The 56,436-nt window shown below is 56.0% G+C and carries 59 protein-coding genes (2 of these 59 only partly in view); 21 read left to right on the forward strand and 38 right to left on the reverse strand.

All coding sequences use genetic code 11. The annotated features are described in order from the left end of the window. The 21 genes from modC to BUC32_RS11680 form a co-directional block, all read right to left on the reverse strand. Positions 1-235, reverse strand: the 5' portion of a protein-coding gene (gene modC, locus BUC32_RS11580) for a molybdenum ABC transporter ATP-binding protein (RefSeq protein ID WP_073252749.1). It extends 848 nt beyond the left edge of the window; 235 of the gene's 1,083 nt are visible here — the first part of the coding sequence; it begins with the start codon at positions 233-235; the stop codon falls past the left edge of the window. Beyond that, positions 232-924 carry a molybdate ABC transporter permease subunit gene (modB, locus tag BUC32_RS11585; protein ID WP_073252751.1) on the reverse strand — a complete coding sequence of 231 codons (693 nt, stop codon included), beginning with the start codon at positions 922-924 and terminating at the stop codon, positions 232-234. The genes modC and modB overlap by 4 nt, the downstream gene beginning before the upstream one ends. A gap of 3 nt (positions 925-927) precedes the next feature. Continuing rightward, positions 928-1,707, reverse strand: coding sequence for a molybdate ABC transporter substrate-binding protein (gene modA / locus BUC32_RS11590; protein ID WP_073252753.1), 780 nt, complete (start codon positions 1,705-1,707; stop codon positions 928-930). 61 nt (positions 1,708-1,768) lie between these two features. Beyond that, complete coding sequence (locus tag BUC32_RS11595; RefSeq protein WP_073252755.1) at positions 1,769-2,140, reverse strand: winged helix-turn-helix domain-containing protein; 372 nt, start codon at positions 2,138-2,140, stop codon at positions 1,769-1,771. A gap of 36 nt (positions 2,141-2,176) precedes the next feature. Continuing rightward, complete coding sequence (locus BUC32_RS11600) at positions 2,177-2,686, reverse strand: OsmC family protein (RefSeq protein ID WP_073252757.1); 510 nt, start codon at positions 2,684-2,686, stop codon at positions 2,177-2,179. A 25-nt stretch (positions 2,687-2,711) separates the two neighbouring features. Beyond that, the gene (locus tag BUC32_RS11605; protein WP_175556929.1) at positions 2,712-3,641 is read right to left on the reverse strand and encodes a BKACE family enzyme; all 930 of its coding nucleotides are present in this window, start codon (positions 3,639-3,641) and stop codon (positions 2,712-2,714) included. 4 nt (positions 3,642-3,645) lie between these two features. Continuing rightward, a complete protein-coding gene (locus BUC32_RS11610) occupies positions 3,646-4,422 on the reverse strand; it encodes a cyclase family protein (RefSeq protein WP_073252761.1) in 777 nt (258 codons plus the stop codon). Positions 4,423-4,437: 15 nt separating this feature from the next. Next, on the reverse strand, positions 4,438-5,745 hold the full coding sequence (locus tag BUC32_RS11615) for a TRAP transporter large permease (protein WP_073252763.1): 1,308 nt from the start codon (positions 5,743-5,745) through the stop codon (positions 4,438-4,440). Next, the gene (locus BUC32_RS11620) at positions 5,742-6,314 is read right to left on the reverse strand and encodes a TRAP transporter small permease subunit (RefSeq protein ID WP_083599313.1); all 573 of its coding nucleotides are present in this window, start codon (positions 6,312-6,314) and stop codon (positions 5,742-5,744) included. Before BUC32_RS11620 ends, BUC32_RS11615 begins: the two co-directional genes overlap by 4 nt. A gap of 96 nt (positions 6,315-6,410) precedes the next feature. Further along, positions 6,411-7,484, reverse strand: coding sequence for a C4-dicarboxylate TRAP transporter substrate-binding protein (locus BUC32_RS11625; RefSeq protein ID WP_083599314.1), 1,074 nt, complete (start codon positions 7,482-7,484; stop codon positions 6,411-6,413). A 40-nt stretch (positions 7,485-7,524) separates the two neighbouring features. Further along, on the reverse strand, positions 7,525-8,181 hold the full coding sequence (locus BUC32_RS11630; protein ID WP_083599315.1) for a TetR/AcrR family transcriptional regulator: 657 nt from the start codon (positions 8,179-8,181) through the stop codon (positions 7,525-7,527). Between the two features lie 219 nt (positions 8,182-8,400). After that, on the reverse strand, positions 8,401-9,309 hold the full coding sequence (locus tag BUC32_RS11635; RefSeq protein ID WP_073252765.1) for an FAD:protein FMN transferase: 909 nt from the start codon (positions 9,307-9,309) through the stop codon (positions 8,401-8,403). After that, positions 9,306-9,827, reverse strand: a complete 522-nt coding sequence (locus BUC32_RS11640) for a nitrous oxide reductase accessory protein NosL (protein WP_073252767.1) — start codon at positions 9,825-9,827, stop codon at positions 9,306-9,308. The genes BUC32_RS11635 and BUC32_RS11640 overlap by 4 nt, the downstream gene beginning before the upstream one ends. Beyond that, positions 9,824-10,645: an ABC transporter permease gene (locus BUC32_RS11645; protein ID WP_073252769.1), complete on the reverse strand. Its 822-nt coding sequence runs from the start codon at positions 10,643-10,645 to the stop codon at positions 9,824-9,826. The genes BUC32_RS11640 and BUC32_RS11645 overlap by 4 nt, the downstream gene beginning before the upstream one ends. After that, positions 10,642-11,535 (reverse strand): ABC transporter ATP-binding protein, encoded by an 894-nt coding sequence (locus tag BUC32_RS11650; protein WP_073252771.1) that lies wholly within the window; start codon positions 11,533-11,535, stop codon positions 10,642-10,644. Before BUC32_RS11650 ends, BUC32_RS11645 begins: the two co-directional genes overlap by 4 nt. Further along, the gene (locus BUC32_RS11655) at positions 11,525-12,784 is read right to left on the reverse strand and encodes a nitrous oxide reductase family maturation protein NosD (RefSeq protein WP_073252772.1); all 1,260 of its coding nucleotides are present in this window, start codon (positions 12,782-12,784) and stop codon (positions 11,525-11,527) included. The genes BUC32_RS11650 and BUC32_RS11655 overlap by 11 nt, the downstream gene beginning before the upstream one ends. 11 nt (positions 12,785-12,795) lie before the next feature. After that, positions 12,796-14,700, reverse strand: a complete 1,905-nt coding sequence (nosZ, locus tag BUC32_RS11660) for a TAT-dependent nitrous-oxide reductase (protein WP_073252774.1) — start codon at positions 14,698-14,700, stop codon at positions 12,796-12,798. A gap of 21 nt (positions 14,701-14,721) precedes the next feature. Beyond that, the gene (locus BUC32_RS11665) at positions 14,722-16,896 is read right to left on the reverse strand and encodes a NosR/NirI family protein (protein WP_073252776.1); all 2,175 of its coding nucleotides are present in this window, start codon (positions 16,894-16,896) and stop codon (positions 14,722-14,724) included. Beyond that, complete coding sequence (locus BUC32_RS11670; protein ID WP_139280711.1) at positions 16,887-17,480, reverse strand: DUF2946 family protein; 594 nt, start codon at positions 17,478-17,480, stop codon at positions 16,887-16,889. Before BUC32_RS11670 ends, BUC32_RS11665 begins: the two co-directional genes overlap by 10 nt. Positions 17,481-17,495: 15 nt before the next feature. Beyond that, positions 17,496-18,080, reverse strand: coding sequence for a UbiX family flavin prenyltransferase (locus BUC32_RS11675; RefSeq protein WP_073252780.1), 585 nt, complete (start codon positions 18,078-18,080; stop codon positions 17,496-17,498). Beyond that, a complete protein-coding gene (locus BUC32_RS11680) occupies positions 18,077-19,582 on the reverse strand; it encodes a UbiD family decarboxylase (protein ID WP_073252782.1) in 1,506 nt (501 codons plus the stop codon). The genes BUC32_RS11675 and BUC32_RS11680 overlap by 4 nt, the downstream gene beginning before the upstream one ends. Positions 19,583-19,722: 140 nt before the next feature. Between BUC32_RS11680 and ubiT the strand changes: the two genes are divergently transcribed. Genes ubiT through BUC32_RS11700 form a run of 4 tightly spaced genes read left to right on the forward strand, consistent with a single transcriptional unit; the run spans position 19,723 to position 22,698 of the window. Next, positions 19,723-20,268 carry a ubiquinone anaerobic biosynthesis accessory factor UbiT gene (gene ubiT / locus BUC32_RS11685; RefSeq protein ID WP_322788019.1) on the forward strand — a complete coding sequence of 182 codons (546 nt, stop codon included), beginning with the start codon at positions 19,723-19,725 and terminating at the stop codon, positions 20,266-20,268. Further along, positions 20,268-21,245, forward strand: coding sequence for a ubiquinone anaerobic biosynthesis protein UbiU (gene ubiU, locus BUC32_RS11690; protein WP_073252786.1), 978 nt, complete (start codon positions 20,268-20,270; stop codon positions 21,243-21,245). Before ubiT ends, ubiU begins: the two co-directional genes overlap by 1 nt. A gap of 20 nt (positions 21,246-21,265) precedes the next feature. Next, positions 21,266-22,165, forward strand: a complete 900-nt coding sequence (ubiV, locus tag BUC32_RS11695) for a ubiquinone anaerobic biosynthesis protein UbiV (protein ID WP_073252884.1) — start codon at positions 21,266-21,268, stop codon at positions 22,163-22,165. Positions 22,166-22,182: 17 nt separating this feature from the next. After that, positions 22,183-22,698: a DUF2478 domain-containing protein gene (locus BUC32_RS11700; RefSeq protein ID WP_073252788.1), complete on the forward strand. Its 516-nt coding sequence runs from the start codon at positions 22,183-22,185 to the stop codon at positions 22,696-22,698. Between the two features lie 2 nt (positions 22,699-22,700). Here the strand turns inward: BUC32_RS11700 and BUC32_RS11705 are convergent, their stop codons facing one another. The 3 genes from BUC32_RS11705 to BUC32_RS11715 are packed head-to-tail and all read right to left on the reverse strand — an operon-like array spanning position 22,701 to position 25,491. Next, the gene (locus BUC32_RS11705) at positions 22,701-22,943 is read right to left on the reverse strand and encodes a FeoC-like transcriptional regulator (RefSeq protein WP_245815174.1); all 243 of its coding nucleotides are present in this window, start codon (positions 22,941-22,943) and stop codon (positions 22,701-22,703) included. A gap of 2 nt (positions 22,944-22,945) precedes the next feature. After that, positions 22,946-25,255, reverse strand: coding sequence for a Fe(2+) transporter permease subunit FeoB (gene feoB, locus BUC32_RS11710; protein WP_073252789.1), 2,310 nt, complete (start codon positions 25,253-25,255; stop codon positions 22,946-22,948). Then, the gene (locus BUC32_RS11715; protein WP_073252791.1) at positions 25,252-25,491 is read right to left on the reverse strand and encodes a FeoA family protein; all 240 of its coding nucleotides are present in this window, start codon (positions 25,489-25,491) and stop codon (positions 25,252-25,254) included. Before BUC32_RS11715 ends, feoB begins: the two co-directional genes overlap by 4 nt. Before the next feature lie 249 nt (positions 25,492-25,740). Between BUC32_RS11715 and BUC32_RS11720 the strand changes: the two genes are divergently transcribed. Both BUC32_RS11720 and BUC32_RS11725 read left to right on the forward strand, forming a co-directional pair. Further along, entirely contained in the window at positions 25,741-26,424 is a 684-nt protein-coding gene (locus BUC32_RS11720) for a Crp/Fnr family transcriptional regulator (protein WP_073252793.1), read from the forward strand. Positions 26,425-26,433: 9 nt separating this feature from the next. Continuing rightward, on the forward strand, positions 26,434-26,994 hold the full coding sequence (locus BUC32_RS11725; protein WP_073252794.1) for a DUF4202 domain-containing protein: 561 nt from the start codon (positions 26,434-26,436) through the stop codon (positions 26,992-26,994). Here BUC32_RS11725 and BUC32_RS11730 read toward each other — a convergent pair. The 7 genes from BUC32_RS11730 to BUC32_RS11760 all read right to left on the reverse strand — a co-directional run bounded on the left by BUC32_RS11730 (position 26,987) and on the right by BUC32_RS11760 (position 33,769). Continuing rightward, positions 26,987-27,259, reverse strand: coding sequence for a cytochrome C oxidase subunit IV family protein (locus BUC32_RS11730; protein WP_073252796.1), 273 nt, complete (start codon positions 27,257-27,259; stop codon positions 26,987-26,989). The genes BUC32_RS11725 and BUC32_RS11730 overlap by 8 nt on opposite strands. A 4-nt stretch (positions 27,260-27,263) precedes the next feature. Beyond that, positions 27,264-27,815: a cytochrome c oxidase subunit 3 gene (locus BUC32_RS11735; protein ID WP_073252798.1), complete on the reverse strand. Its 552-nt coding sequence runs from the start codon at positions 27,813-27,815 to the stop codon at positions 27,264-27,266. Continuing rightward, positions 27,812-29,749, reverse strand: coding sequence for a nitric oxide reductase activation protein NorD (locus tag BUC32_RS11740; RefSeq protein ID WP_073252800.1), 1,938 nt, complete (start codon positions 29,747-29,749; stop codon positions 27,812-27,814). Before BUC32_RS11740 ends, BUC32_RS11735 begins: the two co-directional genes overlap by 4 nt. 8 nt (positions 29,750-29,757) lie before the next feature. Continuing rightward, a complete protein-coding gene (locus tag BUC32_RS11745; RefSeq protein ID WP_220387630.1) occupies positions 29,758-30,570 on the reverse strand; it encodes a CbbQ/NirQ/NorQ/GpvN family protein in 813 nt (270 codons plus the stop codon). Between the two features lie 5 nt (positions 30,571-30,575). Further along, entirely contained in the window at positions 30,576-31,940 is a 1,365-nt protein-coding gene (locus BUC32_RS11750; RefSeq protein ID WP_073252803.1) for a cbb3-type cytochrome c oxidase subunit I, read from the reverse strand. A gap of 12 nt (positions 31,941-31,952) precedes the next feature. Further along, the gene (locus tag BUC32_RS11755; protein WP_073252805.1) at positions 31,953-32,405 is read right to left on the reverse strand and encodes a c-type cytochrome; all 453 of its coding nucleotides are present in this window, start codon (positions 32,403-32,405) and stop codon (positions 31,953-31,955) included. A 182-nt stretch (positions 32,406-32,587) separates the two neighbouring features. Further along, positions 32,588-33,769, reverse strand: coding sequence for an NnrS family protein (locus BUC32_RS11760; RefSeq protein WP_073252807.1), 1,182 nt, complete (start codon positions 33,767-33,769; stop codon positions 32,588-32,590). Positions 33,770-34,040: 271 nt separating this feature from the next. Here BUC32_RS11760 and BUC32_RS11765 point away from each other — a divergent pair, with 271 nt between their 5' ends. The 13 genes from BUC32_RS11765 to BUC32_RS11825 all read left to right on the forward strand — a co-directional run bounded on the left by BUC32_RS11765 (position 34,041) and on the right by BUC32_RS11825 (position 46,271). Beyond that, positions 34,041-35,717: a cytochrome D1 domain-containing protein gene (locus BUC32_RS11765; protein WP_073252809.1), complete on the forward strand. Its 1,677-nt coding sequence runs from the start codon at positions 34,041-34,043 to the stop codon at positions 35,715-35,717. Between the two features lie 187 nt (positions 35,718-35,904). After that, entirely contained in the window at positions 35,905-37,695 is a 1,791-nt protein-coding gene (locus BUC32_RS11770) for a NapC/NirT family cytochrome c (protein WP_073252811.1), read from the forward strand. A 68-nt stretch (positions 37,696-37,763) separates the two neighbouring features. Then, positions 37,764-38,183 (forward strand): cupredoxin domain-containing protein, encoded by a 420-nt coding sequence (locus BUC32_RS11775; RefSeq protein ID WP_245815175.1) that lies wholly within the window; start codon positions 37,764-37,766, stop codon positions 38,181-38,183. 231 nt (positions 38,184-38,414) lie between these two features. Continuing rightward, on the forward strand, positions 38,415-39,182 hold the full coding sequence (cobA, locus tag BUC32_RS11780; protein WP_073252812.1) for a uroporphyrinogen-III C-methyltransferase: 768 nt from the start codon (positions 38,415-38,417) through the stop codon (positions 39,180-39,182). Beyond that, positions 39,175-39,504 carry a c-type cytochrome gene (locus tag BUC32_RS11785; RefSeq protein ID WP_073252814.1) on the forward strand — a complete coding sequence of 110 codons (330 nt, stop codon included), beginning with the start codon at positions 39,175-39,177 and terminating at the stop codon, positions 39,502-39,504. The genes cobA and BUC32_RS11785 overlap by 8 nt, the downstream gene beginning before the upstream one ends. Continuing rightward, positions 39,501-40,646 (forward strand): cytochrome D1 domain-containing protein, encoded by a 1,146-nt coding sequence (locus BUC32_RS11790; protein WP_073252816.1) that lies wholly within the window; start codon positions 39,501-39,503, stop codon positions 40,644-40,646. The genes BUC32_RS11785 and BUC32_RS11790 overlap by 4 nt, the downstream gene beginning before the upstream one ends. Positions 40,647-40,649: 3 nt before the next feature. Further along, complete coding sequence (ahbB, locus tag BUC32_RS11795) at positions 40,650-41,648, forward strand: siroheme decarboxylase subunit beta (protein ID WP_073252818.1); 999 nt, start codon at positions 40,650-40,652, stop codon at positions 41,646-41,648. Beyond that, entirely contained in the window at positions 41,645-42,097 is a 453-nt protein-coding gene (locus BUC32_RS11800) for an Lrp/AsnC family transcriptional regulator (RefSeq protein WP_073252820.1), read from the forward strand. Before ahbB (BUC32_RS11795) ends, BUC32_RS11800 begins: the two co-directional genes overlap by 4 nt. Next, positions 42,094-42,579 carry a siroheme decarboxylase subunit beta gene (gene ahbB / locus BUC32_RS11805; RefSeq protein WP_073252822.1) on the forward strand — a complete coding sequence of 162 codons (486 nt, stop codon included), beginning with the start codon at positions 42,094-42,096 and terminating at the stop codon, positions 42,577-42,579. Before BUC32_RS11800 ends, ahbB (BUC32_RS11805) begins: the two co-directional genes overlap by 4 nt. 4 nt (positions 42,580-42,583) lie before the next feature. Then, positions 42,584-43,798 carry a heme d1 biosynthesis radical SAM protein NirJ gene (gene nirJ, locus BUC32_RS11810; RefSeq protein ID WP_073252824.1) on the forward strand — a complete coding sequence of 405 codons (1,215 nt, stop codon included), beginning with the start codon at positions 42,584-42,586 and terminating at the stop codon, positions 43,796-43,798. Beyond that, positions 43,773-45,335, forward strand: a complete 1,563-nt coding sequence (locus BUC32_RS11815) for a nitrite reductase (protein ID WP_073252826.1) — start codon at positions 43,773-43,775, stop codon at positions 45,333-45,335. The genes nirJ and BUC32_RS11815 overlap by 26 nt, the downstream gene beginning before the upstream one ends. Then, positions 45,292-46,035 carry a sirohydrochlorin chelatase gene (locus BUC32_RS11820; RefSeq protein ID WP_073252828.1) on the forward strand — a complete coding sequence of 248 codons (744 nt, stop codon included), beginning with the start codon at positions 45,292-45,294 and terminating at the stop codon, positions 46,033-46,035. The genes BUC32_RS11815 and BUC32_RS11820 overlap by 44 nt, the downstream gene beginning before the upstream one ends. Further along, complete coding sequence (locus BUC32_RS11825) at positions 46,032-46,271, forward strand: hypothetical protein (RefSeq protein ID WP_073252830.1); 240 nt, start codon at positions 46,032-46,034, stop codon at positions 46,269-46,271. Before BUC32_RS11820 ends, BUC32_RS11825 begins: the two co-directional genes overlap by 4 nt. Before the next feature lie 11 nt (positions 46,272-46,282). Here the strand turns inward: BUC32_RS11825 and BUC32_RS11830 are convergent, their stop codons facing one another. Then, the gene (locus BUC32_RS11830) at positions 46,283-48,286 is read right to left on the reverse strand and encodes a putative 2-aminoethylphosphonate ABC transporter permease subunit (RefSeq protein WP_073252893.1); all 2,004 of its coding nucleotides are present in this window, start codon (positions 48,284-48,286) and stop codon (positions 46,283-46,285) included. A 402-nt stretch (positions 48,287-48,688) separates the two neighbouring features. Between BUC32_RS11830 and BUC32_RS11835 the strand changes: the two genes are divergently transcribed. Then, positions 48,689-49,363 (forward strand): GntR family transcriptional regulator, encoded by a 675-nt coding sequence (locus tag BUC32_RS11835; protein ID WP_073252832.1) that lies wholly within the window; start codon positions 48,689-48,691, stop codon positions 49,361-49,363. A gap of 41 nt (positions 49,364-49,404) precedes the next feature. Here BUC32_RS11835 and BUC32_RS11840 read toward each other — a convergent pair whose 3' ends face one another. From BUC32_RS11840 to BUC32_RS11865, 6 genes are all read right to left on the reverse strand, one after another. Continuing rightward, a complete protein-coding gene (locus BUC32_RS11840; protein ID WP_073252834.1) occupies positions 49,405-50,358 on the reverse strand; it encodes a dipeptide ABC transporter ATP-binding protein in 954 nt (317 codons plus the stop codon). After that, the gene (locus BUC32_RS11845; protein WP_073252836.1) at positions 50,355-51,332 is read right to left on the reverse strand and encodes an ABC transporter ATP-binding protein; all 978 of its coding nucleotides are present in this window, start codon (positions 51,330-51,332) and stop codon (positions 50,355-50,357) included. Before BUC32_RS11845 ends, BUC32_RS11840 begins: the two co-directional genes overlap by 4 nt. A gap of 4 nt (positions 51,333-51,336) precedes the next feature. After that, positions 51,337-52,233, reverse strand: coding sequence for an ABC transporter permease subunit (locus tag BUC32_RS11850; RefSeq protein WP_073252838.1), 897 nt, complete (start codon positions 52,231-52,233; stop codon positions 51,337-51,339). Then, the gene (locus BUC32_RS11855; protein WP_073252840.1) at positions 52,233-53,240 is read right to left on the reverse strand and encodes an ABC transporter permease subunit; all 1,008 of its coding nucleotides are present in this window, start codon (positions 53,238-53,240) and stop codon (positions 52,233-52,235) included. Before BUC32_RS11855 ends, BUC32_RS11850 begins: the two co-directional genes overlap by 1 nt. After that, the gene (locus tag BUC32_RS11860; protein WP_073252842.1) at positions 53,240-54,334 is read right to left on the reverse strand and encodes a M24 family metallopeptidase; all 1,095 of its coding nucleotides are present in this window, start codon (positions 54,332-54,334) and stop codon (positions 53,240-53,242) included. Before BUC32_RS11860 ends, BUC32_RS11855 begins: the two co-directional genes overlap by 1 nt. A 70-nt stretch (positions 54,335-54,404) precedes the next feature. After that, on the reverse strand, positions 54,405-55,991 hold the full coding sequence (locus BUC32_RS11865; RefSeq protein WP_083599317.1) for an ABC transporter substrate-binding protein: 1,587 nt from the start codon (positions 55,989-55,991) through the stop codon (positions 54,405-54,407). Between the two features lie 325 nt (positions 55,992-56,316). Here BUC32_RS11865 and BUC32_RS11870 point away from each other — a divergent pair, with 325 nt between their 5' ends. Continuing rightward, positions 56,317-56,436 carry the 5' end (the start) of a trypsin-like serine peptidase gene (locus BUC32_RS11870; RefSeq protein WP_073252844.1) on the forward strand. Its footprint extends 576 nt past the window's final position, so the window shows 120 of its 696 coding nt (coding positions 1-120); it begins with the start codon at positions 56,317-56,319; its stop codon lies beyond the right edge, outside the window.

The following is a 56,436-nucleotide window of genomic DNA, read 5'->3' on the forward strand; positions in this document are numbered from 1 at the left end:
CAAGGCGGCGGCGATGCGGCGGCAGCCAGAGGCGCTGATGGGTGTCGCACAAAACTTGGCCGTTGACCGAAATCCGACCCTGATCCGGGCGCAAAAGACCCGCCACCGCGTTGATTATGGTGGTTTTACCGGACCCGGAACCGCCAAAAAGAACCGTCAAACCGGGAGAGGCCTCAAAGCTGACATCCAGTTCAAGCGCATCGAGGCGGTGCTGTAGGGATACGCTCAGCATCATGCACCCCCAACCCGTTTGGCCACGCGACGTGCCAGAATTTCAGACAGCAGCAAGGCCGCCATCGCAATGACGACTGACACCAGCACCAAGCGCATGGCAGAGTTTTCGCCGCCCGGCACCTGCAAAAAGGCATAGATCGCCGAAGGCAGCGTTTGGGTCTTGCCGGGAATATTGGACACGAAAGTAATGGTGGCGCCAAATTCCCCCATCGCCTTGGCAAAGGCCAGAATGGCGCCGGTGATGATACCGGGCAGGATCATTGGCAGGGTCACGGTGGCAAAAATCCAAAGGCGTGAGGCCCCAAGGGTGGCGGCGGCCTGTTCCAGTTTGGGGTCAACCGCTTCGATCGACAGGCGCATGGCGCGCACCATCAAAGGGAATGCCATGACACCCGCGGCCAAAGCCGCCCCGGTCCAGCGAAAGGCCAAGACGATGCCGATGTCTTGGAGGAAACCGCCCACAGGCCCGCGTGTGCCAAATGTCATCAGAAGAAGATAACCTGTTACAACCGGCGGCAGGATCAGCGGGAGATGCACAATTCCGTTCAAAATTTGTTTGCCGGGAAACTCCCACCGGGCCAACGCATAGGCCACAAATATGCCAAGCGGCAAACCCGCCAGAGTTGCCCAAAACGCAACCCGTAGGGACAAGACCACAGCCTGCCATTCTTCTGGTCCCAGCCAATCCATGGTCTAATTCCCAGCCATAAGAAATCCTTGCGCGGCAAAGATGGCTTGCGGGGCGGGGGTTTTCAGAAACTTGAGAAAAACGTTTGATAGTGAGATGTTGCCGCCGGAAGTTCCAGCGGCGGGATAAACGATGGGCGCATGTGATGACGTCGGGATATCGGCCACAACCGCCACATTTTTATCCGCCAGTGCATCAGAGGCATAGACGATGCCCAAGGGCGTTTCGCCTGCAGAAACCAACGCCAGCGCCGCGCGCACATTGTCCATTTGGGCGATGTTGCCATTCAGGCCTTGCCAATGACCAAGATGCTGCAAAGCCTCTTTGCCGTAGATGCCCGCTGGCACAGCCTGAATCAATGCCATGGCAATTGGTTTGCCTTGCAGCCGTTCCGTCAATGCACCAGCTTGGGTCACATCCAAAGGGGCTGCACTGTCGACAGGAGCGATCATAACCAGTCGATTACCCACAAGATCATACCGCGTTGAAACTTCGATCAATCCATCGGCCTCAAGCGTATCCATCCATCCGACATTGGCTGAAATGAACACATCCGCAGGGGCGCCCAATTGAATTTGCCGTGCCAAGGCCGAAGACCCTGCATATGAGATCGTCACGCTGTGGTTGGAGGTTTCGGCAAAAGCCACTGCGACCTCATCCAGTGCGGTTTTCAAGCTTGAGGCCGCAAACACGGTTAGAGTGTCGGCCCAGAGCGTCACAGGCATGACAAAGCAGGCGCAAACTGCCCCCTTGATCGCTTTACTCCAACCAATAGACGAGATCATTCTCTGCAAGCCTCGATATTTCCCGATGGATATAACGCTTTTGCGGGGTCACCGGCAAGCGTTATTTTCCGTCAGGAATATCGGTCAGCATTTCCTGAAGTCGCTCAATGTGCTTGGCGCCGGCGGCTCGGGCGGTGTCTTCGAGCGCACGAAATTCAGCCAGAACAACCTGCCCGGCGTCAGTCAGTACAGCGCCGCCACCCTTTGCCCCACCACGAGAGCTTTGGACAAGCGGGGTGCGAAACATGGCATTCATAGTATCAACCAACTGCCACGCGCGTTTGTAACTCATGCCCATGGCCCGTCCCGCCGCCGAAATAGAACCCGTCTGTTCGATGTGTTCCAACAACTCGGCCTTACCCGGCCCCATCCATTCGTCGGGGCCAAACACAAGACGCAGTCTAAAGCGTGGGCTATCTGTTGGATCGCTCATGGTGTCAGAGTGACGCCCTCGCCGCTGAGGCGCAAGTCAGTCTACCGCGACCCATTCGTCATCCTGCCGCAAACGATGGGTAATTTTGTTTTTTTGCCCGAGGGTTTGTTCAATAAAACAACCTTTTTTGGCGGCCTCGATCAGCGCCAGCTGGGCTTCAAGTGGATCATCGCTATCGAGAAAAATGTCTATTTCAAAGGACCTTGGACCGGTTTCATAAACCTTTCCCTTGGCTTCCCAATCCCATTGCACGCGTACATCGACCTTTAAGTCCGCAAGCGCCACGTTCAGTCTTTTGGCAAAGGCACGAATCTGGGTCATGATGCATCCGGTGAGCCCGCCTACGAACAACGCCAGCGGCGGCGGTGCGCTGGCGTCTCCGCCATGGAATGCGCCCTCATCGGTGGCCAGCTCAAACCGCTCTTCAAAGGGCTTGACCATGCGCACGTCCAGATCGTTGCGCATTTTGCCCACGGCCTGACCGGTGCAATTGAACTGCACGACAGTGCGCTGTGGCATGTTGTCGGGTGTTATGCTGTTGGGCATGGTTGTTTCCTGTTGAGGCCGCGCTTTAGAATGACACCTTGTCAGCCCCCTTGAGGCCCAGAATTTTTCGTGCCTCGTCAGGCGTGGCCACCTCATTGCCCTGATCGCGCAGGATGCTGACGATTTTCTCGACCTGTTGGGCGTTGGATTTGGCCAGAACGCCGCGTTCGATAAACAATGAATCCTCAAGGCCCACACGCACGTGCCCGCCCATGCTGGCGGCGGTTGCGGCCATTGGCATCTGGGCGGCCCCTGCCCCAATCACCGACCACTGATAGCTGTCGCCAAACAGGCGGTCAGCTGTCTCTTTCATGTGCTTCAGGTGCGCCTCTTCTGCCGGAATTCCACCCAGAATGCCCATGACGAATTGCAGAAAGATCGGGGCCTGGAACATGCCTTGCTTTAGGCAGAACGCGAGGTTGTGCAGGTGTCCGACATCATAACATTCATGTTCGAATTTGGCATTATGCGCCGCGCCGCCCATTTTTTCGGCCACCAGTTTGATGTCGGCAAAGGTATTGCGGAAAATGCCGCCTTCGGTGGCGCGAATATAGGCTTCTTCCCAGTCGAATTTCCATGTGTCGTAACGGTTCGCCAGAGGGTGGATCGAAAAGTTCAGGGATCCCATGTTCATCGAGCACATCTCGGGCGAAAAGGTGGTTGCGGGCGCCAGACGTTCGTCAATGCCCATGGTGATGCTGCCGCCGGTCGAGATATTCACAATCGCATCCGTCTCGGCGCGGATTCGGGCCAGCATGTCTTCGAAATGTGCCGGGTTGATCGAGGGCATGCCGTTTTCGGGATTGCGCCCGTGCAGGTGTAGAATAGTGGCCCCGGCATGTGCGGCCTCAATGGCCTGCGTCGCAATCATATCCGGATTCCACGGCAGGGCGTCTGACATGGTCGGCGTGTGGATGGCGCCGGTGATGGCGCAGGTGACGATGGTCTTTTGCATCAGATTAGTCCTCAAATATGGCGACGGCGCGGGTGAACCCGGCGCTGGCCGCCTTGATTTTGTAGGGGAAGCAGGAAATCTCAAAACCAGTGGCGGGGAGTGTTTCCAGCGCGGTCAGTTTTTCCATGTGGCAATAGCCGATCTCCATCGAGGCGCGGTGGCCTTCCCAGATGATCGCCGCATCGCCGGATTTGGCATAGGCTTGCGCGGTTAGCGCAAAAGGCGCATCCCAGCTCCATGCATCTGTGCCAGTGACCCGTACGCCGCGTTCCAACAGATACATGGTCGCCTCGCGTCCCATGCCGCAGCCTTTGATGAGATAGTCAGGCGCGCCGTATCGCGCGCCAGCGGAGGTGTTCACGACAACAATATCAAGCGGTTGCAGGTCGTGATTGATGCGCTTGAGTTCAGCCTCAACATCGGCGGCGGTGACGATGTACCCATCGTCAAAGTGGCGGAAATCCAGTTTGACGCCGGGGTTCATGCACCACTCCAGCGGCACCTCATCAATGGTGATTGCCCTCTCACCGTTGCTCATCGTGGAATGGTGGTGATAGGGCGCGTCCAGATGGGTGCCGTTGTGGGTGGCAATGGTCAGTCGCTCAACCGCCCAGCCTTCACCACCGGGCAGGTCGTCTTTCTTGAGGCCGGGAAAGAACGACATCACCTGTTCGGCGGTTTGTGCGTGGGACATGTATTCGATCTCGGGCAGCATGATCGGCGGATCACTGACGATGCCAGCTTCCAATGGGACCGAAAGATCAACAAAACGTCTGGGCATGGAAGGCTCCTTTTTTCAAATAAGGGCGGTTGTAAGTTGTGGAAACACCAGCACAAGGGCCAGCAGAAGAAGCATCAAGAGCGCAAAAGGGGCTGCACCGCGAAAGATGTCCCCCAGCGTAATGTCGGGGTTATCCAGTGCGGATTTGATGACAAAAACAGAGATGCCAAAGGGCGGGGTCAACAGGCCAATCTCAACCGAAATGATGGTGATAATGCCGAACCAGATCAAATCGACCTGCATGGTGGCCAGCACCGGCAGCATCAGGGGCACGAGGATCAGCATGATGGATGAGCTGTCCAATATGGTGCCCATCACGATAACGAGGCCGATGTAGGCGAGGATCACACCCCAGTAGCCGATGTCAGCCCCCGCAACAAAAGCGCCAAATTCAGCAGGCACGCCAGAAAGCGCCAGCATGCGCGAATACATCTGCGCCGATATAATCAGGAAGCAGATCGACGCGGTGACCAGCCCGGTGTCATTCAACACCTCCCAGAAGTCCCTGAGCGACAGCGTGCGTCTGGCCAAACCAATAAGGATCGCCCCAAGGCAGCCCACCGCCCCGGCCTCGATCGGGGTGAAGAACCCTGCATATAGACCGCCCAGCACCAGACCAATCAACAGACCCAGAGGTACGCCTTTTTGCGCGACTTCGCGGGTGGTGAGTGGTGGTGTGGTGTCGACATCAATTGCCGACCCTAATGCGCCGGGTCTGAGGTGCGCGGTGAGCCAAATCCCTCCGCCGAACAGCACCGCCAATGTGATGCCCGGCAAGACGCCTGCTATGAAAAGGTCCCCCACCGATTGTTCCGTGAGCAGTCCGTAAAGGATTAGCAAAAGGGAAGGTGGGATCAGCATGCCCAGCACCGAAGACCCGGCGACAACTCCGACCGAGAACCGGGCAGAGTATCCGTGGCGCATCATTTCAGGCACGGCGATACGCGTAAAGACAGCGGCAGAAGCGATTGATATTCCAGTGATTGCTGCGAAAATGGCGTTGGCCCCAACGGTGCCGATACCAAGGCCACCTTTCAACCTTCGGAACATGTGGTTGGCTACGTCAAAGGCATCCCGCCCCATGCCGGACACCGAAACGATGTAGCCCATCAAGACAAACAGCGGCACCACGCCAAAGAAGTAGCTGGCGATGGTTTTGCTGGCCGCGAGCGCCAGCAGCTTACCTGCCAGAACAGGCGAACCTTTGATCATCCAAACACCAACGAAGGACGATGACATCAGTGCAAACGGCACCCAGATGCCGATATACACCATGACGATCATCGCGCCAAAGGACATCATGCCAATCTCAAAGGGGCTCATGACTCGGGTCCTTTGCCTTCGATCAGCCGAAACAGGGCTGAGGCCGCGAACAGGACCAATTGTACCAACAGGGCCGCGCAACCGATCAGGATGATGAGCTTAACTGGCCAGACCGGTGCGGTGAAATCACCCACTGTGCCCTCAAAGGTGCCCCGCACCCAGGCCTTGTTGAACAACGGCAACGAGGCTGCAAACAACTGCCAGATCAACAGCGCAGAAGCGGCGGCAAAAATCAGGTCCAGAAGCACGCGCAAGCGCGGCGCGCGACGTTCGAGATAGCCCAGAACGGCCTCGGTTCGCGTCAGGCGGCCTTTGCGAAACGTCTGGGCAATCTGTAAAAACACGATGGCGACAATCGACATCGACACCATTTCCGGCACCCCGGAGATCGGGCTGGCAAAGAAGTTTCGGCCGATGACATCGAAGTTCACCAGCAACATCACCAGAAAAATCAACAGCGTGCCCGCGACGTTCAGGGCCACGGTCACGCCGTCCACACCACGGCGCAGCTGACGAAACCACGCCGGGCCGGCCTCATCCGGGCGCAATTCGGGCGACAAGTCAGTCATAACCGTTCCAGTTCAGGAAAAGGGTGGTGAAAAGGGGGAGGTTGCGCCCGCCAAAGAGGTTCGGCAGACGCAGTTCTTACTTAGGACGTGGAGGGTTTACTCTTTGTCCCAGTCACGCACCGGTGTGGCACCGGCCGCGCGCATGGTGTCCATGTAGTCCACCAGAACGGCATTGCCGTCGACGCCCGCCGCATTCAGTTTTTCAACCCAAAGCTTGGCAACGTTGTCCATGCCGTCGGCCCATTCCTTGCGGAATGCGTCATCGACTTCGGTCACGGTCGCGCCTTGCGATTCCATGATGCCCAGGAACTTGGTCACAGAGGCGTCCAGATCAGCATGATAGGCGACCCGGTCGGCTTCTGCTGCGTCGCGCAAGGCCTGCTGAACCACAGGATCAAGGCCTTCAAACCAGTCCTTATTCACTGCAATTCCGCCCGCATACTGCGCGCCAAAGCCAACCTTGGTGATGTAAGGGGCCACCTCGTGCAATTTGCCGGGCAGTGCCGCGCTGGCAAAGACGATCACACCGTCATACACGCCGGTCTTGATCTCGTTGTAGTAGGTGGTGAGATTGCCCGACACGCCAACCGCGCCTGTGCCTTTCAGCCAGTTGACCGCAGGACCCGGAGCGCCAATTTTATGACCGTCAAGGTCCGCAATCGAGGTGATCGGGAAATTTGTCATCAGCAAGTAGTCATCAATGCCGATGGCACCGCCCAGATAGACCAACCCGTTCGCATCCCAGGCCGCCTGCATATCCGCATTGCTGGCCTGCAGTTTGTCCATCCATTCGCCAACCAATGTCGAATCCGAGACGACGAACGGCGTGAAATAGGTCACGTTTTGTGGGGCCAGCTTGGCTGGATCGAACAGAGAGGACACCAGACCAATTTCGGCCAAACCTTCTTCGACAGCTTCCAGTTCCTCGCCCACTTTGGCCAGCGACCCGCCATATTGTTCGGACCAGTTGATCGTGTGACCTGTTCCTTCAAGGGCGGCATTCACCGCCGGAATGAAGGTCTGGCTGGTGTGTTTGACCCAGCGAAAAACCGGCGGGTGCCCTGCAACCACAGTGACATTCATCGTCTCGGCAAACGCCATTGGCGCAGCCGTGAGACCTGCCGTAGCGACCGCAGCCACCATCAGACCCTTTTTAAAAATATGCTTCATCTTTTCCTCCCAAATGTTTGAATTGATGCACGCCCCCTCCTCAGGTCAGCGCACGTATTCCTCCGCAGACAAAGGGCACAATCCGCCCCAGAATCGCTTCGATATTTCCGTCATCACAGGCGCCGTCAGACAAACGATTGGTCCGTCCGGTCTGGGCCATCATCGAAACCCCAACCCCGATCGCGAACATATAAGCCCAGACGGCATCCGCATGGCTGAGGTTGGGTTGCACTTTTTGCAGGGCGTCAATGTAGGTATGCGCAATCGGGTCATAGTATTTTGCTGCCAAAGCCTGATCCCGTCCATCTGCCGAATTGGCCACCGACGCCAGAATGCGGGCATAAGGCCCTGAATCGCTCTCGGCATCACGACCCACTTCGAGCGCCGGGCGGAACAATGACTCGACCAGTTCTTCGAGTTTGGTTTCGACATCGCGGGCCAGCAAAACGTCGACAGCAATCGCGCGAGCATCATTGATCTGACTACTGCGACGGGCGACCATGGATTCAAAAAGCTGCGCTTTGTTTTTGAAATGATAGTGGATTAATCCTTGAGCCACACCGGCCTGCACCGAGATTTCTCGCATCGAAGCCCCATCATAGCCTGAGGTCGCAAAAATCTTTTCCGCCGCATCCAGAATGGCATCAAACCGGCTTTCGCCGGGTTTTTCTACGCGGGTTGATTTTGCGGGTGCCATGAGAAAACTCAAAACTGACTGATTGACCAGTCAAAGCTAGAGTGGAACTGACGATTCTGTCAATCCCGGACCGTTGCACGTGCAATTCGCGTTGGGGTGTGCCGCTAATCGATTGAATAATTGGATCAAATTAAGTCCTGAAAAATTCACGCAGTCACAACGCGAAAAGGGTCGCCAATATTTGGCGACCCTTTTCAATGAGACTTTAGCCTGTGAAAGCTAGGCAGAGAATTCCAGTTGTGCGCCAGGGAAGCTCTCAATCATGATCCGCGCGTCTTCCATCGCAAACATACACAAGGTCGTCGAAAGCCCGTCCGCCAAAGCAGCGTTTGAAGCGGAAACCGACACGACGCGCCGCAGTGGCGCCTGCGTTGGCGAGGCCGCAAAGATGTGTCCTTGGCCGGAATCTGCGCCGATGCGTGTGCCCATTGGCGCCGAGGTGGCCAAGGCGCGATCACTCAGCTCAAGACGGTGAACAACCGTTCCATCGGTATCCTCAACTCCAGCGGACCAATTGCTGCCATCCGTATCGTGGCCCAAAGCGGCAATTTCGCCCATATCGACCAGCACGTCGCGCAGGCCATGTGACTTGAGCAGTGATGCGATTTTGTCAGTCACAAACCCTTGCGCCACGCCATTAAGAGTGAGCCCACGCCCTGCCCCGTCAAAGCGAACCTCAGAGGCATCGAACCGCAGCGCAGTCCAGTCAACAAGTGCGCGCGCCTGTTCGATGGCGGCGGCACTGTGACCTTGGGCAACCGCAAGCCATAGCGGCTGAATTGTGGGGTCAAAGGCACCGTTGCTGGCGCGGTTCAGGCGATCGCAGAGGCTCAACACTTGCAACAGTTCGTGTGACGGGTTGCGCAGAGCACCATTGAGGTTCAGTCGGGTCACCTCGGAATCGGTACGATAAAGGCTGAAAATGCCTTCGAGACGCATGAGTTCCTGCTCGACCGCAGTAAAGATCTGTGCCGCCGTAGTGGCATCAATTCCGGCCAGCTTCATGGAGACACGTGCCCCCATGGCGCGACCGTTCCAATGGGCAACAGTTGGTGTTGCAGCCATGGCTGGCAGCGCAGCGCTTGCGGCGGCGATGGTCAGAAAACGGCGGCGGCTCAGGTCACTCATGAAGGTGTCTCCAGTTTCTGCGCGAAGTCGACAGCGCCCAGCGCGGCCTCGTCCGGAATGTCTTGTAGGGGCATCGATTGCCCACCGTATTGTGCGATAAACCCGTCGGCATCCGCCGCTTTGGCAAAGGGCACGATTTCAGGCGCGCCCATGCCACCGGCCACCGGAGCCCCGACGACGAACAAGGCAGCATCGGCAATGATCCAGTTGGATTTGCCCGGCAGTTCCCATGTTTCGGCCACCCCCATATCGCTGACGTAGACGGCGGTTATCCGGGCGTCACGCTCGGGGCTTTTGAGATAGGCCACCAGATCACGCACTTGGGCAAAAAACAAAGGTTGCGGAAAGCCTTCAAGATGAATTTGACCCTTAGGGCCACCGTGATCGGCAATGTCCATCTGGCAGAAAAAGCTGAGCGCGCTTTCTGTCAGCTCCACCGGAGGTGGTGGCGCCTTGGCGCTGTCTTCTTTGCAGGCGGCCAGACCGAACGCCAAGGCGACGATCAGGAGCGGTCTCATGGCTCGACCCTCCGGAAGGCTGCGCGCGCGGCGGCGAACCCAAGGAACGGCCAGAGCAGAAGTGACAACGGTGCGGCCCATGCAGGCAATGCCTGTGCCACGCCGGTCATACCGCTGGTCAGTGCAACACCATCCGAGGCAGCGACATTCCACAGACGGAAGGCATCAGCCGGATTGGCCACCATGACCCATGGGAAAATCTGGCGGGTAAACACGCCGCCTTCGTCAACAACCACAGCGCCAAGCAGGCCCAGATCGTAAAGCACCACAAAGATCAGCCAGAGACCTGCGCTCATCCCGGCGGCGGCGGTGGCGCTGCTGGCCAGTGAGGACACAAGATAGCCCAGCGTCAGGAAAACCGCGCCAAGAATGATCGAGGTGGCAATCAGGCGACCAAGGGCGATCAGGCTCTCAGCGCCTGCGCCGCCAAACCATGCGGCAACTGCCCCAGCCGAGCCAAATCCGATCAGCATGGCAAAGGCCAAAGCCGCCAGATGGGCGGCGAATTTGCCCAACAGGACCTCACCGCGCCCTGCAGGGTACGACAAGAGAAGGCCAAGGCTGCCCCGGTCGGTTTCCCCGGCCACGGCGTCAAAAGAGATCATCAACGCCAGGAGGGGCGCGAGATAGACGGACAGCGTGGTCATGGAAGCCACAGAAACCGTCAGCATATCGACACCGAGCGATCCGGTGGGGGCGCTGCCTGCGAAGGTCAGGGCAAGGGCGAACAGCACCATGATGACAGTGGCCATCAACAGCCAGCGGTTGCGTTGCAGGATGCGCATTTCGGCGCGTGCGATTGCGAGGAAACGGATCATTTCAGCTCCTCCCGCGCGTAATGGCGATAGAGGTCTTCAAGGCGAGGCGGTGTGATGTCGACATCAGCCACTGCATCGCCCATCGCCGCGATGCGACGTAGTTCGATCATTTTTTGATCCGGCGTGCATAGGATTTCCACCGAAGCGCCATTAATGCGCGATCCACCGATCTGGGCGGCAATGGCGTCAGCGTCTTGCGCCGCACGTACACGCAGGCGGGTTTTCAGGCCAGCCTTGGCGCTCAGGCCTGTCAGCGTGTCATTGGCCACCAGATGGCCTTTGGACATGATGGCAATGCGATCTGTACGCGCTTCGACTTCCGTGAGTGCGTGACTGGCGATCAGCACGGCGCAACCGCCGGCTGCCAGTTCGTCGATAATCGCGTACAGATCCTGTCGTGAGATTGGGTCAAGACCACTGGTCGGTTCATCAAGCAGCGCCACTTTCGGGTGCCCGAGCAAAACCTGAGCCAATCCAAGACGTTGGCGCATACCCTTGGAATAAGTGCCAATACGGCGATCTAAAGCATCGGCAAGACCGACGCGTTCCAGTAATCCCGGCACGTCGGCGCGTTCGCCGGACAGGCGGGCAAAAAGGCTGAGCTGTTCTCGGCCAGTCAGGGCCGGGTGAAAGCTGACGGCTTCGGGCAGAAACGCTGTGGCCGAACGGGCAGCGCCCTTGCCGGGCCTGTGACTGGCCACGGAAATGCTACCGCCTTCTATTGGGATCAGGCCAAGCACGGCCTTGATCAGTGTGGATTTTCCAGCCCCGTTGTGGCCCAGCAGTGCTACGCGCTCGCCCGGGGAAACGGTCAGCGAGACGTCGTGCAGAACGCGGGTCTTGCCGCGGTCCTTACACAGGCCTTCGATTTTGAGGATATTATCCGTCATGGGGAACCTTCTCGCTCACCTTTGGTTTGGTGGGCTTCATCAGGGGGTGACTGTCGATCACGCCACCCGGCAACAAGGCCGGAAAGGCAGATTGGGACCAGCGCACCAGCTGCACGGCGGGTGAACCGAGCAATAGTTTTGCCGAAGGCTGAGTCCACAGCACGTGATCCATGCTGTCATTCGGGCGATAGGGCGCATCTGCAATCCCATCACCATTTACGTCATAAGCGGCGTTGTCGCTCCAATAGTTACCACGGCCACCTTCGGACCATTCATGCCAGTTGGAGGAGACAAATTTCACCTGCGTGCGATTGCCGATAAAGGCATTGCCGAGGATTTTGTTATTCTTACTGCCCGCAGTGAAGTGGATGCCAATGCTGCATCCTTCGAACCAGTTGTTTTCAAACAGGTTCTTGTGGGAGTTATACAGAAACGAGCATTTCTCTTTGGCGGAACGCACATAGTTGCCGCTGATCTCGCCCTTATTGGTGTAATTCAGCGCAATGCCATGTTCGCGGTCATTGATCGAGACGTTGTCGACCACGCGCACATTGGTGGAAAACATCACCGCATAGCCAAGGTCATTGCCGATCGACACGTTGCCAGACACTTCGCTGTCGTCGGCGTACATGTAGTGCACCGCAAAGCGCAACTCGCGAAACAGGTTGTCACGGAAAGTGTTTTCACGGCTGGAGTTCACAAAGATTCCATCGCGGCCAAAGCGGATGTCGTTGTTTTCCACAATCGCGCCGGGTGCGTTCCAGACGTAGACGCCGTTGCCACGGCGGTTTACGTGGCGGTCAAGGCGGCCTTCGATACGGTTACCAGACACCAGCGCGTCGCGCGCGCCGTGGATGTCGATGCCATAGAGGTTGCCCAGAACCACATTGTTCAGAATTTGCGGCGCAGTCGCCGTCTTGGTCAGCTGGATGCCGCTGTCGATGGTGTCATGAGACGAGCCTGAGCCAATCACGGTCAATCCCATCACGGTCACATCGGGGCCGGTCACAGTAATAACGCTGCCGGATTCCTGACCGTCAATCGTCGCGTGACCCTGACCATCCAAAGTCATCGGACGGTCAAGAACAACGTTTTCGGCGTAGGTGCCGGGGCTCAGGCGAAGGGTGTCTCCATCCGCCGCCTGAGCCAGTGTTTCGGAAATGGCCCCTGCCCTGTTGGGCACGTCCCAATCTGCCGCCGCAACCGCGCCAGCAAACAGAATTCCCAAAAGTGACAAGGACCATTTCATGTTTTCAATTCCTACCGTGGCTCAACGAACATACGGCCGCGCATTTCCATGTGCAGCGCGTGGCAGAACCACTGACAATAGAACCAGTGTACACCAGCACGCTCAGCAACAAAGGTTACCGACGCAGTCGCCTGCGGACCAATTTCCATGGCAACGCCATAGTTGGCCATACAGAAGCCGTGTGTCAGGTCGTCGATGTCATCCAGGTTGGTGACATAAACAGTGACCTCATCACCTTGTTTTACGCTGAAAGATTCCAACGCAAAGTTCGGTGCCTGGCTCGACATCCAAACGCGGACTTTGTTGCCATCACGAATGACGGTGTCCTGATAGTCATCGATATCGATGCCATCGATTTCCGCTTGTGCACGTGCGTCGGCCCACATTGGGTCGTTACGGTCCCAAACTTCTGAAGGGTTCACCTTCGAGGCGTGAACGATGATCGAGTCGTGTGGTTCGGCGAAAGTTGGGCCATCGTGGACCACTTTCATTTTGTCACCCGAGATGTCGATCAGCTGCTCGTTCTCTGGTTTCAGAGGACCAACGTTCAGGAAACGGTCTTTCGAGAACTTGTTCATCGAAATCAGCCATTTACCATCGGCTTCTGCTGTTTCCCCCATCGAGGTCGAGTTGTGACCGGGCTGATAGTGCACGTCCACTTTGTCCAGGATCGGATCAACGTCTTTACCGGCATAAGCTTCAATAGCTTTTGCGATGTCCCACTTCACAACTTGTGAGTCGAGGAACAATGTGGTGTAGGCGTTGCCCTTGTTGTCGAACGCAGTGTGAAGCGGGCCAAGACCCAGCTGAGGCTCTGCCACGATGGCCGAACGCTCGTCTGCATTGTCGCTAAACAGTGCATCCACTTTTTCCACGTCGATCACAGAAACTGTTGGAGACAGTTTACCGGCAATCATGATGTGCTTTTTATCAGGAGCCGCGTTCACGCCGTGTGGCGAGTTCGGGATCGGGATATAGCGTGTGTAGTTTTTGTTCTGACCTTTACGGCCGTCCAGAACTTTCACACCGTTCAGTTCCTGATAGTCACCAGCAGCCACACCGGCTTCGATTTCTTTCAGGTTGAACACAACAACGTGGTCCATTTCGCTTTCGGTCATCTCGGCCAGGTTCATACCCATTTCCGAGTTGTACGAAGTCGAGAAGGCGTATTTGCCTTGGTAGTCACAGTCTGTGTTGTCGAGGTTGCCCGACACCATAACCTGCCACGCGACTTCCATCTCGTCGCCATCAATGGCGGTGAAGATGTTAACGTACTGGCTTGGATCGTCCAGAATTGTGCCGTCGTTGACCAGTGGTGCTTCGTGCTCACCGTTGGCAAAGACGTAGCCTGTGCGTGGGAACTTCTGTGGACGCAGGCCGTGGATGTCATGCGCGTTCGGAATCTCGATCATCTTGTCGCATTTCATCACGTCAACACGAACACGTGCCACACGGGTGTTAGCCTTGTCGTTCATGAACAAGAAGCGACCGTCGTAGGTGCCGTCTGTGAAAGACATGTGTGGGTGGTGAAGGTCACCGTTGTCGTAGTTGTCTTTACCGTTTGCCGCCAACATAGCTTTGGTTTCTGGCAGCAGGTTTTCGGTCATGATCTTTTTGGACTCGTTGGTTTGACCCCAACCAGTTGCCGAGCAGCGGTTGAACACCGGCACACGCATCAGTTCGCGCATGGACGGAACGCCCAGAACACGCATTTCGCCCGCCTGACCCGAAGACCAGAAGCCATAGTATTCGTCCAGTTCACCTGGCTCCAGGCTACCATTGCCTGACGCCTGTGCTGCACGCGCACTAAGCATGGTTGAACCAACACCGGCAGACGCCAGAACGGCCCCTGTGGCTGTCGCGCCCATCATGCCGCGACGGGTCATGGACAGGCCTTTTTTCGTTTCTTCTGTCATGGTTTCCTCCTTCAAGAAGCCTTAGGTAGTTTTTGCATTCGGGTGATTTTTCGGCGCAGTCCCGGATGGGATTTTGATCTCCGCCGAGCCGGTTTTCTCGCGCCGCTTAAGTTGGCGGATAACGACCGGACATTTCGCATCAGACTGATAGAGCACCTGGCAGTGCAGACAGTTGACACATTCGTTGGGGTTAATTTCCCCGGTTGGGTGGATGGCCTGTACCGGACATTCATTGGCACAGGTCTGGCACGGGCTGCCGCATTCTTTGTAGCGGCGCAGCCAGTCAAACATGCGAATTCGGGCCGGGATCGCCAGCGCCGCACCCAGCGGACACAGGTAGCGACAATAGAAGCGTTCGATGAACAGGCCCGCAAGCAAGAGGACCAGTGCAAAGACCACAAACGGCCAGTCACGCATGAATTTCAAAATGATCGCCGTTTTGAAGGGCTCGATCTCGGCATAGGTTTCAGCCAGCGGGATCGACACCATCGACAGGCCAAAGAGGCCAAGGAAGATCATGTATTTCAGGGGCCAGAGGCGCTCATGCAGGCCCCATGGCAGTTCCCATTGCGGTACTTTGAAAGCACGCGCAATCTTGTTGGTGAGTTCCTGCAGCGCGCCAAAGGGGCAAAGCCAGCCGCAATATGCACCACGGCCCCAGAACAACAGGGCGGCAGCAATGGCGAACCATTGGATGAACACCAGAGGGTCCATCAGGAAAGCATCCCAGCTGAAGCCGCTTTTCAGGCTCGCGGCCAGCGCCATCAGGTTCACAACAGAAAGCTGCGCATTCATGTACCAGCCGAGGAAGAACAGCGACATTGTCAGGTAGCCAATGCGGAACCAATAGAAGACGCGGGCATTCTTGGTGGCCTGAAACTGGAAGAAGAACACGCCGGTCAGCACCAAGAGCATCACGCCCAGCACACCGATTTCAAAGGTCTTGTCGTTCCAGATGCGCTTCCAAAGTGCCGATTTTGCGGCTGCTTCGCCAGTGGCATCATCCACCACAGACACGGCCTGTTTGGGCATCAGGTAATACTCGGGCAGTTTATAGCCCAGATCCCAGGTCAGAAAGACACGATCCAAAGCCCCAACGGTGCGTTGCACCAAGAGTTGCAGGCGGAACGGCTGTGCTGGGTCAAATTCTGCGTCAGCTGGAATTTTAAAGAGGTCAAGTTCAACAAAAGACGGGCTGTCGCCAGCGGCCACTTCACCAAGACGCAATTGTTGCTTGTCAAAGAAACGGACCGAGTTGTCGCCTTGGATCAGCTGGATACGGTCAAAGATACCGCCCCGCACATACCCAGAGCCTTTAAAGCTGTAGTCGCCGCGCCCCAGCACCAGAATGGCGTGTTCGCCGGTTTCCAGCCATTTTTCAAGGTTGGCATATTCAGCGTCGCCCAAAAGCGAACGACCAATAGAAGGCACAGATACCAGCGCCATATGCATATCGATAAATGTATCACCGGGCTCACCAGAGGCGGGCCGCGCAATAGCGCGCTCATCGCCGGTTTCGGCAAACGCCTGATTGACCTGCCCTACGTCCAACGTCATGCGCCGGACCGAGCCATCACCGGACAGTTTTTCCCAACTTTCCACGCTGTTTTGGGCCATATCCAGTTCGCGCTTGGGACCAAGTTCAACAGGAGAGAGATCGCCAAGACCCAAAGCACGTGACACTTTGATGCCACCTCGCACAAGGCTGTCGTCGATGATCATGATGGTCACGGTCGCGCCCGAGATAATATCAAGGTCGTGCCCTTCGCCGCCGGTGGCGGCTTCGATTTTCAGGTCCAGACCAGCATAGCTTTCGGTCAGGGCCACCATTTTCGAGTTGGGAATACCGATCAGAACAATCGGTTCGGAGTGTTTGACCAGCTTCACGCCGGTCAGCACCGCATCAGCATCAATCGCGGCAACCACATGGATTGGTTTGCCCGAATAGCCGGTGGTGCCAACAAAGTCTGAGGTCAGAAACGCCCAGGCAATCGTTTCGCCGGCCTTCAAGACCGGGGCCACTTTGACGTCTTCACGAATTGGACCAAACGCATCTGCGCCGGGGGCCAGTTCGGAAGGCTCTAAATCGGATAGAAAGCTCGCGAGGCTGTCTGCATGCGCTTCATCGGCGACAAACGCCGCAAGAATGAAAGCTACTGCACTAAGCCAAGAGAAGATTGCGCGCTTTACGTCCACAGCGCACCTCCTTTTTGATAGGGTGACGCTTGGGACGCGCGGGAATTGCGCTCCGCATTTTTTTGTTGGGTCCGGACTGGGGGTCCCCGGCTTTCGGGCCATTGATATCTCTGCGCCTGTGCGTCAACGGGCTCCACCCACCGGGTCGTCTGTCCGGCATAAGCCGAGGACAGCTCGAATTCCGATCCGATGGGTGGGCTCATTGGCGCCGCAAAGGCGCAAAAAGTGCAATCTTCGCAGTCGGTATGCTGTGGGCCTGGGGAGCGTTCCCCTTCGGACAGATCAACCTGTTGCAGAACAATTCCATATTCCGAACAGATTTCTATCCAATCCCCTTTTGCTGCACTGGCAAGGGACGGCGCCAGCAGTTGCAGCATCAGGAACACGATAGCCACCAAACCCGAAATTTTCCGCACACAGGCACCACGCGCGAGCGCGGTGTTGAGGCGATCAGGATTTGATGTCCGAAAGGCAGACATACGCGACTCCGAAGTTGCGGTATGCCAAAAGGTGTATTGAGGATTCGCTGTTAGCGACTTGACTTTAATCAACGTTGAAGCAGGAAATTTTCCGATTTCAGGCACAACTATCTGAACATATTAAGAAAGTTTCTGATCCAATTCTGGCTTCCATCCCCTGGCCACAGGCGCTCCGAGGCGCAGCATATCAACGGCCCTTGCGGCAATCTGGGTGACAATATCTTCGACCGATTTCGGCTTGAGATAAAACGCGGGCACCGGGGGCAATATGACCCCGCCCATTTCGGTTACAGAGGTCATGTTGCGAAGATGCGCGAGTGTCAAAGGTGATTCTCGGGTCACGAGCACCAATGGGCGACGTTCTTTGAGCTGTACACCTGCCGCGCGTGTCAGCAAATTGTCATCCATACCGTGGGCGATTGCCGACAGGCTGCGCATGGAACAAGGCGCCACGATCATGCCCGCGACAGGCACAGAGCCAGAGGCGATTTCTGCACCAATATCGCGGCAATCCTGAACTCGGGTGGCAAGACCTTGAAGTTGCGCCAGCGCCTCTGCTCCGCATTCTTCGGTCAGGGTGCGTTCCGCCGCAGGGCTGGTCACCAGATCAATCTCGACGTCAATTTCTGACAGCTGCCGGGCGACCGACAGGCCCAGCGCCGCGCCAGAGGCGCCCGCCACCCCAAGGATCACGCGCGCGATCATGACATCACCTCGGGCAAACAACGGGCCAGTAGATCTTCGGCAAACTTGGCATCCTTTGCGGCAGTGTGCATGACGTCTCCCCAATCTCGCGTTGTTTCCGAGCCGATTTTGTTGGTGGCATCAATGCCGATCTTGCCCGCAAGCCCCGGTTCTGGCGAAGCAAAGTCGAGATAATCCATTGGCGTGCGTTCAAGCGTCATCACATCACGCGACGGGTCCATCCGGGTGGCCAATGCCCAGGCAATGTCATCCCAGTTGCGTGGATCAATGTCATCGTCCACCACCACAATCATCTTTGTATAACTGAATTGCGGCAGCATTCCCCATAACCCCATCATGACCCGTCGTGCCTGACCCGGATAGCGTTTGTCGATGGAAATCACCGCCATGCGATAGCTACAGGCGGCAGGCGGCAACCACAGATCACGAATTTCCGGGATTTGCGCACGGATCACCGGCAGGCTGAAACGGTTAAACACTTCGCCGATAATCGCAGGTTCATCCGGGGGGCGGCCAGTGAAGGTCGATAGATACAAAGGGTCTTTGCGATGGGTAATGGCGGTGACCTGCATCACCGGAAAGGGCTCGGCTGCGTTGTAGTATCCGGTGTGATCGCCAAAGGGGCCTTCAGGAGCGAGGTCATCTGGATGCACCCAACCTTCGATGACAATCTCGGCGTTGGCGGGCACCATCATAGGGATGGTTTTGGCAGGCACCACACGGGGGCGTTTGCCAGCAAGAGCACCTGCAAAAGTGAGTTCCGACACGGTTTCCGGCAAAGGCAGGGCCGCAGACAGCAATGTGGCTGGATCCGCCCCCAGAACAACGGCCACAGGCATGGCTTCGCCCTTGGTGTGCCAGCTCCGCATATGAGCAGCCCCACCACGATGCTGCAACCAACGCATAATCAACTTGTCGCGATCGATCACCTGTGCGCGATAAACGCCTGCATTGTAACGATTAACTTCGTTTGCTTCGCCGCCATGAGGGCGCGTCAGCACCACCGGCCATGTGACCAGAGGCCCCGCATCATCCGGCCAATGGGTTTGCACCGGAATACGCCCCAAATCGACATCGTCGTCTTTGAAAACCTCGGCTTGAACGGGCGCGCGTTTCATCACCTTGGGTCGGGTTGCCAATGCGGCCTTGAGCATCGGCCAGCGTGACAGCGCATCACGCGCCCCTTCAGGTGGTTCTGGCGCGCGCAAAGAGGCAAGGAATGCACCTAGTTCGTCCAAACGATCCAGCGTGACACCCAGCCCCGCAGCGACCCGTTCGGTGGTGCCAAACAGGTTGGTGACAACTGGCATGTCAACATTTTGCCCCCCCGACAAAGGGTGATCAAACCGCAGCACCGGCCCACCGCGCTCTAAGACGGCGCGATGCACCGCGGTCATGGCATGCTCCAAAGCCACGGGTTCTGCGATTGACGCATAGTCATCCCGCGCCTCGCACCACGACAAAAAGCCCCTGAGATCGGGGAAGACAGGCATTTCGCGCATGGAGCGGCCTCAGCAACTGGTTTCTTGGGGGAATTAGCAGACGGACACCCGTCCTAGCTTGACGATGGTCAAGTTGATTGCAGGCACCGGCGTTTAGAACAGCCCGAGGAACAGCGCCCCACTAGAACACGAGTCCCCGATTGGATCATTTCTCAGAAGCCCCGATCCCGCGATTCCCGTCGCCATTGGCACGCGCCTTGCGGTTCATGCCGCTGGCACCTGTGTCGCTGGCATTGACGCGGTTGACCCGCAATATGGCCACCCGTCACGCCTCAATGTTTCGCCGTCTGGGTGAGCACGCGGATGCGCGGTTTTTGCTGGACCCGACCGACCTGCCTGTCACCTTGTGCCTTGAGCCAATGCAAGGGCGCCCAAAAATCACGCTGTATCGTAGCCCACCTCAGGCCGACGCTCGCATTGCCGGACCATTGGCAGCGCTGATCGGCCTTGTTCATGGAGCCTATGACGGCGATGCGTTGTTTTTCTCGCGTGATCTGGTGATCGAAGGCGACACTGCGGCGGCACTTGCGTTGCGCAATGCAGTGGATGACGCCGAACTGGACATCGCCACCGAAATCGAAAACCTGTCGGGGCCCTTTGCGCGCCCGTTGCACAAGCTGATTGAACTTGCTGAACGGCGTACTGGCGTCGCACTGACCCGCCACGAGGAGGATCTTTTGTGGTAATGGAAATCGTCTGCCCTGCAGGCACCCCCGCCGCCTTGCGCGCCGCTGTTAAGGCAGGCGCGCACACGATTTATTGCGGCTTTGCAGATGAAACCAACGCCCGCAACTTTCCCGGACTGAACTTTAGCCGTGAAGAAATGGCCGAGGGCATCGCCTTTGCCCACGCACGGGGTTCCAAAGTTCTGATCGCCATCAACACTTTTCCGCGCGCCGGATCAGAAAACCTGTGGCACGCGGCTGTCTCAGACGCCGAAACCGCGGGTGCTGACGCTGTGATCCTCGCTGATATGGGGCTCTTGGCTTATGCGGCCAACAATCATCCCAATCTGCGACGCCACCTGTCGGTGCAGGCCGCTGCCGCAAACGCAGAAGTCATCAATTTCTATGGCGCAGAGTTTGGTATTAAACGTGTGGTCCTGCCACGCGTGCTTTCGGTGCAAGAGATCACAGCCATCAACAAGGAAACCGACATCGAGACGGAAGTCTTTGTGTTCGGCGGCCTGTGTGTCATGGCCGAGGGGCGGTGTTCGTTGTCGTCCTATGCCACAGGGCTTTCGCCCAACATGAACGGCGTGTGCTCTCCTGCGAGTCATGTGGAATACATCGAAGACGGCGGTGCGCTGTCGGCCAAATTGGGCGGATACACGATCCACTCGGTGGGCGAAGGTGAACCGGCCCCCTACCCGACCCTTTGCAAGGGCTGTTTCAATGCGGGCGACAAAAGCGGGCATTTATTTGAAGACCCGGTCAGCCTGAATGCCGAACAGTTGATCCCTCAACTGGCCAAGGCCGGTGTCACCGCTCTCAAGATCGAGGGCCGGCAACGGTCGCGCTCTTACGTGGCGCAGGTGGTGAAAAATTTCCGCGCGGCGGTGGAGGCCGTTGATGCAGGGCGCCCGTTGCCCGAAGGCATGATGGCCCGCCTGTCCGAAGGCCAGGCCGTGACCACCGGTGCCTATAAGAAAACATGGAGGTGACCCGCATGACCCTTGCAAACATGCAGCTGACCGTCGGCCCCAATCAGTTTTTCTGGAAAGCCGAAGACTGGAGCGCGCTTTATGATGATCTGGCCAACGCACCGGTTTCCCGTGTGGTTCTGGGCGAATTGGTCTGTTCAAAACGCCTGCCGTTTTATCAGGACGCTATCCTGCCAGCGATCGAAACCTTGATGGCCGCAGGCAAAGAGGTTGTTTTGACGTCACTGGCCTTGGTCACCCTCAAACGCGAATTGAAAGCCACAGCAGCACTCGCTGAGATTGGCGTTGAGGTTGAAATCAATGACCTCACAGCCTTGGCGCATCTGCCAGAAGGCGCAAAGTTCAGCGTTGGACCCCTGGTCAATGTCTACAATGAAGGCACCCTGGGCTGGCTGGCCAAACGTGGTGCGACGCGGATTTGCCTGCCCCCGGAATTGCCATTGTCGTCAGTAGAAGCCTTGTGCCAAGCCGCGACGGACGCCGGGATCGCGATTGAGGTCTGGGGCCACGGACGCATTCCATTGGCCATTTCAGGGCGCTGTTATCACGCGCGCATGCATGGTCGGATGAAGGACAATTGCCTGTTCGCCTGCGAGGACGACCCGGATGGGCTTGAGGTGGACACCAGCGACGGCACACCATTTTTGTCGATGAACGGGGTGCAAACCCTGTCGGACAGCTGTGCCAGCATGGCCCATCAGGTTGAGGCATTAAGTGAGGCCGGGGTGTCGTCTCTGCGATTGTCGCCGCAATCCAAAGGGTTCGTGGAAACCTGTGTGCAGTATCGTCAACGGTTGGACGGCGTGATCGACGCGGATACACTGTCAACGGAATTGGTTCGGGTTTCAGGCGGTATGCGCCTGTCGGACGGGTTCTTGACGGGTGCACGCGGAGCGGATTGGTCTGGCAAGGCTGCTTAAAAGTAAGGAGACGAGATATGAAAATCGGTATCGTGAGCGCAGAGGGGCGTGGTGAAACAGATCGGCTGATCTCGGAATCTGCAGCGGCTTTGATGGCAGGCGGCGCGCAGCTGTCTGGCATCATCAAGGTGCTGGATGAAGTGCAACCCGAAGGCAGCCATCACTGTGACATGAGTGTGCAGGTTCTGCCCGGAGAAGACACCATCAAGATCACCCAGACGCTGGGCGATGGGTCAGAGGGGTGCCGGTTGAATCCGACCGCAATTGTTGAGGCTGTGGCCGCGGTTGAGAAGAGCGCTTCTGAGGATACCGGATTGTTTGTGTTGAACAAATTCGGCCCCCAAGAAGCGGACGGTCACGGGTTCCGTGACGCCATCGCCACCGCGTTGGAACGCGACGTGCCAGTATTGGTGGGTGTCACACCGAGTACACGAGCGGCCTTTGAAGACTTCACTGCAGGCATGGCCGAAGTGCTGCCGGCAGACAAAGATCAGATCGTCGGATGGTGTCAGGCCGCGATGCGCAAAGCCTGAGATCACCCAACCCAGTCGTAGAATTCAAACACCGCAGACGCCGCGCATGTGCCGCAGCCGCCGGAAGGTTTGCAGCCACCACAATTGTCGCCAAAATCCTGACGACGGATCACACCTTTGCGGATCCAGTGATCAAGCATGCCGCGCAAAGCCTCGGGCGAGGCATTGAACCGGTTGGCAATATCCGTAAGGCTAACCGAACGGCGTTCTTCTACATAGGATTTGACTTGCAATAACAATGCCATGATCAGCCAGCCTCGGCCATGCCTGAAGGATCAGACGGTTGGCGTTTGCCCATGCGCCAAAGGGTCAGGAATACCAGTAGAAGCGTGCCTAAAACTCCGGCAATCCACCAGGCCGAGCTGGTGGGATGGCGAGCAAAAGTGGCTGACTGATAAAACAGAACGGACGCACCGTAAGCCAGCCCCATGGTCCAACTGCTGGCAAACAAGGCCCATTTCCACCCGGTTTCGCGCCAGATCGCACCAATCGCGGCAACACAGGGCATATAGAGCAGGATCATCAGCAGATAGGCGAACGCGCCGATCTTGCCGTCAAACTTCTCGACCATATTGCCAAAGGTGTTGTGCGAAACCTCTTGTTCTGCGGCGGCAGCGTCAATGGAACTGACGTCCCCGATGCTCAATCCGAGGGGGTCATTGGCCATGCCAATAGCATCGCGCAGGTTCGGGCCAATCGTTGACACCGCATCCCCGATACCGGCGATGATGGAAAACGGCTCGCCAGTGCCATCGTCTGGCACAGCATAAAGCGTGTTCAATGTGCCCACCACAGCCTCTTTCGCCAGAATACCCGTGAAGATGCCGACGGTCGCGGGCCAGTTGTCTTCATCAATGCCTGTGGGCGCAAAAATCGGGGTCAGCCCCCGACCGATCTCGGCCAGTACCGAGTTTTCGCTGTCTTCATTGCCAAAGCTGCCATCGGTGCCCCAGCTGTTGAGGAAGGCCAGAACGGCCACCATAACCACGATAACCTGCCCCGCCTCGGTCAGAAAATCACGCAAACGGTGCCAAGTACGCGTGAACAGTCCGCGCACCGTTGGCATATGATATGGCGGCAGCTCCATCACAAAAGGTTCCGGTTTGCCTTTGAGGATCGTCACTTTGAGCATCAGGCCGGTCATCACTGCGGCCAAGAGCCCCAAGAGATACAGACCAAACACAAGGTTCTGTCCGCCTACCGGGAAAAATGCCGCTGCAAACAGCGCATAGACCGGAAGGCGCGCACCGCAAGACATGAAGGGTGCCATCATAACGGTCAGGGTTCGGTCACGTTGGCTGTCGAGCGTGCGCGTGGCCATAATCGCGGGCACGTTGCAACCAAAGGCCACCAGCAAGGGCACAAAGCTTTTGCCGGGCAGTCCGATCATGCGCATGAAGCGGTCCATCACAAAGGCAGCGCGCGCCATATACCCGGAATCTTCGAGGATCGATAAGACCAGAAACAGACAAAACACGATGGGAATAAAGGTCGCGACGGTTTGGATGCCTCCGCCTATGCCATCCGCCAGAATGGTAGTAACCCAGCCCGGAGCCCCGATGCCCGACAGTGCGGCACCGATACCGTCAACAAAGATCGTTCCGGCAAATATATCAAAGAAATCAATAAATGCGCCGCCAATGTTGATGGTAAACATGAACATTAGATACATCACGAGAAAGAAGATCGGCAGCCCCAGAGCCCGGTTTAGGATCAGGTGGTCAATCCGGTCGGACATCGACTGTCCCAACTCACTTTGACGGGTTTGCACTGTTCCGACCAATTCGGCCACACGGTCATATCGTCCGCAAGCAATCAACGTGTCTGCGTCCATTCCAGTGGTCTGCTCCAACGTTGCACGCTCTTGCTTTGCGACGCGGGCCACTTCGGGGTCGGTCATGGCGGGACAAAGCTCATCCCCTTCGAGGTGTTTGATCGCCAGCCAGCGCGGGTCGCCAAATTCAATCGATTGCGCCACTGAAGCTTCCAGACGCTTGACTGCCGCTTCCAGCTCCGGTGCAAAATATGCGCCCGCGCCGGGGGCAATACCGGCTGCGGCATCGCGCAGGATGTGGTCTTTGAGATCACCCACCCCTTTATCTTCTGCCGCAATCAGGGTCACGACAGGGCATCCCAATTGCGCTGACAAGACATCAATATCAATGTGGATTTGGCGCGCCTTGGCCACGTCCATCATGTTCAGCGCCACAATCAGGGGTGTGCCCATTTCCAATAGCTGAATGGTAAGATAGAGATTACGCTCAAGATTGGAGGCGTCGATGACGTTGACCACGAGGTCGGGTTTTTCGGACAGGATGTAGTCGCGCGCCAACCGCTCGTCCACCGATCCGGCCCCGCCCGCAACGCTCAGAGAATAGACACCCGGCAAATCTACCAGATCAATCAGAACGCCGTTGTGCGATACCTCGCCAATTTTTTTCTCAACCGTCACACCGGGCCAGTTGCCAACCTGCTGGTGGCGCCCGGTCAACGCGTTGAACAGGGTGGTCTTTCCGCAATTGGGGTTGCCCGCAATTGCAACTGTCAGATGGGTCATCTGCCGACGCGCCTCACATCGATGGCTTCGGCTTCGTGTTTGCGCAGGCTCAGATTGTAACCGCGAACCCGAATTTCCACCGGATCACCCAAAGGCGCCAGACGGCTGATGCTGAACTCGGTGCCAAGGGTCAATCCCATCGATAAAAGCTTACGTCGGTACGCCCCGGACCCGCCACAAAAACCCGCAACAGTCGCGCGATCTCCTATTTCAAGATCTTTCAATTTCGTCACCATGACGGGTCTCCGAAGGTTCGCCGAATTAATTCCGACTAATTTACTTGGATATTAACGGCTGACTATCCCCTTTCCTTGATCTCAGTCAAGTGACTGCAATTCATTCGCATCTGAGACACAGGTTTTCAGGGGTTTGCACGTCGGGCATGGACCCTCGGGCGGCTGTCGGATAGGACTCTGATCTGGGAAATGCTACATAAACGCCGGAATCACCCATGATCCTGCGGACATTGTGCGAGGGACAATCGCTTGCCACACGAGATACACAAGACCATCGCACGCAATTCGTTGTTGATGCGGTCACTGCCGGAACAGCATGTGGAAGTGCTGTTGTCCAAGGCAATCTGGCGGCACTATGAACGCGGTGAAACCCTGTTTTTACAGGACGAAGCCGCAACGGCCATCCATATTGTTCTGGATGGTTGGGTCAAACTGTATCGCATGACCCCCAATGGCAGCGAAGCGGTGGTGAGTGTGTTTACGCGCGGCGAAAGCTTTGGCGAAGCGGTGGCCTTGCGCAACATGCCCTACCCGGTCTCTGGCGAATCTGCGACCCAGAGTGAGGTCATGCACATTCCTTCCAGTGTGTTGATTGATCTGATTAAGAGGGATGCCGAAGTCGGGCTGTCGATCCTGTCTTCGACCTTTAACCATCTGCATTCGCTGGTGTCTCAGCTAGAGCAACTCAAAGCCCAGACCGGCGCACAGCGCGTGGCCGAGTTTTTGCTGGCTCTGAGCAACAGCGAGAGCGGCGGATGCACGGTCACCATGCCATATGACAAAGTGCTGATCGCCGGCAAACTGGGCATGAAGCCCGAAAGCCTGAGCCGCGCCTTTTCCCGATTGAAGCAGATCGGTGTCACGATTGAAAAGAACCACGCCCAGATCAAAGATATCAACGCCTTGCACGCCTACGTCGAAGACGACGGCTAAGATCACATCATGAAACAACAACTTGCCCAAACTCTGGCCGCAATTGACGCGGTTAATGCCGGCGATCCCCGTCAGGATGAAGGCCAGCCCGAAGCCTTGCTCTATGGTCAGCGGATGAGCCAACAATGTGACCGGCTGTTTCCAGATGCGGCCGACGTGTTGCAGATTGCGGCACGTGGTCAACATATTGAGCGCTGGATTCTAAAGCGCGCCGACTATCCCGAAGGGCGCACCGGATATCTGACATGGCGCCGTGATCTGGCCGCGCATCATGCGGCGTGTGTCGCCGGGATCATGGCCGATCACGGTTATGCAGAAAGCGATATCGATCAGGCCACCAAGATGCTGCGCAAACAAGGTATCAAACGCGATGCGCTGGTGCAGGCTCTGGAAGATGTGATTTGTTTCACCTTCATTATCTGGTACTTCGCGCCATTTGCGGCCAAACACACACCTGAAAAAGTGCAGCGAATTGTCGAAAAGACAGCGTCAAAAATGTCGGATGAAGGACGCATGCGGGTTTTGCGGGAATTCGATTTACCTGAAAGCCTTGCCGCTGCCTTTAGCTAACCGATCCACCAATCAGATAAAGCCCGAGCAGCACGACGCAGTAAAACGTCAGCACCATGTTAAAGCCACGCCGCCACGACGGGGCCTCGGACAGGCCCAGATAGCGCGACAGGATGGTGCGCGATTTCAGCAAAGCCAGTGCCAGTATGACGCTGCCCGCAATCCGGCGATCCATGCCTTGTTCGACAAACACCGCGACAACGGCTGAGCCTCCGCTAAGGGCAATCAGCCAGATCCAGGCTTTGCTGAGAGTGTCTGTTTTCATGACCTCACCCCAACAAATACACAACTGGAAACAGGATCACCCACACCAGATCAACCATGTGCCAGAACTGGGCCCCGGTTTCGATGTTGCGGGGGTCATCCTTCCATGTGACCAGCAAAAGGATCACGATTCCGGCCACCACATGCGCCGCGTGGAACCCAGTCAGCAGGTAGTAGAAAGTAAAGAAAGCATTGGTTTCCGGCCCGATCCCCAGAGCGGCCTTGTCAGCGTATTCCATGCCTTTGATAATCAGGAAAACCACACCCAAAGCTGCAGCGCTTATAAGCGCGAACCGCGCTTTTGCGCGCTGCGCAACCTCACGCCAATGCAAGGCTTTGGCCGCAAGAAATCCGCTGGTGACCAAAACAATGGTATTCAACGCAGCGCCGGTGCGGTGAAGATGATCTTGCGCTTCTGCAAATCCGATCGGATCGGTCAAACGCACGGCAAGAAAGGCGGCCAATCCCGCACCAAACACCAATAACTCGCTGATAATGAGAACCCAAATCATCAACTCGCCGGGCAATTCATCCAGCAAGGAAGGCTGTTCGTTCATCCGGTGACAAGCTGCCTGTAAATTTGGGGCAAGGCGTAAATCAGTTTGTCGGGGTCCGGCACAATGGAAAACGCCCCCTGCCCGAACATGCGCGCGAACCATGATTTGCCGTCGCGATCGACCGTAACTCCGTAAACCGCGTGCCCCGCCCGGCGGGCTTCACGCACGGCCATGGCGGTGTCTTCGATCCCGTGGCGACCTTCGTAGTGGTCCAGATCATTGGGTTTGCCATCAGTGATGACCAACAGCAGACGGCGTTTGCGGGTTTGCGTCGACAAATCTGCCGAGGCATGACGAATTGCGGCACCAAGGCGGGTATAAAACCCCGGCATCAGGCCACCAATGCGTTGTTCGACCACTTTGCTCATCGGCTCATCAAAAGCTTTGCATTGCTGGATATAGACGCGGTCCCGTTTTAGCGACGAAAACGCATGGATCGCAAAATCGTCACCACAGGCATTCAGCCCCCACGCCAAAGCGTCCAGAGCCTCGCGTTCGATATCGATGACAGCGCGGCCAGTTACGGCACTTTCAGTTGAACGGCTGACATCCAACAGAATGGACACGGCCAGGTCACGAGCTTCGGGACGGCTTTGCAACCAAACGCGGTCGGTGCCTTCGCCGTCTGCAATGCGGTCTACCTGAGAGCGCACGGCTGCATCCATATCAAGAGCATCGCCATCCAAATGGCCACGTGTGGTCACGCGACCGGGGCGCAGGGCTTCGAACTGGCGCTTTACGGCGCGGATTCGACGGGCGGCTTTGGGGTCCTTTGCGTAGGCCTGATTTTCTTCTTTGGCTTCGGCCTGGCTGGTCAGAACACAGCAGTGATCTGGTAGGTATTGATGGGTACGCACGTCCCATTCAGGATACATGACTTTACCGGAAAGACGTTCACGATCGACATCTTCCGGTGCCAAATCAAGATGCAGTTTCAACCGTGTCGCCGGGGCCTTGGAAATCTGGCCAAGGCCAATTTCATCGACATCATCAGCGGCTTTTTTGGCGTTATCCGGATCGTCATCATCCACCCGGCGATTGAGGTTCAAAAACTCAGCCCAGCTGAGGATCGCCTCAAATTTATGCAATATCAGGCTGTCATTGCGTTCGGCCTGATCGGATTTACGGCGCTTTGCACGACGAATTTTACCTTCGGTGTTGCTCTCTTCCGGGGGACCGTCGGTTTCGCGGCTTTCGATCTCGTGACCAATGGAAAACTCGACAGGGCGCAATTCAGGCCACAGAACCACAGGACGGAAAGTGTGGTATTTACGGGGGGCATCGAGCACACCCATGTCACCGCTGATCATCGCATCCCAATAGGAATTGGCAAATGCGGGCAAATCTTCACCCAGCATATGGCGAATAATCGCTTCCACTTCGGCCTCGCCTTCAGGCAAGTCGGGCGTGGGGCGATAGTGAAGGATGCCCTGGCACAGCGCATCATATAGATCACGCATACCGGGTGCATCTTCGAGCGTTTCGGCAATCATCTGGCGCGAGGCATTGAGCCCGCGCAGGTCTGCCTGAAGCGCATCTTCTGCTTCGACCCTTTCGGGTGCATGCGCGGCCACGGCAGCCAGCCAGACATAAAGCGCGCCATTGGCTTCGCGGGTTGGCAACACGGCCAATCGCGATGGCAGGCGCAGGATTTCACCATCAAAGCTGGTGCGCGGCATCAACTCGGCCTCGGCACCAAGGCGGCGCCGCCAGCTTAGTCTGTGGTGGGACATTTCGTCTGAGATGGGGCGCAGCTCAACACTTGGGCTGCCCCCCAATCCCCTGAATAGAACTGCCAGCCGCCCGCCAACCTCAGTAAGGTCGACTCCGGCCTCATCATGCGCTTGTGGCGCATCAAGGCGACTGGCAAAATTGTGCCACAGTTTCCCGACCGTTTCTTCGGGTTCCCATGGCTCAAACTCGATCTTAGTCATTACCGGCCTCACCCAAAGACAGCAGTAACAAGATCGAAGAGGCCGCGTTTGATGTCCTCGTCATCAGTCAGCGGTTCGACCATCGCCGCACGTACGGCGCGATCAACATTCATGCCTTGCGCAATCAAGGTCGCGGCATAGACCACAAGACGGGTCGAAACCCCCTCTTCGAGATCCTGCCCCTTGAGGCCACGCAATTTGTTGGCCAGACGCACAAGCGGTTTCACCCGCTCAATGTCCAGACCACTTTCCTCGGCCACGACCTTTTCCTCGAGATTAGGTGCGGGGAAATCGAATTCGACCGAGATGAAACGCTGACGTGTAGAAGGTTTCAGCGTCTTGAGGATATTCTGATAGCCAGGGTTGTACGACGCGACGAGCATAAAGCCGGGTGCAGCTTCGAGTTCTTCGCCGGTACGATCAATTGGCAGGATACGACGGTCATCGGTGAGCGGGTGCAGTACCACAGTCACATCTTTGCGCGCTTCGACCACTTCGTCGAGATAACAGATCGCTCCTTCGCGCACAGCGCGGGTCAGCGGTCCGTCGACCCAGACAGTTTCTCCGCCTTTCAGCAGATAACGCCCGATCAAATCAGCCGCTGCCAGATCATCGTGGCAGGCAACTGTATAGAGGGGACGGCCCAGTTTTGCAGCCATGTGGGCAACAAAGCGGGTCTTACCACAACCGGTTGGTCCTTTCAGAAGTACCGGCAGGTTATTGGATGAGGCAGCTTCGAAAACTTCAATTTCGTCGCTTTGGGCGAGGTAGAAGGGGGCGTCTGCCGCCCCCTTCAGTTCGGGGTTCATTGAACCATCCATTTTCATCACTCCGCCGGAGCTTCTGAGCCGGTTTCGATGATCTCTTTACGTGGAACTGCCATCGCATAGATGAACAGCAACGCTCCGATAACAACGATCACGCCTGCGCCGAAACGCATCCAGAAGAACAAGGCAACCTGATCCTGAACGTCCATGAAGTATTCGCCCATGACGCGTTGCAGGTGAGTTTGGATTGTACCCGCGAATGTCAGAACAAAGGTCATGAAGACCATGCCGGAAGACATCAGCCAGAATGAAACCATGTTCAGTACCTGGTTGTAGGGATCACGGTTGCGCAAGATTGGCAGCGCGTAGCTGATGATTGCCAAGTTCAGGCAGACATAAGCACCGTAGAAGGCCAGGTGACCGTGGGCTGCAGTGATCTGCGTGCCGTGAGAGTAGTAGTTCACGCCGTGCAGAGTGTGCAGGAAGCCCCATACGCCCGCGCCGAAGAACGCCAGTGTACCACAACCGAGCGACCACAGCAGAGCTGCTTTGTTCGGATGGTCACGACGACCTTTCCAGACCATGACAAAGGCAAATGCCATCATAGCGAAGAAAGGAACAATCTCGAGCGACGAGAAGATCGAGCCGATCCACTGCCAGTAACCGGGTGTACCGATCCAGTAGTAGTGGTGACCTGTACCAAGGATACCCGAGAACAGCGCGGCGGCGACGATGACATAAAGCCATTTCTCGACGACTTCGCGGTCCACACCGGTCAGTTTGAGCATCAGATAAGCCAGGATAGAGGCCATAATCAGCTCCCAAACACCCTCAACCCACAAGTGGACAACATACCACCAGTACATTTTGTCGAGTGCCAGGTTTTCCGGATTGTAGAAGGCAAACAGGAAGCACAGTGCCAGACCCCAAAGACCCAAAAGCAGGATGTTGGTGATCGCGGTTTTCTTACCCTGCAGAACCGTCATAGTGACGTTGTAGAGGAAGAGAAGCGCGGCAACGACGATGCCTGCTTTGACCCATTTGGGTTGTTCGATGAACTCACGGCCTTCTTTACCCAAGAGCCAGTGACCCTCGAACAAGTTGAAGACGTAAGTCACAACTACACCCAGCGTACCGATAACAAGAATGGCCAGCTGGAGGTAAGCGATTTTTTCGCTGTGGATTTCGCGCTCGGATTCTTCCGGGATAAGGAAGTACGCCGCCCCGAAGAAGCCCAGCAGAAGCCAGACGATCAGCGAGTTGGTGTGCAGCATCCGTACAATGTTGAACGGAAGCAGTTCCGACACGAAGTTAGGCGATACGTAGATCCAGCCAGCCAAAAGGCCACCCAGAACTTGGATCGCGAAGAGGCCTAGTGCGACTGCAAAATAGACCAGAGCGATTTTTTGAGATTTATATTTCATAGGTAGACCTCCTTAACCCGCATCATTCGGTGGCCAGTCCTGCGTGTCGATCGTGTTGATCCACAAGAAGAAATCAGCCAAGTGACGGACTTCTTCGTCTGTCAGGTTGAATTGGGGCATTTGGCGGCGTCCTTCGATGCCTGTCGGCTGAGAATCCATCCAGCCTTTCAGAACTTCGAAAGCAGCCTCTGGGTCGTCTTGGACATCCCAGCGGGTCATAACATTCACGAGTTCCGGCGCAAAGTATGCACCCTCGCCCATGAGCGTATGACAGTTGATACACGCTTTATCTTCCCAAACCCGTTTACCCAGAGCGACCTCTTCTGTGAGGGTCTCCGCGTTTGTCGAGGTTGTGACGATGTAGCGATGTGAGTGGAACGAAAGTCCCAGGAAGATGATGATGAAGAACAGTGACCCGCCGTAGAAAATATTTCGGGCCATGCTCTTGGTCATGACTTCGCGCATTGGGCGACTCCTTTGCGCCTGGTTTAAGGTAGCTTGGTTATCGGCGGAAGGTCGCTCAATTGCCTTAACCAAAGTCAAGAAAACGTGATGAATGGCCGGTTTGTTAGGAAATGATGAAAGTTTTTCAAGGCGCTGATTTGAGCAGCTCACTGGGCAGATCTGATCGTAATTTTACCGCAATTTCACTTGATCTTTGGCTGCGTAAGTGCCGACCAAAGCGACATCGTGAATAGTAAAAAAACCAAGGCCCACAAAAGACTTATACCACCCATCATCACAAAATAAGCTTCGGTATCAAGCGACGCGGCCACCCATCTTGCGATCGCTGTTATTGCGATCAGCCCGTAGGCAAATGACACCGCCCGAGGGGCAATCAGGGGGCGCCCGGAGTGACCGAGCGCGGCGCGACTCATCACAGCCAATGTCATGCCGCCGACCCCCCCGATTCCCACCAGATGTACGGCGGATATTTCGTCGCCAAATCCAAATGCCGCTGCCCCCCAGAAGATCAGGCCAAAGGCGAGCATCGCCAGCCCAAGATGCAAGGCAAACAAAATCGGCTGTTTCCAGGCCCATCCACCACGCCAGCGCGCCAAGCGGACCAGTTGTACGAGCCCCAAAGCAATCGCCACCGCGCCAGGTGCCTGAATTGGGACCTGAAACAACACCAATACAGGCAAAGAGAGCGTCAAAATAAGGGCTGCCTTTTCTATGCGCGGCACAGACACAGGCCACAAATCCTCTTCCACGCCTTCGCGTTTCATCGCGTTGCGGGTGAAAGCCGGCGTAATGCGGCCCCCCAAAACAACAATCATGGCGCAAAGGGCGAATAGCCCGACACGAAGGCCGGAATTGGCACTGTCCTCAAGCACGCCGGTCCATTCCAGATGCACCGACAGATTGCCAAGCCACAGCAGGGTCAGAATGAGCAGGAACATCATGTTCTGAGGTTTGGGTCGTTTAATGAGCTGTGTCGCAATCTTGAGGGCAAGGATTGGCACGAACAAGAGATCAATTGCGGCAACACTCCAAGGGGGCAAGCCCCCCGAGAACCACATGGCCAGCCGTCCAGCCAGCCAAATTCCTGCGGCGACCGACAAGAAAGACATGCGTGCAGCGGGCGTGTTGGTCCAATTGGGAACCGCCGTCAAAAAGAAACCACCCATAGCGGCCCCAGCATAGCCAAAAATCATCTCATGAGAGTGCCAAAGCTGGGGGTTGGTCACGTTAAGAAACGAGTCGCCATCCGAGCTTTGGGCAAATAGCCAAGTGGCCCAAATCAATCCGGTGAACACTCCGTATAGTCCCGCAAAGAGAAAGAAGACCCGAAAACCCTCACCCAGAATACGTTTTATTGCCAACACTCTACCATCTCCAAGGACACAGGCCGGGACGAATCGGGCCGGTTGAAATTTATTGGCAGACCTTGGCGGGCGATGGCAGGCGCGGTCCGCACTTTGCTCTTGTAGGCAGAATAGGAAGAGAGCGGCCAAAGAACTTAACATATGTCAAACACGCCAAGTATTTTTTCGCCCCCTGCTTCACGAAATCGCGAGGACCGTTGACGAAAGTCAAGGATCAGATTCGCGAAAGAGCGTCTATTCCCACTGCCTCACCAGCAAACGGAGAGTGATCATGTCGCTTGGAATCACCTACAAAAAATCCCGTCGGGCAATGGGAGTCGGCTTTGCGCTTTTGCTTGGCTCGTCTGCAGCGCCCGCATTTGCAGAAGGACCCTCACTGAGTGAGGAAGCCTTCGATGCGTCCAAACAACTTTATTTCGAACAATGCGCAGGCTGCCACGGCGTTTTGCGTAAAGGCGCCACAGGTAAGAACCTGCTGCCATATTGGAAGAAAACTGCCAAAGACGGCACAGTCACCGAAGGTGGCACGCTGAAACTGGGTCAGGAACGCCTTGAAAAAATCATCGCTTGGGGAACCGAAGGCGGGATGAACAACTTTTCGGACATTATGACCGAAGAGCAAATCAAAGACATGGCGACTTACATCCAATTGGAAGCGCCAAAACCACCAGAAATGTCTCTGGCTCAGATGAAAGAGACCCGCAAGGTCTATGTTGAAGAAGCTGACTACCCAACCGAGCCGCTCCACGGCCGCAACTGGGAAAACTTCTTCGTCGTCATCGAGCGTGACGCCGGTAAAGTTGCTGTCATCGATGGCGACACCAAAGAAGTTCTGGTTCACATCCCAACCGGTTATGCTGTGCACGTGATCAAAGCATCCGAGCACCACAAAATCACCGAGCCTGAGAACCCTGGCCGCTTCTGGTACACAATGGGTCGTGACGGCAAGATGACCAAAATCGACCTCTGGCAGACTCCAGACAAGATGTTGGTTTCGGAAGTTAAAGTTGCTTATGACGCACGTGACGTAGCCGTATCCGGCGACGGCAAGTACATCATCGGTGGCGGTTACTGGCCTCCTCACTTCGTCATCTCTGACGCTGTGACAATGGAGCCGCTGAAAGTTGTTTCGACCCGCGGTGTTAACACCGAAGGCGACTATGTAGAAGAAGCCCGTGTGGCCGCGATCTACACCACTCCAAATGAGCCAACATGGTTGGTTGCCGTTAAAGAGCTGGGCCAAATGTGGCAAGTTGACTATTCGGATCTCGACAACCTGCGTATCGACAAAATCGACACTGCACGTTTCTTGCACGATGGTTTCTTCGACCCAACAGGTCGTTACTTCCAAATCGCCGCAAACGCGTCTAACCAGATGGTTGTTGTAGATAGCCAAGAGCGTAAGCTTGAAGCCATCATCGACACAGCTCCGCTGCCGCACCCCGGCCCCGGCGCTAACTGGAATGACCCGAACTGTGGTCCTGTTGCAGGTACAACCCACCTTGGTGTTGGTACTGTGACTGTCTGGGGCAACGACCCAGTTGGCCACCCAGACCAAGCATGGAAAACTTGCTACGAAGTCGAAACTGATGGCGCTGGTCTGTTCATCCGGACACACCCGAACTCAGACTACTACTGGGCTGACCAAACTAAGCACCCAGAGCCTGAAGTTCAGCAATCTGTTCAAGTCATCTCGAAAGAGACTGGCGAGATTGTGAAAACGATCCGGATCACCGAAGAAGACGGTAACGCAGCTGTTCACTTCGAATTCAACGCTGATGGTACTGAAGTTTGGGTTTCCAAATGGAACCTGTCGACTTCGCTTGAACCAAACGGCGAGATCGTAATCTTCGACGCCAAGACACTTGAAGAAATTGGTCGTGTGAAAGGGCTTTATGCTCCGACCGGTAAATTCAACGTCTACAACCGTTCGAACCACGTCACTTAATGTGATCTGACAAGTCTTGAGAAGGGCGGGCCCAGCGCCCGCCCTTCTTTTACTAGCGGTGCCGGATTGTGGCGACCGGAGGACACTCCGGCAAATCCAAGAAGACCCGGAATTGCCCCCCGCTCCTCACAATCCGAAACAGGACCCTGACTAACAGGGCGACACTATCCAAACGGAGCCTGGACAGATGACCCAGACCAACGAAACCAAAAAGCCCCTCTGGCGGCGCTATGTCCTACTGGGCATGCCGATCGGTGGTGTGCTTGTGGCCTTTGTGGCCGGTATTATCTTCTGGGGTGGTTTCAACACCGCCATGGAAGCCACCAACACCAAGGATTTCTGTATCTCGTGCCACGAGATGGAAGATTATGTGTACAAAGAATATCAGGGCACCATTCACGACGTAAACCGCTCGGGTGTTGGCGCGGTCTGTTCAGATTGTCACGTGCCCAAAGACTGGACACACAAGATCATCCGGAAAATCAAAGCCTCAAAAGAAGTCTGGGGTAAGATCACCGGCAAGATCAACACACCTGAAAAATTCGACGAACACCGCCTGCAACTGGCGATGAACGAATGGCAGCGGATGAAAAAGACAGACTCGGTGGAATGCCGCAACTGTCACCACTTTGATTCGATGATGCCAGAATTCCAGAAGCCGCGCGCACGTCGTCAGCACATGAACGCGATGGAAGCAGGTCAAACCTGTATCGATTGTCACAAAGGTATTGCGCACAAAGATCTGCGCGATCGGGCTGATGAGGAATATTTGGAAGCTCTGGAAGCCCCGAACCCGAAATTTGCGCGCGAAGTACCGCAAGCTTACATCGACAGCCTTGCCTATATCGAAGCCAAGGAAGCTGAAGAAGCTGCAGCCGCGAAATCCGAAGAAAAGGCCAAACAAGAAGCTGTTCAGGCGCAGATAGCCTCGGCTGTGGAAGCCGCGGTTGCCGAAGAGCAAGCCAAGGCTGCCGGTGAAGCGCCCGCAGCTGCCGCAGGTGGCAATGTAGCCGCAAACGTGGACTGGAGTGCAGTATCAGGCGCTGATTTGACCTTGTTCTACCCGGGTCAGGCCTCGTTTGAGTGGGTTCAAAACGGCAAGACACACGGTGGTGCACGGCCGCTGACCAAAGGTGGCGACGCGTGTACAACTTGCCACGCAGCCGAGTTGGACACTATTGGCACCAAAATTGTCAAAGGTGGCGGTGGTAAAGCCGACGAGCTTGAGCCAACTCCGATCCCTGGAAAACGCGGCCTTATTGGCGCGACAGTTCAGGCGGCACATGATGGTGAAAACTTGTATGTTCGTATGCAATGGCCTGACGCGCCTCATGCCCCTGCCCCATTTGTGGACGGTGGCAAGATGGACCCCGAAAACCAGATCAAAGTGGCGATGATGATCACCGGCACTGGTATCGAAATGGGTGAGCAAGTGGGCTGCTGGGCAACCTGTCACGCAGACAACACTTATATGCCATTTGATCCGGGCGCAGATGCCATCGCGGCAAACGCTGATGTTGCTGGTCAACTCAAAGCGACCGGCACGATCACCAAATACCTGACCGAAAGCCGCACCAAGGTTGAAGTCAAAGGTCGCCGTGGCAAAGCCCAGGGTGGTTGGGATCAGCTGAAATCTGCAGATGAGATCGAACAGTATCTCGCAGATGGCACCTTTATGGATCTGATGCGCGTCTATGCGGACGGTAGCGGTGAAAACGGCTACCTGCTGGAAAACCGGATGACCAACGAAGGCGAGTTTGCCTCGGAAGCCAGCCTGTCGGGCGGTATGTGGACAGTTGTCTTCTCGCGGCCTTTGGCAGGTGCACCCGGCGATGTTCCTCTGGAAGCAGGCAAAACCTATACAGTTGGTTTTGCGATCCATGATGACTTTGCCGATGCACGGTTCCACCACGTCACTCTGAACACCACAATGGCACTGGACAGCGCTGATGCTCAGATCAACGTGACCGGCCAGTAAGTCACAAACATGTCACTTGCGGCGGCCGGAACCTTCCGGCCGCCGTTTTTTTTGGTAAGGAGTTCAACATGATGTGTATTAAAACCCTCCTCCCCGCTGCGCTTTTGATGCTGGCAACCTCTGTCCCTGCCCTCGCAGGCGACGATGATCAGACCGCCCTTTGTGGCGAAGCGGAAGAACGCTATGTCGAAATGTTTGGCCAAGCCTCCTCCGAAGAAGAGGGCGTCACGGTTGTGACAATGTACAAATATAATTTCTGTCCGGCCCAAATTACGGTGCCAGTTGGCACCACGGTGCGCTGGGTCAATGTCGACAAACGCACCAGCCACAGTGTTTTGGTCAAAGACTTTGGCCAACCAGAATCGGATCGTGCATTTCCCGAGGAAAGCATCGAATTCACGTTTCTTGAGGCTGGCGCTCTGGATTATCTTTGTGGCCCGCACTGGGAATCTCACGACATGATCGGGATGGTCACGGTCGAACCGTAACTCCCCGTCTGCACTTTACAATCATTCTAAAAGGCGCGTCAAAAAGTGGCGCGCCTTAACTTTTGTCAAGGCAACCAAACTGGGTTCGGGGCAAACATGAAATCATGAAACGCCAGGATTCCCCAGCACGGTTTTCACCCGACAGGTGCTGCCCCACGCCAAAAGCGAGTGGCCGTGCCGTGCCGTCCGGAATCCTGATCCAGACAATCAAAAGAATAAGCGAGATTTCCCATGACCGGTAAAGTGTTCCTGATAGGAGCCGGCCCAGGCGACCCAGACCTGATGACAGTGCGTGCTGTCAAAATGCTAACGTCTGCGGATGTCGTGGTGTACGACAAATTGGTCTCGGCGGAAATACTCGATCTGATCCCCGACGGAGTCGAAATGATCGCGGTTGGGAAATGCCCCAAGAACCACCCTGTACCGCAGGACCGGATCAACGAAATTCTGCACGAACAAGCCCTAATGGGCCGCAAAGTCGCCCGTCTGAAAGGCGGCGATCCGATGATTTTCGGGCGAGGTTCTGAAGAAGCATTATACCTGATGACACGCGGCATTGAGATCAAATATGCCCCCGGCATCACGGCAGCGCAAGGCGCGTCTTGTTCAACCGGGGTTCCATTGACCCACCGTGGCCTTGCAACCGGTGTTCAATATGTGACCGGGCACAGACAAGCCGACAAGGTTCTTGATCTCGACTGGAAGGCCTTGGCTGATCCCGATACCACTTTGGTTGTCTACATGGGCGTGGCCAACATTGGCCGGATTGCCGTGGGTCTGATGACCGAAGGCCTGTCCACACGCACACCTGTCATGGCCGTGGCCCAGGCGACATCCGCAAATGAACGCCGGATGATCTCAACTTTGGGCAAAATCGCGCAGGATACCCGTGACGCTGGTCTCAAACCCCCCACCCTTTTCATTATTGGCAAGGTTGTCTCGCTTTATGTCGAAAAACCTGAGGATCTTGCCGTGGAAGCGGTGAGCGCTCATGGCTGACACGAAACCCATCTTTGGCGCCGCCGTCGCCTTCGCGCTGGCCCTGATGTCCACAAGTGCTTTTGCCGAGGCCGTTAATCCAGCCGAGTTGAAACGTCTTGTGCATCAAGACTGCGGATCATGCCATGGATTGACGCTGAAAGGTGGTCTTGGCCCCGATCTGCGCGCCGAAACCATTAGCCACTATGACGTCGATATCCTGAAAACAGTGATCCTTGACGGCATCCCCGACACCGCAATGCCACCCTGGCGCCCCCTCATGACTGAGGACGAGGCCGACTGGGTTGCCCGCTATCTTCTGAGCCCGGAGGAAACCGAATGAAATCCCTCGCATTGTCCCTGATGGCAGCTTTGCTTGTTTCAACAGCTTCTGCAGAACCCACCGCCACGGGCGATCTGGGTTTGGTGATTGAACGGGCCAATGGCTCGGTCCTGCTGGTCGACCAATCTGAACGTGCCGCATTGGCGCGGATCGAAGGGTTGGGTGACCTCAGCCATGCATCATTGGTCTATTCGCCCGACGAGCGGTTCGCCTATGTGTTTGGACGCGATGGCGGGCTGACCAAGGTTGATATCGTGACACGTTCAATCGCCAACCGCGTTGTACAGGCAGGCAATGCCATCGGCGGAGCAATTTCAGACGATGGCAAACTGGTGGCTGTGTCGAACTATGAACCGGGCGGCGTGCGTGTGTTTGACGCCGACACGCTTGAGATGGTTCTGGACATCCCGACCGGCAGCAAAACAATTGGTTTGGTCGACGCACCGGGCCGCAAATTCGTGTTCACCATGTGGGACACCGGCGAAACCTGGATTGCCGACATGTCCGGCGCGGAACCTGAGATCACCAAAATACCCGATATGGGCGAAAATCCCTATGACGCGCTGATTACCTCAAATGGGCGGACCTATATCACTGGCCTGTTTGGCGAAGACGGTCTGACCGCGTTGGACCTGTGGGACGAGAACCCCCAGCCGATCCGCGTTTTGCCAAACTATGGCCGCGGCCAACAGGAAATGCCGGTCTACAAGATGCCTCACCTTGAAGGCTGGGCGTTGACCGGGCCGGAATTTGTGCTGCCAGCGGTCGGCCATCACGAGGTTCTATGGGTTGATGCCAACACACTGGCCGAGACCGCACGCACAAAAACCTATGGCCAGCCGGTGTTTGCCATGGCGCGTCCCGATGGACGTCAGGTTTGGGTCAATTTTGCCCACCCGCTAAACGACACCATTCAGGTGATCGACACTGTCTCAAAAGACATCATTCACGAGTTCAAACCCGGCCCCGCCGTGCTGCACATGGAGTTCACGCCACGTGGCCACGAGATCTGGATCAGCGTTCGGGACGCCGGGAAGGTCATGATTTACGACACCCATACCTTTGAAAAGCTGCGTGAGATCGATGCAGACAGCCCGTCCGGCATCTTTTTCACCGCACGCGCACATAAAACGGGGCTTTGAACTATGAAGATTGTTGCCGACCCGATTGACCGCCAGCTTCTGGACAACTGGCAACGTGATTTTCCGATCACACCCGAGCCCTTCGTCAAATTGGCCGATGCTTTGGACATCGAAGAAAGCGACGTACTCGAACGTCTGACACGGATGCGCAAAAGCGGACGCATCACCCGCGTTGGCGCCACGATTGCCCCGAACACGGTTTCCGCAAGCACATTGGCTGCCATCGCTGCCCCCGCTGATCGAATTGACGAAGTCGCCGCGATCATTGGGTCTGAACAAGGTGTGAACCACTCTTACGAGCGCGAAGATCACTGGAACCTTTGGTTTGTGGTGACTGGCCCCAACCGGGGCTTTGTCAACGCCGCGATAAAACGCATCGAACAACGCACCGGGCTTCAGGTCATGGATTTGCGCCTTCAGCGCCCCTTTAACGTTGATCTTGGGTTTCGTCTGAATGGCGGCGATGCGCCGGGCATTCCGCCTGTGCCGCGTCCTGCCAACACAGACGTGCTGATGGCCGGCGACACAGACCTCTTGCAAGCCCTGACCAAGGGCATGCCGATGGTCTCGCGCCCCTACGAGGCGCTTGGCACGCAACTGGGTCTCGAAGAAGCAGGGATTCGTGATCGCATCACTGCTTTATCAGACGCAGGTATCATTTCCCGGCTGGGTGTTATCGTCCGGCACCGCGCCTTGGGCTGGCGCTCAAACGCCATGGTGGTTTGGGACATTCCCTCGGACCAGATCACCAAGGCGGGGCCGGTATTGGCCGCACAACCGGGAATTACGCTTTGTTACGAACGCACTCCGGTTGAGGGGCATTGGCCCTATCGTCTATACTCCATGATCCATGCGCGCAGCCGTCTGGAGGCGCTGAAGCATCTGGCCAACGCTGCCAGCTTGCCCGAGTTAAAAGACGTGCCGCACAAAGCGCTGTTTTCGACCCGCTGTTTCAAACAAACCGGGGCCTTGGTCGCGGCGAAGCCTGAGGTGGCAGCATGAGTGATTTGAGCCAAATTGATCGCGACCTGATCAATACGCTGCAGGACGATCTGTCTTTGGACAGCCGACCTTTTGCGACTGTTGCCGACAAACTGGGTATCAGTGAAGATGATGTTCTGGAACGCACCAAGTGGTTGAAAGAAAACGGATACCTGACACGATTTGGTCCATTCTTTGATGCCGCAGCCATGGGCGGCGCATTTTGCCTCTGTGCCATGGCCGTGCCGGAAGACAAATTCGAAGACGTGTTAACCAAAGTCAATGCACATGCCGAGGTGGCGCATAATTATGAACGTGCGCACAGGCTGAACATGTGGTTTGTTCTAGCTACGGAAACACCAGACGGGATCACCGCAACAGCTGACGCAATTGAGCGGGAAACAGGCATCACAGTGCATTGTTTTCCTAAACTGCAAGAGTTCTATATCGGGTTTCGGGTCGCCGCATGACATTGGACACAACAGATCGCCAAATCATCGAAGCGCTGCAAAGTGGGCTGCCGCTTGTGGCCGAACCCTACGCCGAAGTGGCCGCCTCGCTGAACCTCAGCGAAGATGTTCTGACTACGCGCCTCGCAGCCATGAAAGCCTCGGGCGTCATCCGCCGGATTGCCGCTGCCCCGAACCATTACAAACTTGGCATGACAGCCAACGGGATGACCGTCTGGGATGTCGAAGATGACAAAATTGCCGAGTTGGGCGCACTCATCGGCGCCCTGCCCTTTGTCACCCATTGCTACGAACGCCCCCGCGCCCTGCCTGATTGGCGCTATAACCTGTTTGCCATGGTACACGGATCATCGCGGGAAGAAGTCGAAGAAAAACGCGCAAGGATCAAAGACATTCTGGGAGACGCGCTACATGCCAGTGATGTTCTTGTCTCGACGCGTATCCTGAAGAAAACGGGGCTCAGGCTCCGCAAACGGGGGTAATCCCATGTTTCGCCTCACTGAATATATGCATCAATTGGTCAACCCGACCCCGGTTCGTGTTCGTCGCGGATCAGGGGGCGTCAAACCTGTGGTCATCTGGAATCTGACCCGCCGGTGCAATCTGAAATGCCGCCACTGCTATACGGTCTCAGCCGATGTCGATTTCCCCGGCGAACTCTCCCACGAGCAAGCTATGGAAACCCTTGAGGATCTGGGCCGCTTTCGCGTCCCGGCCCTGATCCTCTCGGGAGGGGAACCGTTGGATTGCAAATATCTAACGCCACTGGCCAAGCGGGCCCGTGAATTGGTGCGTGTGTTGGCCCTGTCGACTAATGGGACCAAAATTCACGGGGCAGTAGCCGATGAAGTGGCCGAGATTGGCTATGATTATGTGGGAATATCGATCGACGGAATAGGCAAAACCAACGATTGGTTCCGTGGTGTAGACGGCGCGTTTGACGACGCCGTTCGCGGTGTGCGGGAATTGAAAAAGCGCGGCGTGAAGGTTGGTTTGCGGTTTTGTCTGACTGAAGGCACCCAGCACAACCTGCCTGATTTGTTGAAGCTCTGCGATGACGAAGGGGTCGACAAGTTTTACCTGTCCCACCTTGTTTATGCGGGCCGAGGTGACAAAAACCGTGGTGAAGACGCCGAACATCAACGTACCCGTAAGGGCATGGACCTTTTGCTGGAACGGTCTTGGGAATCCGTGAACGGCGGCCATCCGCTGGATATTGTGACCGGTAACAATGATGCTGATGCGGGCTATTTCCTTGACTGGATTCGCCGCAACTTTGACGAAGAAAAAGTCGCGCATGTACGCGAGCACCTTGTCGCCTGGGGTGGCAATTCTTCCGGGCTTGGCGTTGCCAATATTGATTTTCTTGGTGACGTGCACCCGGATACGTATTGGTCTGACTATACCGTTGGAAACGTTAAAAAGGACGCGTTTTCAGAACTCTGGACCAGCGATGACCAAATGCTGGCCACCTTGCGCACGCGGCCTCGTCCGCTGGAAGGGCGCTGTGGGGTGTGTTCTCTCAAGGATGTTTGCGGCGGCAACACCCGCATCCGAGCGCTGCAACTTACCGGCAACCCATGGGCCGAAGATCCGGCCTGTTATCTTTCCAATGCAGAGATCGGCATCGCAGATGCAGATCGCCTGAGCGTCACACCGTTTCGAGGCAAAAGCCATGACCCGCAGCACAAATTTTTCTAAGATCGCAAGGCTTGCGACCGCAGTTGTCGCCCTGTCCGGCAGCCTTGGCTTTGCTGGGCCAAACGAGGACTATCAGGAACACTGCGCGTCGTGTCATGGCGAAGACCGGCTTGGTGGCTCTGGCCCTGCGTTGATCCCTGAAACACTGCGCAAAATTCGTGGCCCGAATTTGGCTGAAGTCATTCTGAATGGACGAGTAGCCACTCAGATGCCCGGATTTAGCGAGTATCTGGATCAGGGTGGCGCCGATGCCATCGTCGAACTGCTTCAAACGCCGATCGAAGTGCTCCCGCCTTGGGGAGAAGAAGAGATCAACGCAAGCCGCGACATGAACCCCGATTATATCCCGGTGGATGCACCGGTCTGGGACGCAGACCCGATGAACATCACTGTGGTGGTGGAAACCGGAGATCATCACGTGAGTGTGCTGGATGGTGACACGTTTGAAGTGCTCGACCGGTTCCCGACCCCCTTCGCCGTGCATGGCGGGCCAAAGTACGACCCGACCGGGCGTTATTTGTTCATCATGTCGCGCGACGGCTGGGTGCAGAAATATGACATCTACGCGCTGCAGACCGTAGGTCAGGTGCGCGCCGGTCTGAACAGCCGCAACATCGCCATGTCCAGCGATGGCAAATGGCTCGCCGTGGCCAGCTACCTGCCCAACATGCTGACAATTTTGTCGACCGAAGACCTGACCGTCGCCAAAGTGCAAATGGTCAAAGGCAAAGATGGCACACCCAGCCGGGTTGCTGCCGTGTATCAGGTGCCTCCGCGTGAAAGCTTTGTGCTGGCGCTCAAGGATGTGCCCGAAATCTGGGAAATATTTTACGGGAAAAACCCACCTCAATTCGGCTTTGCCCATGATTGGCGCACCGAAGGCCTCGCGCATACCGACATTCCCTTCCCTGTGCGCAAAATTACCCTGCCCGACTATCTGGACGATTTCTTTTTTGACCAGACTTATGAATACATCATGGGTGCTTCACGCGATGGCGCCGAAGGCACTGGCGGACAGGTTATTGATCTGGTGATCGGCCACAAGATTGCCGATCTCGACTTGCCGGGCATGCCTCATCTGAGTTCTGGAACCACGTGGGAGCGCAATGGCACCACGGTTATGGCAACCCCGCACATGCGCGGCGGCGTCGTCTCGGTTATCGACATGTCGACCTGGGAAACAATCAAGCTGATCGAAGCCAAGGGACCTGGGTTCTTTGTGCGCAGCCATGAGAATTCAAAATATATCTGGGCGGATGTCTTCTTTGGCCCCAACCGTGATCTGATGCATGTCATCGACAAGCAAAGCCTTGAAATCGTCAAGACACTGCAGCCGGCGGTTGGGAAAACCGTCGCCCACGTGGAATTCACCAAAGATGGTCGCTATGCGCTGGTCTCGGTGTGGGAAGATGATGGCGCGGTGATTATCTATGATGCCGAAACGCTGGAAGAAGTCCGTCGCCTGCCGATGCGTAAACCCTCGGGAAAGTACAATGTCTGGAACAAAATCACATTTTCCGAAGGTACAAGCCACTGACGCACTGATCGTCGCGCACGGCCAACCTTCGGACCCGGAACCGGCAGAACGCGCTTTGGCGCAGCTGACGGCACGGGTGCAGGCATGCCTGCCCGAGATGCGCCTTGGGTCTGCAACAATGGCCAATGGCAATCGTTTGGAAGAGGCTTTGACAAGTCTGCCGACTGACGGATTGGTTTATCCTTTGTTCATGGCCAATGGCTGGTTTGTGCGTACGAATTTGCGAAACCGTCTTGGGGATGGAGCCTATCGGGTTCTGCCGCCCCTTGGGCTTGATCCTGCCCTGCCAGAATTGGCAGCTGGTCTTGTTCGGGCATCTTTGAAATCCAAGGACTTTCAGCCTCAACAAACCCAGTTGCTGATTGCAGCACATGGGTCCGCCCATGGTCAGGCTGCAGCGGATTCGGCCCGCGCTTTCGCCTCGGCTCTTTCCGCTTTGTTGCCGATGGCCAAGATTGAATCCGGCTTTGTCGAACAGGCCCCGTTCTTGCCAGAAATTTCGCGCGAGATCGACGCCCCTTGCCTGTGCCTGCCATTCTTTGCAATGGACGGCGACCATATGAAAGAAGATGTGCGTCAGGGTCTGGGCGATGCAGATTTCGCCGGGCATATTCTGCCCGCCCTGGGCCAAGCCGACGATATCCCGGAATTGATTGCCAATGCGTTACGGGCGAAGATGACAGAAAGAGAAGCCGCATGACTGATGCTGAGGAAAACCGCTGGCCAGTGCGCAAGCTTGCCATTCTGTTCTACCCGTTCAGTGCAGCCGCGGTGGCCATCAACTTGTTCTTACTCGGCCTGCTTTGGCAAAACATTGGCTGGCCTGTCGTGACGCCGATCAATGCGATCCTCTGGTCTGTGCCTTTGGGAATTCCCGCCACATGGTGGGTCGCCAAATGGATCCGAGGCCTAATGGATGAAGCAGACGGCGTCTAATTCCCTAGGCTTCAGATATGGCGCCAGGCTTGAGTGCGCCGCAACAAACCTCGGCTTAGCCCCAGATGAACAAGACGGGCCACTACGTTGGTGTAAAAGATCAACATGCCCATCGCTGCAGCCGGGGCAATATCACCGGCGTCATCCATATTCAGGATCGCAACAGAAGCCAATGAGGTCTTGGGCGCGTAGAGAAACACAACCGCCGACACCGTGGTTATGGCATTGACGAACAAATAGATCGAAATGTCCAAAATGGCCGGGAGACACAATGGGATCGTGACTCCGAACAGAACCCTGCGGCGAGGTTGCCCTAAAGAGTCCGAAACCGCTTCAAACTCGGGATCGATCTGTTTCAAAGCAGTCAGAGCTGTCAAATGCGGAACGGTATAGAAGTGCGTCACGGTACAAATCACCAAAATGGTCATGGTTCCGTAAATCGAATTCAGAGGATTCCCCGGCGCATTGAAAAAGAAAATATATGCCAGTCCCAGTACCAATCCGGGCACCGCCATGGGGAGCATGGCCGCAATCTGTAGCGTTCCCCGCGCCAGTCGCATGTCTTTTGTCTTTTCAACCAGATACGCCCCCAAAAAAATCACCATACAGCCGACAATCGCCGTCATCACACCCAGCTTGAGTGAGTTGAAATAGCTGGGCCAACCACCGCCATCGACAAGGTCGAACCGGAAATGCATGAACCCAAGACTAAGATCATAGGGCCAAAACTTGACCAAGGCCGCGAATTGGCAAGTAGCCAGGAGCCCAACAATGAAGAGCGACAAAGTCAGGCAATAGATCATCCAAAGCCTGTCTTTGGTTTTGGAAGGTTTTGGCACCAGAGGCACGGTGCGGGCCGAAACCTGAGCCACTTGCCGTCGCCGCACATGCGCGTCTACGGCAAAGGCCAGCACAGCGGGCAACAACAACACCACGGAAACAACCGCTCCCATCTCAAAATTCTGCTGCCCGATGACCTGTTTGTAAATATCGACCGCCAAAACGTTGAACTGCCCACCAATGACTTTCGGCAGACCAAAGTCCGCAATCACCAGATTGAAGGTCACAAAGGCCGCCGAAATAAGACCGTACCGGGCGCCGGGCAACGTCACCGTCAGAAACACTCGCCACGGAGGTGCCTTGAGGCTTTCTGCGGCCTCGTAAAGACGTGCATCAGACACCGCCAACGTGGTGGAAAGGATCACAAAGGCATGTGGAAACGTAAAAAAAACCGATCCGATAACAATGCCAATAGGCCCATAGATACTGGCCCCCATCATCAATTCCTTGAGTATGCCCTGATTGCCAAACAAATAGATCAACGCAATTCCGGGCAGCAACGAAGGCACCAGAATTGGCGCCATGGCAATCAGACGAAACGCCCCTTGAAACCGCAGGCAGCTTCGGGTCAGAGCATAGGCCAGACCAAACGCCAAAGACACGGTGATCACCATTGTGATCGAAGCGATCAGCAACGAGTTTCCAATAGAGCGCACCAAGGCAGGCGTTTGAAAATAGGTCGTGAAATTTGAGATTCCAAATGTCCTCACCGGGCGCAATTGTACCCTGCGAAATTCATTTGATGTCAATTCGACCCAAGCGGTTCCTTGATGTGGCGTTGATCCGACCAGAAATCGAGCATCCGGGTCGTTGCCGCGCACACGGTAAAGCACCGGACTGCGGAAACTGAAATCGGGGAAAAACTGCGCAGCTGAAAGGCGTCCATTTGCGCTGGTCGCCAATTCCTCCAAGAGCGGGGCACTCAGCCGGTCATTCAGGTCGCTGGCCCGTGCCTCCGAAGTTGAAAACTGCCCGTCTTCGTTGCTCGCCATGAAGGAAAATTGTTCAAGATCAAATTGATAGGTTGATATTGATTTTGAAAGCATCACGCTCAAAGGTAGAACCAGAGTCACCGCGAGGTACACCAGAATAACGCTGATCCACAGACGTGAAAGCGATCGAGTTCGGTCAACCACCGCTCGACGGTCTGGCACTGCATTTGCTGCTGTCATCATGCCCCTCTGATTGACCATTCTGGACAAGTTCTGCGCTATGCCCTTATAGACACAAAACTTGGGAAGGGGTGATTTTTGCGGGCTATTTATCGGAAAATTCACCCAGACAATTACAAACCGCGCCCCGATCGCTTGTCCCCTTGTGAAGGGCACGCATTCGACCGATCTGTATTGCTGGAGGGGCTTACTTTTGGTGGCGCAGACCCTGCGCCTTTCGAACCAATTGGTTTGACCAGCCCTTGGAATCGCATGCGACTGTTTCGTTTTTGACAGAGCGGGTCACAACCCGAGGCGCGAATGTTTCTATGGGCTTTGCTCAAACTATCCCCTTCAAACCCGTTTTGCATTTTTACATCTTGCGCAGACCAGAGTAGGTTCTGCGGGAACAGCAGGAGAAACCCCATGGCCCTTGGGATGAAATCGGTGGATATCGGGAAGTCAGCATCGGCTGCAAAACTGGTTTTTGAAGCTGTACGCAAAGCAATCATCGAAGGCGAGCTTCGCGAGGGCGAACCCCTTCGTCAGGATGAATTGGCGCGGCTCTTCAACACCAGCCGCATTCCGGTGCGGGAAGCGCTGACAATTCTTGAGCAACAGGGGCTGGTCAAAACGGAACGGTTCAAGGGGTCCGTTGTCGCGGGGCATTCGTTGGAGGAAGCCAGCGAGATTTTTGATTTTCGCGCCTTGCTGGAAACCGAAGTCATTCGCCAGGCAGTACCCAATATGACGCCAGAAACTCTGGAAACCGCGCGCGCTGTGATCGAGCGGTTTTCAAGTGCCTCTGATCCGATGATGTATGGCGATCTGAACCGGGAATTCCACGAAACATTGTACCGCGCCAGTGGCCTGACTTATCACATGGGTCTGATCGTGAATTCCTTGGATCGGATTGACCGCTATTTGCGGGCGCAACTTGTGATCAGCGAAGGTACGAAACGCGCCACTCGCGAGCACTTGGATATCCTAGCGGCCTGTGAACGTGGCAACGCTGAACTGGCCAGCCAAATCACTGCAGAACATATTCTTGGGGCCAAGCAATCCTTGGTCAGACACATACAGGCCGTGACCAAAGGCTAATCGGCCGAGTTCAAGCGGTGCTGAACCCGGCCTCATTCCATTTACAGCGGATGCAGGCAGGCCACCTTGTGATCTGTACCTTCTAAGTTCGGCACAGACTTGCGGCAGGCCTCTGTGGCCAACCAACAGCGGGCGGCAAAGGCGCATCCCAGAGGGACATTCATTGGCGACGGCAATTCGCCTTCTAACTTGATCCGCTCTTTCTTGCCCTCGGGGTCCGCGTGCGGCGTCGTGGACAACAACGCTTTGGAGTAAGGATGGCGCGGGGTTTCAAACAGCGTTTCTTTCGACGCCTTTTCTACCGCGCGCGCCAGATACATTACGATCACGTCGTCAGCAAAGTGTTTCACCACGGACAAGTCGTGTGAAATGAACAGATAGGCCAGATCAAGACGGTCCTGCAGTTCGACCAACAGGTTCAGAATTTGCGACTGGATGGAGACATCCAATGCCGACACCGGCTCGTCCAAGACCAAAACCTTGGGATCCAGCATCAGGGCACGAGCGATCGCAATCCGCTGGCGTTGGCCACCAGAGAACATATGCGGGTAGCGATCATAATGCTCGGGGCGCAAACCGACCATTTCGATCATCTCGCGCGCAGCGGCTTCTCGGTCGGCCGCCGACATGTCGCGACGGTTGATGACCAGTGGTTCTTCAAGGATCTGACCAATACGCTGGCGTGGGTTGAGCGAGCCATAGGGGTCTTGGAACACAATCGCCACGGTTTCACGCATGTCAGCCCAGACCGACGGCGTGATCTCGGTGCCATCGATATTCAACGTGCCTTCGGTGGGTTCTTCGATCATGGTGATCAGCCGGGCCAGTGTGGACTTGCCACAGCCAGACTCGCCGACGACGGCCAGTGTTTTTCCGGGCGACAATTCAAAATCCACCCCCGCAAGCGCCTTGACGGTTTTGGGTTTGGACAGGAAGCCATCTTTGACTTCGTAGAAACGGGCCAGATTGCTGGCTTTGACGATGGGTTGAGTCATGCCATTTCTCCTGCTTCAATCGCGTCCACATGGTGGCACAGCGCGCGGCCTTGCTCTGGGCCACATGGAACAGGCGGCGTTTGCGCGCATTTTTCATCTGCAAACTGACAACGAGGCGAGAACAGACACCCCTGAGGCCGGTCAAACTGTCCCGGGACCACACCCGGGATAGTCGGCAGAATTTTCGACGTCGCACGCTCGGGTAAAGCGCTTAGCAATGCCGAGGTGTAAGGGTGATAAGGATGCCGGAACAGGTCTTTGACGGGCTGCTCTTCGACCTTTTGGCCGGCGTACTGAACGCTTACGCGTTCCGCAGTCTCGGCGACCACCCCCATATCGTGGGTGATTAAAACCAGCCCCATATCCTGCTCATCACGCAACCGGATCAACAGATCCAGAATTTGCGCCTGAATGGTCACGTCCAATGCCGTTGTCGGCTCGTCCGCGATCAGCAGCTTGGGGTTACAAGCGATTGCCATCGCAATCATCACGCGTTGGTTCATCCCGCCTGACATTTGGTGAGGGAAGGTGTTGAGGCGGCTGGCCGCATCAGGGATGCCCACCTGATCAAACAGCTCCACTGCGCGATTGTTTCGTGTGGCGCGGTCCATGCCCATGTGAATGCGCAAGGCTTCCTTGATCTGAAAACCAACAGTAAAGCACGGGTTCAGAGACGACATTGGTTCCTGAAAGATCATCGCCATGTCTTTGCCGATGATTGACCGACGCTCGCGCGGGGTGATCTTGGTCAGGTCACGCCCTTCAAAGCTCATCTCGTCAGCGGTGATTGTGGCGGTCCAGGGCAACAGGCCCATCACCGCCAGCATCGACACGGATTTGCCCGAGCCGCTTTCGCCCACGATGGCCAACAGTTCGCCCTTTTCAAGGGTCACATCCACACCATCCACGGCCCGGAATTGACCTGAGGCGGTGGCAAAATCGACGGAAAGGTTACGGATACGTAAAAGGCTCATCGCATCAGCTCCTTTTCAGCTTGGGATCAAGGGCGTCACGCAGACCATCGCCCATCAGGTTGATGGCCAAAACTGTGACAAGGATGGCAAGACCCGGGAAGGTCACAACCCACCACGCCCGCAGGATAAATTCGCGAGCTTCGGCCAGCATGGTGCCCCATTCCGGTGTGGGCGGCTGCGCACCCATGCCAAGAAAGCCCAGTGCTGCGGCGTCCAGAATAGCGGTCGAGAACGATAGGGCCCCCTGTACGATGATCGGCGCCAGACAGTTGGGAAGAACCGTGACAAACATCATGCGCCACAATCCAGCGCCTGCAATACGCGCCGAGGTCACATAATCCTTTTGTCGTTCTGCAAGCACAGAGGCCCTTGTGAGGCGCACATAGTGGGGTTGGAACACAATCGCGATGGCGATCATCGCATTGGTCAGGGACGGTCCAAGAATGGCCACCAGAACCAACGCCAGCAACAACGATGGAAAGGCCAGAATGATGTCCATGATCCGCATAATGATTGTATCGAGCCACCGGGGCGCAAACCCTGACAACAGGCCGATCATAACGCCACCGCTTACGGCGATGCTGACCACGATCACGCCAACAAAGAAAGAAAACCGCGATCCGGCAATCAAACGAGACAGCATATCTCGTCCCAATGGGTCAGTGCCCAATGGAAAGGCCCAGCTGCCACCTTCCTGCCAAACCGGCGGCTGCAAAATGTGGTCGCGGAATTGTTCGGCGGAATCATAAGGCGCCAACCAAGGCGCCAATGCGGCGCAAAGCACAAAGGCGACAAAGAACCAAAAGCCGTAAACCGCGCCCCGGTTTTCACTGAAGTAATACCAGAATTCGCGCAAGGCACTTGGGCGCGTTGCGGCAGCGGGAGTTGCTTGATCAGACATCAGCGTTTCCTGATCTTGGGGTTGATCACGCCATAAAGCAGATCAACGGTAAGGTTCACGATCATCACGATCACGGCAATCAACAACAGACCTCCCTGCACGACCGGATAGTCGCGACGGAAAATGCTGTCCATCATCCACTTGCCGATACCCGGCCAGCTAAAGATCGACTCGGTCAGGATGGCGCCGCCCATCAGCACACCGACAGACAGGCCGATCACGGTGATTACCGGGATCAGCGCATTGCGCAACGCATGCACACCGTTGATACGTGTCGGCGACAGACCCTTGGCGCGTGCGGTGCGGATATAATCTTCACCCAACACCTCGAGCATGGCAGAGCGAGTCTGACGTGCGATCACGGCCAGCGGCACAGTGCCCAGAACGATTGTTGGAAGAACCAGATGGTGCACCGCAGATTTAAATGCCCCCTCTTGTCCCGACAAAACGCTGTCGATCAGCATAAAGCCCGTAACGTCGTCAAAATAGTAAAGCAGATCTAATCGTCCGGACACGGGCGTCCAGCCCAAGTTGCCCGAGAAGACGATGATCAACAGCAAGGCCCACCAGAAGATTGGCATCGAATACCCAACCAACGCGGTAGACATCAACGCCCGATCAAAGAATTTGCCTCTGTTCACAGCTGCGATAACGCCCGCCGGGAGCCCCAATGCGATTGCAAAAATCATTGCGCAGGTTGCCAATTCGACCGTGGCCGGAAACAGAGCAAAAAACTCGTCCCAGACGGGTTTCTTGGTGACAAAGCTGTTGCCCAAATCCCCTTGCAGAACGCCTGTCAGATAATCCCAGTACTGCTGGATCACCGGCTTATCAAAGCCCAGCTTCACCACCATTTCCTGATAGCGTTCTTCGCTCATTCCGCGTTCGCCCGCCATCACGATGATGGGATCGCCCGGCAACACCCGGATGAACATGAACGAGATCAGCGTGACCCCGATAAACGTCGGGATAAAGGATCCCAGCCTTGTGAAAATATAGCGTAGCATCAGCGGCCCACAATCATGAGGTCTTTTGGAAAACTTGTCAGCGATATGCATCCGGTCTCGGTGACAAGAACGTCATCCTCGATCCTGACACCGAAATTGCCAATTTCATAGAGCCCGGGCTCGTTGGTATAAACCATGCCTGCGCGCATCACCTGATGGTTGCCGCGCATGATATAGGGGGCTTCGTGTACATCGCGCCCCAGCCCGTGGCCGGTTTTGGTGCGAATGCGATCTGCATAGGGTGACGCTTCGAGCACACCAATGACCGTGTCGTCAATGTCATGAGCGGTCACGCCATCGCGGGTCATTGCGAGCCCAGCCTTGTTGGCCCGCAGCACCGTGTCATAGACATCACGACCTTCGTCCGAGACGTCACCTACAAATACTGTGCGGGTGATATCGGCGGCAAATCCGTGTTTGCGGGCACCGAAATCAAACAGCAGGGCGTCGCCGGATTGGATCTTGTAATCAGGTCGAGCTTTGGCGTGCGGACGGGCTGAGTTATCGCCCGCCGCCACAATCGGGGCAAACGCCTGATCTTCGGCACCTTCGGCGAACAAAGCCTGGATCAACGCCTGTTCAACCTCTTTTTCAGTCTGGCCAATACGCACACCCTCCAGAACCCGCGTCAACGCGCGCTCGGAAATGTCGATGGCCGCCTGCATGGCGGCAATATCTTCTTCGGTTTTGATGATGCGCAGACCGGAAATCTCTTTCTCGGCGTCCACAATCTTTAACTCAGGCATCGCCTTTTTCAGGGCGTGATGCACAAAGACGCGCATCACCTGACCTTCGACAGCCAGTGACGTCAGAGGCATATGCGCGCCCAGCGCGGCAAAGGCTTCATCATAGCCAGTTTGGTCGCGCCAGTCGAACACAGGCCCGTCAAAGTCTACCAACGCCCAAGAGCCAAGCTCGAGGTTTGGGACAATGGCGGCGCAGGGACCGCTGACGGGGATCACGGCCAGAAACGGACGTTCGTGGCTCATGAAAGGTTTGCGAAAGGCACGGATAAAATTTGGGCCGGGAACAAGGGCAATTGCGTCCACATTCAGATCGCGCGCCACTTGCCGGTATTCGGACAGGTCCGACATTTTGAGTTTTCTCCGGGGAAAAAAAGAAATGCCGGGGCTGCGATCGGCAGCCCCGGCATGTGATTTGGTCTTACTCGACGCTCACACCATAGAAGATGTGGCCGCCCAGTGGGTGGACTTTATAGCCCTTCACCTTTGTGCTCATCGGCATGTAGACAACCGAGTGTGCAATGGTGGCCCAAGGCGCTTGGTCTTTGAAAACGACTTGTGCTTCTTCATAGAGTTTCGCGCGTTCAGCTTGATCGGTCACGGTCTTCGCTTTGACGATCAGGTCCTGGAACGGCTCGTGGCACCATTGTGCGCGGTTTGACGCTTCGCGACCGTCACAACCCAGCAACACGGCCAGGAAGTTATCGGGGTCGCCGTTGTCGCCGGTCCAACCCAGAAGAACAGCGCCATCACGGCTCAGCTCTTTGGAACGCGACAGATACTCGCCCCACTCGTAGGACACGATCTCAACGTTTACGCCAACCTTGGCAAAGTCTGCTTGCAGCAGTTCAGCCATACGACGGGCGTTGGGGTTGTAAGGACGCTGAACAGGCATCGCCCAAATTTTCATTTCCAGACCAGAAACGCCTTCGGCTTCCAGCGCGGCCTTGGCAGCTTCTGGATCGTAGGCGTCGTCAACGATGGCGTCGTTGTAGCCCCACATTGTCGGTGGGATCGGGTTTTTGGCAATTTGGCCAGAGCCCTGGAACACAACGTCAATGATAGCTTGCTTGTCGATCGCCATGTTCAGCGCTTTGCGCACTTTGGCATTATCGAACGGTGCAACCGTGGTGTTGTAGGCCAGATAGCCAACGTTCAGACCCTCTTGCTCCATCATCACGATGTCGCTGTCTGCTTTCATCGCTTCGATGTCAGCAGGGTTTGGATAAGGCATCACGTGACATTCGCCCGCTTTCATCTTCTGATAGCGTACAGACGCATCAGGTGTGATGGCAAAGATCAGGTTGTCGACGTCAGCGGGTGCTTTCCAATACTCAGCGTTGGCTTTGTAGCGGATCACGGCGTCTTTTTGGTAGGCCACGAACGAGAATGGACCAGTGCCGATAGGCGCGGCGTTCACCATTTCAGGCGTACCGGCAGCCAGCATCGCTTCGCCGTATTCGGCAGATACGATAGACGCAAAATCCATCGCCATATTGGCGACAAACGGAGCTTCTGGCTTCGACAGTGTGAATTTCACGGTGTAGTCGTCGATTTTTTCGATTGATGTGACCAGCTCACCCATGCCCATGCCACGGAAGTATTCCCAAGTACCGCCAGAAACGGCGTTATATGGGTGATCTTCGCTCTGCTGACGCTCAAACGAGAAAATCACGTCGTCGGCGTTGAAGTCACGCGTCGGTGTGAAGTCCGCACTTGAGTGGAACTTGACGCCTTTGCGCAGGTTGAACGTGTATTCCAGACCATCGTCGCTGGCATCAACAGACTCAGCCAGACCCGGAACAACATTGGTGGTGCCGGTTTCGAACTCGAGCAGACGGTTGTAGATCGGATGCGAAGACGCATCGAACGTTGTGCCGGCTGTGAACAGGGCTGGGTCAAAGCCTTCGGGCGAACCTTCGGAACAATATACCAGCGTGTTAGCAGCAACAGCTGTGGTCGCGGTCAATGCAAATGCTGCACTTGCCGCAAAAAATCGAGATTTCATTTCTACCTCCCGGGTTGAAGTTGGTTGCGGCTCTTTTTTTCCCTCGCTCCGCACAGGTTGAATTCCCGCGCATCCTTATGGGTGAGTCCGCACTCAACTTGATATTGTATCCAATCCGGGAAGGCCAGAGACAACGTACGGAAATCGTCAGGGATTCCAAAACTGAACCCCATACAAAAAGCCCCACTGCAATGGCACCTCTCCAAGGAATGCACCGCCATGAGCTGCCGCAATCCCTCCGCATTCGCGCCCCAACTCTACATGCTTTGGTCCAAATGTCGCCATACCGATGGATATTCTAAAACGCAGAGTGACAGGAGTGACTATGCGAGTATTTGGTTTGGTGAGTGTTTTATTGCTGTCGACAGCAGCCCCCTTAAAAAGTGAGCAAACACACAACCGCTCAAACTGGGAAGCTGTGGGCCGGCTAAACATTTCTGGCCGC

It is taken from the genome of Shimia gijangensis (assembly GCF_900142085.1).
Lineage (GTDB): Bacteria > Pseudomonadota > Alphaproteobacteria > Rhodobacterales > Rhodobacteraceae > Shimia > Shimia gijangensis.

Excerpts from the sequence above, each read along its gene's own strand:
- modB (WP_073252751.1), bottom strand. The coding sequence starts at position 924 with ATGGATTGGCTGGGACCAGAAGAATGGCAGGCTGTGGTCTTGTCCCTA.
- modA (WP_073252753.1), bottom strand. The coding sequence starts at position 1,707 with ATGATCTCGTCTATTGGTTGGAGTAAAGCGATCAAGGGGGCAGTTTGC.
- BUC32_RS11595 (WP_073252755.1), bottom strand. The coding sequence starts at position 2,140 with ATGAGCGATCCAACAGATAGCCCACGCTTTAGACTGCGTCTTGTGTTT.
- BUC32_RS11600 (WP_073252757.1), bottom strand. The coding sequence starts at position 2,686 with ATGCCCAACAGCATAACACCCGACAACATGCCACAGCGCACTGTCGTG.
- BUC32_RS11605 (WP_175556929.1), bottom strand. The coding sequence starts at position 3,641 with ATGCAAAAGACCATCGTCACCTGCGCCATCACCGGCGCCATCCACACG.
- BUC32_RS11610 (WP_073252761.1), bottom strand. The coding sequence starts at position 4,422 with ATGCCCAGACGTTTTGTTGATCTTTCGGTCCCATTGGAAGCTGGCATC.
- BUC32_RS11615 (WP_073252763.1), bottom strand. The coding sequence starts at position 5,745 with ATGAGCCCCTTTGAGATTGGCATGATGTCCTTTGGCGCGATGATCGTC.
- BUC32_RS11620 (WP_083599313.1), bottom strand. The coding sequence starts at position 6,314 with ATGACTGACTTGTCGCCCGAATTGCGCCCGGATGAGGCCGGCCCGGCG.
- BUC32_RS11625 (WP_083599314.1), bottom strand. The coding sequence starts at position 7,484 with ATGAAGCATATTTTTAAAAAGGGTCTGATGGTGGCTGCGGTCGCTACG.
- BUC32_RS11630 (WP_083599315.1), bottom strand. The coding sequence starts at position 8,181 with ATGGCACCCGCAAAATCAACCCGCGTAGAAAAACCCGGCGAAAGCCGG.
- BUC32_RS11635 (WP_073252765.1), bottom strand. The coding sequence starts at position 9,309 with ATGAGTGACCTGAGCCGCCGCCGTTTTCTGACCATCGCCGCCGCAAGC.
- BUC32_RS11640 (WP_073252767.1), bottom strand. The coding sequence starts at position 9,827 with ATGAGACCGCTCCTGATCGTCGCCTTGGCGTTCGGTCTGGCCGCCTGC.
- BUC32_RS11645 (WP_073252769.1), bottom strand. The coding sequence starts at position 10,645 with ATGATCCGTTTCCTCGCAATCGCACGCGCCGAAATGCGCATCCTGCAA.
- BUC32_RS11650 (WP_073252771.1), bottom strand. The coding sequence starts at position 11,535 with ATGACGGATAATATCCTCAAAATCGAAGGCCTGTGTAAGGACCGCGGC.
- BUC32_RS11655 (WP_073252772.1), bottom strand. The coding sequence starts at position 12,784 with ATGAAATGGTCCTTGTCACTTTTGGGAATTCTGTTTGCTGGCGCGGTT.
- nosZ (WP_073252774.1), bottom strand. The coding sequence starts at position 14,700 with ATGACAGAAGAAACGAAAAAAGGCCTGTCCATGACCCGTCGCGGCATG.
- BUC32_RS11675 (WP_073252780.1), bottom strand. The coding sequence starts at position 18,080 with ATGATCGCGCGCGTGATCCTTGGGGTGGCGGGCGCCTCTGGCGCGGCG.
- BUC32_RS11680 (WP_073252782.1), bottom strand. The coding sequence starts at position 19,582 with ATGCGCGAAATGCCTGTCTTCCCCGATCTCAGGGGCTTTTTGTCGTGG.
- ubiU (WP_073252786.1), top strand. The coding sequence starts at position 20,268 with ATGGAAATCGTCTGCCCTGCAGGCACCCCCGCCGCCTTGCGCGCCGCT.
- ubiV (WP_073252884.1), top strand. The coding sequence starts at position 21,266 with ATGCAGCTGACCGTCGGCCCCAATCAGTTTTTCTGGAAAGCCGAAGAC.
- BUC32_RS11700 (WP_073252788.1), top strand. The coding sequence starts at position 22,183 with ATGAAAATCGGTATCGTGAGCGCAGAGGGGCGTGGTGAAACAGATCGG.
- BUC32_RS11705 (WP_245815174.1), bottom strand. The coding sequence starts at position 22,943 with ATGGCATTGTTATTGCAAGTCAAATCCTATGTAGAAGAACGCCGTTCG.
- feoB (WP_073252789.1), bottom strand. The coding sequence starts at position 25,255 with ATGACCCATCTGACAGTTGCAATTGCGGGCAACCCCAATTGCGGAAAG.
- BUC32_RS11715 (WP_073252791.1), bottom strand. The coding sequence starts at position 25,491 with ATGGTGACGAAATTGAAAGATCTTGAAATAGGAGATCGCGCGACTGTT.
- BUC32_RS11725 (WP_073252794.1), top strand. The coding sequence starts at position 26,434 with ATGAAACAACAACTTGCCCAAACTCTGGCCGCAATTGACGCGGTTAAT.
- BUC32_RS11730 (WP_073252796.1), bottom strand. The coding sequence starts at position 27,259 with ATGAAAACAGACACTCTCAGCAAAGCCTGGATCTGGCTGATTGCCCTT.
- BUC32_RS11735 (WP_073252798.1), bottom strand. The coding sequence starts at position 27,815 with ATGAACGAACAGCCTTCCTTGCTGGATGAATTGCCCGGCGAGTTGATG.
- BUC32_RS11740 (WP_073252800.1), bottom strand. The coding sequence starts at position 29,749 with ATGACTAAGATCGAGTTTGAGCCATGGGAACCCGAAGAAACGGTCGGG.
- BUC32_RS11745 (WP_220387630.1), bottom strand. The coding sequence starts at position 30,570 with ATGGATGGTTCAATGAACCCCGAACTGAAGGGGGCGGCAGACGCCCCC.
- BUC32_RS11750 (WP_073252803.1), bottom strand. The coding sequence starts at position 31,940 with ATGAAATATAAATCTCAAAAAATCGCTCTGGTCTATTTTGCAGTCGCA.
- BUC32_RS11755 (WP_073252805.1), bottom strand. The coding sequence starts at position 32,405 with ATGCGCGAAGTCATGACCAAGAGCATGGCCCGAAATATTTTCTACGGC.
- BUC32_RS11765 (WP_073252809.1), top strand. The coding sequence starts at position 34,041 with ATGTCGCTTGGAATCACCTACAAAAAATCCCGTCGGGCAATGGGAGTC.
- BUC32_RS11770 (WP_073252811.1), top strand. The coding sequence starts at position 35,905 with ATGACCCAGACCAACGAAACCAAAAAGCCCCTCTGGCGGCGCTATGTC.
- BUC32_RS11775 (WP_245815175.1), top strand. The coding sequence starts at position 37,764 with ATGATGTGTATTAAAACCCTCCTCCCCGCTGCGCTTTTGATGCTGGCA.
- cobA (WP_073252812.1), top strand. The coding sequence starts at position 38,415 with ATGACCGGTAAAGTGTTCCTGATAGGAGCCGGCCCAGGCGACCCAGAC.
- BUC32_RS11785 (WP_073252814.1), top strand. The coding sequence starts at position 39,175 with ATGGCTGACACGAAACCCATCTTTGGCGCCGCCGTCGCCTTCGCGCTG.
- BUC32_RS11790 (WP_073252816.1), top strand. The coding sequence starts at position 39,501 with ATGAAATCCCTCGCATTGTCCCTGATGGCAGCTTTGCTTGTTTCAACA.
- ahbB (WP_073252818.1), top strand. The coding sequence starts at position 40,650 with ATGAAGATTGTTGCCGACCCGATTGACCGCCAGCTTCTGGACAACTGG.
- BUC32_RS11800 (WP_073252820.1), top strand. The coding sequence starts at position 41,645 with ATGAGTGATTTGAGCCAAATTGATCGCGACCTGATCAATACGCTGCAG.
- ahbB (WP_073252822.1), top strand. The coding sequence starts at position 42,094 with ATGACATTGGACACAACAGATCGCCAAATCATCGAAGCGCTGCAAAGT.
- nirJ (WP_073252824.1), top strand. The coding sequence starts at position 42,584 with ATGTTTCGCCTCACTGAATATATGCATCAATTGGTCAACCCGACCCCG.
- BUC32_RS11815 (WP_073252826.1), top strand. The coding sequence starts at position 43,773 with ATGACCCGCAGCACAAATTTTTCTAAGATCGCAAGGCTTGCGACCGCA.
- BUC32_RS11820 (WP_073252828.1), top strand. The coding sequence starts at position 45,292 with ATGTCTGGAACAAAATCACATTTTCCGAAGGTACAAGCCACTGACGCA.
- BUC32_RS11825 (WP_073252830.1), top strand. The coding sequence starts at position 46,032 with ATGACTGATGCTGAGGAAAACCGCTGGCCAGTGCGCAAGCTTGCCATT.
- BUC32_RS11830 (WP_073252893.1), bottom strand. The coding sequence starts at position 48,286 with ATGATGACAGCAGCAAATGCAGTGCCAGACCGTCGAGCGGTGGTTGAC.
- BUC32_RS11835 (WP_073252832.1), top strand. The coding sequence starts at position 48,689 with ATGGCCCTTGGGATGAAATCGGTGGATATCGGGAAGTCAGCATCGGCT.
- BUC32_RS11840 (WP_073252834.1), bottom strand. The coding sequence starts at position 50,358 with ATGACTCAACCCATCGTCAAAGCCAGCAATCTGGCCCGTTTCTACGAA.
- BUC32_RS11845 (WP_073252836.1), bottom strand. The coding sequence starts at position 51,332 with ATGAGCCTTTTACGTATCCGTAACCTTTCCGTCGATTTTGCCACCGCC.
- BUC32_RS11850 (WP_073252838.1), bottom strand. The coding sequence starts at position 52,233 with ATGTCTGATCAAGCAACTCCCGCTGCCGCAACGCGCCCAAGTGCCTTG.
- BUC32_RS11855 (WP_073252840.1), bottom strand. The coding sequence starts at position 53,240 with ATGCTACGCTATATTTTCACAAGGCTGGGATCCTTTATCCCGACGTTT.
- BUC32_RS11860 (WP_073252842.1), bottom strand. The coding sequence starts at position 54,334 with ATGTCGGACCTGTCCGAATACCGGCAAGTGGCGCGCGATCTGAATGTG.
- BUC32_RS11865 (WP_083599317.1), bottom strand. The coding sequence starts at position 55,991 with ATGAAATCTCGATTTTTTGCGGCAAGTGCAGCATTTGCATTGACCGCG.